Origin of the sequence: Labilibacter marinus (assembly GCF_001659685.2) — a bacterium.
GTDB classification, from domain to species: Bacteria; Bacteroidota; Bacteroidia; order Bacteroidales; family Marinilabiliaceae; genus Saccharicrinis; species Saccharicrinis marinus.
In genome coordinates, this window is the sequence record NZ_LXYE02000017.1 from 1 (window position 1) to 50,964 (window position 50,964).

Genomic DNA, 50,964 nt, shown 5'->3' on the forward strand with positions numbered 1-50,964 from the left:
TCCTCCTCTTTTAAGCGATAAAGCTAAAGAGTGGATGGTTGGTGCAACGTTTTTTACGGGAGGAAAACGGCATCATGAATTGGTGAAAAATTTCCTTCCTAAGGATTATGTATGGGAGGATGTTAAAGTGCCTATTAGCGCATATATTGATTCTTTGCAGAATACGAATAAGGAATGGGTGGTTTTGGCCAGTGGAGATCCATATTTCTATGGAATTGCCATTACGCTTAAGCGTTATTTTCCTGATGCCGAGATAGTGAGTTTACCTACTTTTAATTCACTGCAGATGTTGGCGCATCAAAAGCAAGTGGCTTATGGAGAGTATCGTGTGGTAACGCTCACTGGTCGACCATGGAATAAGTTTGATAAAGCGTTGATTGAGGGAGAAGAGAGGATTGCTTTACTGACGGATAAGAAAAAAACGCCTGCGGTTATTGCGCAACGCATGTTAGATTTTGGCTATGATAACTATCAAATGGTAGTGGGCGAAAATATGGGAGGCGAGAAGGAACGTATTTTTGAATTATCGGTAAAGGAGACTTCAGAAAGAGAGTTTGCTGCACCCAATTGTGTGTATTTGACTAAAAACAATAAGCATATCCCCATAAAGGGAATACCGGAAGGTGATTTAGAAACACTGGAAGGCAGACCAAAAATGATTACCAAAATGCCTGTTAAAGTTACTTCCTTGGCGCTGATGCAATTGCAGAGTAAAAAGGTGTTTTGGGATGTGGGAGCTTGTTCGGGCAGTATGTCTATTGAAGCCAAATTGATGGCTCCGCAATTGGATGTATTTGCTTTTGAGATTCGTGAAGAAAGCCGAGGGATTATTGAGCGTAATACCAAGCAATTCCAAACGCCAGGCATCGAAGCTTTTATTGGTGATTTTAACGAGGTTTCTAAAGTGGATATGCCAAAACCAGATGCAGTGTTTTTGGGAGGCTATGGCGGACAAATGCATCAAGTACTTGATCATATTCATCAGTATTTACAAGAGAATGGAGTATTGGCTTTTAATGCAGTCAGTGATAAAAGTCAACAGGAATTTGAGCAATGGTGTGATAAAAACAACTACCTCATTCAACACTCTATTGATTTAAAAGTCAACGATTTTAACGAAATAAGAATATACTGTGCAACACAGAGTTAGTTTAACTCTGTGTGCATGTAACTAGAAATAGAATGACAACAATATTAACATACTCCGATAAAGGAGAACAAACTGCAAAACAAATAGTATCGTTGGGTTTTGATGCCAAAATTCTTCGCTCGCCAAAACTAGATCAAACGCTTTGGAACGAAAGTTCATTGTTTGTTTTTATTGGAGCTATGGGCATATGTGTTCGCGAAATTGCTCCGTTTTTAAAGGATAAAAAGACGGACCCTGCGGTGATAAATATGGATGTGAACGGAAAGTTTGTTCAGCCTGTTTTATCGGGGCACCAAGGTGGTGCCAACGAAAAAGCAGAACATATTGCTCGTTTGTTAGGGGCCATTCCTGTGTTAACTACAGTGAGTGATACGTCTAACCTTTGGGGCTTAGATATGCTGCCAAAACAATTTGATTGGAAGCTAGAGGCCGGTTCAAATCTAACTAAATTGATGGCTTCGTTTGTCAACGGAAAAAAGACAGCTTTACTTTTGGAGTGCAGGGATAGAGGAACCTTGTTTTTAGAAACTTCTAAACCAGATCATGTTGAGGTGTTTTATAATACTGACGACTTAAAGGTTGACGATTTTGAAGTTATACTTGCGGTTACTCCATATCTACATAATTTAGGAAATAAGGCTATTTATTATCGTCCTGCCATGATAAATATGGGCATGGGGGCTCAAAAAGATATTGATGCGCTTGAATTTGAAAGTGTAGTTAAGACAAGTTTAAAAGAAAATGGATTGTCGTTTTTATCTCTAGCTGAAATAGGAACGGTGGATATTAAAAAGGATGAGGAGGCTTTTGTGGCATTCTCGGAAAATACAGACCTAACTTTACAGGTTTTTGGCAACGAGGAATTATCAGCGTATCAAGTGCCTAACCCTTCGGAAAAGGTAGAGGAAGTAACGGGTTCTGCTAGTGTTTCAGAGGCTGTAGCCATGCACCTATCTAAAAATGAATTATTTGTTCCCAAGCAGAAGTTGCAGATAAAAGATAAGTTTGCGACCATAGCTTGTGCCATTGATAAACGTAAGGAACGCAAAGGTTTTATAGAGTTTGTGGGAGCTGGTCCTGGCGATCCGGAGTTGGTTTCGGTGCGAGGTAAGCGCTTATTACAAACAGCTGATTTTATTTTGTACGCAGGAAGTTTAGTTCCTAAAGAGTTAACACATTACGCCAAGCCTGGTTGTGTGGTAAAAAGCTCAGCAGGAATGGATTTAGATACGCAAATTGCTGAAATGAGACCATTTTACGATAGAGGTTTGTTTGTAGTGCGTTTGCATACGGGCGACCCATGTATTTATGGAGCTATTCAGGAGCAAATGGCCGTGTTGGATAAGGATAATATGGATTATCATATCACACCAGGAATCTCTTCTTTTCAGGCAGCAGCAGCAGCTTTAGAGTCGCAGTTTACTATTCCAGAAGAAGTACAATCTATCATACTTACTCGTGGCGAAGGAAGAACACCAATGCCTCCAAGAGAAAAGCTGAGCGAGTTTGCTAAGTTTCAGAGTACCATGTGTATTTATTTAAGTGCTTCCATTGCGGATAAGGTGCAAGCTGAGTTATTGGAAGGTTATCCTGAAGAAACTCCTGTGGCTGTATGTTATAAATTAACATGGAAGGAAGAGAAGGTAGTTCGTTGTCAATTGAAGGATTTAGCTAAAACGGTAAAAGATAATAACCTTACCATGACCACGATGATTGTAGTTGGAAAAGCTATTGATAACCGTTCAAATTTATCTAAATTGTACCACAAAGAATTTAAACATGCCTTTAGGGGGTAAGAAAAAGTTCGTAAAGTTGAATGTATAAAGTTGAAAGTCAATAATGAATCTTTTGTCTTTATACTTAATACTCTTTTCTAGAAATGATAGAATGTAAAAACATATCGCTTTCGTTTGAAGATCATTTGGTGTTCAAGGATTTCAATTTAAAAATTGAGAAAGGGGAGTCGGTATGTATTTCAGGAGATTCAGGAAAGGGTAAGTCTACATTGCTAAAGTTGATGCAAGGTTTTGAATTGATTGATGAGGGCAGTATTGTAATTGATGACATTCAGCAGAGTGAATCTACAATTCAAACTATCAGAAATAAAATTACCTGGATTCCTCAGAACATTAATTTGCCTGTAAAAAATGGAATTGAGTTAATGGAGCTGTTGCATGTTGAAGACGAGAAAGAGCAGGTTTATGGTTTCTTGAAACAACTGGGTGTTGATGAGAATAACTTTATAAAAGACTTTACAGAAATAAGCGGAGGACAAAAGCAGAGAATCATTATTGCCATTTGTTTAAGTCTGGATAACGAAATTATACTGATGGATGAACCCACGTCTTCATTGGATGAAAACTCTATCCAATTACTGATTCAATTAATTCAAAATTTAAAACGAAAAACGATAGTATCTGCTTCGCATAATGCAAGCTGGTTAAAAAGCGTGGATAGAGTGATTAGTTTGGGATAGAGGATTGTATCTTTTGTCTTTATACTTAATACTTATTTTAATGAAAGAAATCATAGACATACAATTATTCGATTTAGGATTAGCCTTTTTAATCATGCTTATTCCCATTTCGTTTTTTCTCTATTTTAGAGTAAAGATCGTAAAGAGTGTGTTGATTGCTTTGTCGAGAATGATTTTGCAGTTAGGTTTAATTGCTGTTTATCTCGATAAGATATTTGAATTAAACAGTGCTTATTTAAATACAGCTTGGGTATTTTTAATGATATCAGTGGGAGTAACAACGGCCATAAAAAGAGTTGGTCTTAATTGGAGATATTTTGTATTGCCCTTGTTTTTATCCTCACTAACAGCAGTTCTTATCATCGATAGTTTCTTTTTAGGTTTGGTAATAAAACCCGATTATTTTTTTGATGCGCGCTATTTTGTTCCCATCACTGGTATGATTTTGGGAAATTCCTTAAATCATAATATTGTTGGATTAACTACTTATTTTAAAGGACTCAAGGAAAAACGAGAACTCTATTTTTTTATCCTAACCAATACAGGCAATTCAAAGTTAGCTATTCGTCCTTTTATTAATGAGGCAGTTAAAAGAGGGCTTAACCCGATGATTGCAACCATGACCGTGATTGGTTTGATTTCTTTACCAGGCGTTATGACTGGGCAGATTTTAGGAGGTAGTTCGCCGGTGATAGCCATTAAATATCAAGTAATGATTATGCTGGCCATTTTTACAGGAAGTACGATGAATTTATTCTTGAGTATTCTGTTTTCCAATCGATTTATATTCGATAAGTATAACCGATTAAAGAAAGAGGTTTTAAAGTAGATGATTTTAGTTTTTGGAGGTACTACAGAAGGTAAAAAAGTAGCCTCGTTACTCGATTGGTTAAAAGAGGATTATATTTATTCCACGCGTACTCCTGTTAAATACAAGGTTGGAGGAGAGCAAATTAATGGTGAGCTGACTTTTGAAAAAACAGCCTCTTTTTGTGTTGAGCAAGAGGTTAAGGTAATTGTTGATGCAGCGCACCCTTTTGCGGTAAATGTTCATGATAATATCAAGCAGGTTTCTTTAAAGTTAGATATTCCTATACTCCGCTACAGTAGAGTTTTTCCATCTTATGAGGACGAAAAGTTAGTTCGGTTATTTGATAGCTATGAACAAATGGTATCTGCCATTGAAGCGCATAAATCATTTAAGATCATTCTGGCTTTAACGGGAGTTCAGACTATTAACCATTTCAAGTCTCTGTGGGATAAACGAGATATTTATTTTAGAATATTAGATACAGAATTAAGCAGAAGCAAAGCTATTGAAACAGGTGTTGATATGGCTAGGGTATTGCCCGAAGACCCTAAGGCAGACGCTTCTGTTTTGATGGATACTTGCAAAAAAGTAGGAACTCAATTATTGCTTTCTAAAGAGAGCGGAGAGTCTGGATTGATGGATGCGAAGCTGCAAGCAGCAAAGCAATTCAATATTCCTTTGTGGGTGGTTAAAAGACCACAATTACCCGAATTCGATTTCGAAGTGTTTTCAGACAAAGAATTATTGCAACATATTTATCGTTTGCGCAAAACTATCCTTAAAAAAGGAGAAGATTTGCAATCGGGTTTTACCACAGGTGTTTGCGTAGCAGCTTGTGTAAAGTCTTGTTTAAAAGCCTTGCAAACGAGGCGTTTTTCAAAGGAAGAATCAGTTTTGTTAGAAAGTGGAGACAAAGCAGATTTTATCATTTATGATGGTAAACTAGGAAAAAATGAAGCCAGCTGTTTAGTCATTAAAAACTCAGGCGACGATCCGGATGTGACTCATGCAGAAGAAATAGGGTGCTCCATTCGTTTGAATAATTCTGGAAAGACAACCTTCAAAGCGGGAGAAGGTGTTGGAATCGTAACTATGCCAGGTCTTCAGGTTAAGGTGGGAGAACCAGCCATAAATCCAGGTCCGCGTAAATTAATTGAGGCACAAATCGATTCGATAAAAAAGGAGGTGAATATAAATTGTGGAGTTGAAATTTCCCCCTTTGTACCTAAAGGCAGGGAGTTGGCAAAGCAGACTTTTAATCCGAGAATTGGAATTGAGGGAGGTATATCTATTTTAGGAACTACTGGAGTTTTACGCCCATTTAGTTCAGAGGCTTATGTTAATTCTATTCGTCAGTATATAAGCGTTGCCATCAATAATCAATGTAGACGTATTTTTTTAACGCCAGGAAAACGCAGCGAAGGCTTTATGAAAGCTGTTTTTTCGGATGATTTGCAGTATGCTTTTATTCATATTGGTAATTTTATTGGCGAGTCACTCGAAATCGTCGCTCAAGAAAAAGTAGATGAAGTAGTACTGGGGATAATGTTGGGGAAAGCCATTAAACTGGCAGAAGGAAATTTAGATACGCACAGTAGCAAAGTGGTTTTTAATGCTGAGTTTGCGTGCAATATTGCTACACGGCTTAATTATCCTTCAGAGAAGGTTAATAAGATAAAACAAGCCAAGTTAGCCAATGAAATTTGGGAACATATTCCATATGCTAAAGAAGAGAGGTTTTATATGGAGGTTGTGCGCTTAGCTAAAACTCAATGTGTGAAAGTTAGTGAAGTTGGTCAGTCAATTAAGTTTGTATTGTTTACTCCTAAAGGGGAATCGATCATGTTGTAAGAAAAGGATAGCAGATTTATAGCCTCTTTAGCTATAGCGATAAAACTCTTTAGTTCTAATCATGTAAATGTCCTTAAAAAGATTATTTTTGCTTGTTATAAAGTCAGCAATTAGTTCATGTTTTTTTAATAATCAGAAAGTGAGTGTTTTATGTTTATAGAAACGTACTCATGATGATTAACTAGAAACGAACTAACAACTGTAAGTCAAACGTTAATCTAAATATCTCTATTCTACATGATTAAATTTAAGTGCAATGTAGCTTGGTTATCTCTTATACTCATATTGTTTGTTGCTTCCTGTATTCCACAAAAGGAATTGTTATATCTTCAAGAGAAAGAGCCTGATATGGAGTTCAATCCATTAGATCAAATCACAGGAAAGTATTTTTTACAGCCCAATGATTATTTATATATCCGTATTTCAACATTTGATCCTAAGATATCTGAGTTTTTTAATGCTGGGCAGGGAAGTAGCGGAAACAGTATACAAACGGTTGGTAATACTATGTTTATGTATCTTATTGATGATGATATGAACATAGATTTTCCGTATGCAGGTAAAATTAATTTGGCTGGATGTAATCTTCCAATGGCGAAAGAAAAAATAAAAGAAGACCTCAAACCATTTATAAAAGATGCTAATGTAATTGTTCAACTTGGAACTAAGTCGTATGTTATTTTAGGCGAAGTTCGTTCACCAGGGCAAAAAAGTATGGATAAGGATCAGATAACCATATTTGAAGCTATTGGAGCAGCAGGAGATTTAACGGTATTTGGTAAAAAAAGAGAAGTGAAAATTGTTCGTCCTAAAAATGATGGAACAGCAGATACCTATGTGGTAGATATTACCGATCATAAAATTGTAGGCTCAGAGTATTACTATATTTATCCAAACGATTTAATTTACGTTCGTCCGATGAAAGCTAAACAGTTTGGCATAGGAGAGTCTTTTAGTTTGGGTATTATTACTTCACTGCTAGCTTTAGGCTTAACGATTTATACTATTACTAAATAATTGATTCGGATATATAACAGATGCAAGCCAACTCTCCTCAAAAACAAAATACCGATTCAGGACTAGCGTTTAATCTTGACTATAAAAAACTTATTCGAGATTTCTTTAAGTTTTGGTGGTTGTTTCTAATTACCATTCCTTTAGCAGTAACAAGTGTATATGTGTTGCATCGCTATACTACCAATATTTACAGTGCTTCCATGCGTATTTTAATGGAGGAACGTGGTACAAATCTACCACAATCTAACATGATGGAAGGCTTTGGTTTAACACCAGGAATGCGAAATGTAGATAACCAATTGGCGGTTTTATCCTCCTGGGATATGATTCGTAAGGCTGTGGATAAATTAGATTTTAATGTAAGCTATTACGAACAAGGTAATTTTAAGACGACTGAAATTTACCCTGCTTCATCATTATGTATTGAGTTCGATACACTTCATGCACAGTTAACTAATACACCGTTTTATGTCAGCCAAATTGATCAGAATAGATTCGAATTAAAATATATAGCTGAAGGAGCTGGGGCGTATAATTATAAAACAGGCCAATATCAAGGAGGACCAGGAAACCAGGAGGTAGTTAATACTTATAGGTTTGGGGATTGGGTAGAGACCAATTGGTTTAGATTTAGAGTGTTGTGCAGTGGTTGTAAGTTGTCTGATGATAATTTATATTATTTTGTTTTTAATCATCCCAACTCGGTTACCGGAAAATATACAGGTTTATTAAGGTCTTTTAAAAGCAGTGAGTCAACTATTGTAAGACTTTCCGTAACAGGTGATAATCGGGCTAAGAATGTTAGATTTTTAAATACACTAGCTGATGTTTTTATCGAATCTAACTTAGAGAAGAAAAATCAGATTGCGACTAATACTATTCATTTTATTGAGTCTCAATTGATTAATATTCGAGATTCATTGAGTCTTACAGGAGCTGAGTTAAGTAACTTTAGAACCTCAAATCGAATTCAAAGTATATCGTCGAAAGCTGAATATTTATTTAGTCAGTTGCAGAATGCTGAGCAAAAGTTAGCAGGTATTCAAATAACCACAAATTATTACGAATACCTGAAGCAATATTTCAATGGAGATAGTATAGATAATGAAATTATTGCTCCAGCTATTTATAAAGTGGATAATCAATTGGTTTCTGGTCAGATTCAGAAAATAATGGAGATTAATACAGAGCGTTTGGCTATTAAAACGCCATTAGGAGAAACGATTAATCCTTATTCGGGTCAAAAAGATCTAGAGTTTTCTTTGGCTAAAAACACACTGTTAAAAACCATTGAAAATCAAAAAGAAGCGATACAGGAGGAGCGAGCTAGGATACTTGCAGAGCGTAGTAAATTTGAGCAAGATTTATACGGCCTACCAGAAACAGAACGTAAGTTGTTGGGTATTGAGCGTAAGTTTGATTTAAACAACGAAGTATTTACCTTTTTATTAAGAAAACGATCGGAAGCTCAGATACAAAAGGCCTCTAATACACCAGATCATCAGGTGCTTGAATCGGCTAGGAGTGGAGGTATGGTATCTCCAAATATTAAGGGGAACTACCAAAAAGCTATTTTTGCAGGAATCTTGTTGCCTTTACTCTTTTTAGTGTTGAAGCAGGTGTTGAGTAATAAAATTACTTCAGTAGATGATGTTCAAAAATTATCTTCCATTCCTATAATTGGTCAAATAATTCATAGTTCTAAAAAGGAAGTGAATGTTGTTAATTCTCATCCTAAATCGGTAGTCACCGAAACCTTTAGAAGGGTAAGGACTAGGCTGGAGTTTCTGGTTGGAGATAAGAAAGCACCTATTATTACGGTAACTTCATCTATGCCTGGAGAAGGTAAAACGTTTTGTTCCTTGAACTTAGCATCTGTTTTTGCTTTGGCTGGAAAGAAGACCGTTATTATTGGTTTCGACATGCGTAAACCAGGACTAAATAAAGTGTTGAATTTAAATGGATATGACGGTATTTCTAACTATTTAATTGGACAAGTTGAATTAAAAGATATTATTATTCCTGCACCATCTGGATTAGAAAATCTATATGTTATTCCTTCGGGAGTTATTCCACCAAATCCATCTGAATTAATAAGTTCGGATAAAACTCAAAAGTTATTTGAAGAATTGAAAAAGGAGTTTGATTTAATATTGCTAGATTCACCTCCAATGGGTGTGGTAGCCGATCCGTATTTGTTAGCGAGGAATTCTGATGCTATTGTTTATTTGGTTCGTCATAACCATACGGTGCGTCAAGTGTTTTCTCATACCGTTTCAAACCTTAAGGCCGAAGGTATTTCTGCCAATGTAGGTATTTTATTGAATGATTTAAATGTGAAGCAAGGTGGTTATGGATCTCATTACGGATATGGTTATGGCTATGGTTACGGTTATGGCTATGGCCATGGATATTATGAAGAGGAATAGGTGCTTACCTATTCCAGCTTTCAATTACTTTACTTCCTGAATCTTCGTCTTGTTCTATATTTAAATAGGTAGATATTTCTTGTTGCATTTCTTCTACATGTGAAATAACACCGACTATTCGATTCTCATTTCTCAGTGTTTTTAGGGTACTAAATACAACTTCAAGCGATTCCTTATCTAAGGAGCCAAAACCTTCATCCAAAAAGAAAAAGTTTCTGTCAGATTCAGTCAGGCTTTGGATATTATCAGCTAAAGCTAAAGCCAAAGCAAGTGCTGCCTGAAATGTTTGTCCACCAGAAAGTGTTTTTATATTTCTAAGTTTTCCGCCATTCATATAATCACGAATCTCAAAGTTATTGTCCTTGCTTAATTCCAGACTTAAACTCTGACGAGTCATTTTATAAAACCTCTCGTTTGCAGTGGTACAAAGGTTCTGCAGATAAACGGATGAAACGTAATTTACAAAACCACTTTTGAAAAACATCTTTCTAAGCGTGCTGATGTCATCTGCTCTTAACTGAAGTTTTTTTAATTCTTCATTGAGCTCCTTTTTCTGTAATAGAACTTTCTCTAGTGTTTTTAGCTCAAGGCTAACTTTTCCTAACTCTTGATTTGTTTGCGTTATTTTATCCTTAAGTGATTGCGTTTGTTCAATTAATTTATGATGTTTACTTTCATCGTAAACCTGTTCTCCAATGTTGAGGGATAATTTATCAATTTCATTGTTTATTAACTGAAGCTTATTGTAATATGCTTTAATGATTTCTTTTGCTTCTGAAATATTGATATTAAGTTTCAGAATCAAATTGATTTCTGCTAAATCTTTAAAAGGGGATATTTCTATTTGAGATTCTAACTCTAATTTTGTTTTAGCTATGGTATCATTTTCTGCCTTGTAATGCGATTGGTTGGTTTCAACTTTTGCAGTTAGCGTTCTAATTGAATTGTTGATTGACTCTATGTTTTTACTCAGCTTCTCGAATTCAAGTACGGTTTGTTTTACCTGTGTTTCTAGCTCTTTCGATTTGTTAACAATATCCTGTTTAGGTTGATTACTTACATTTTTTATAAAGTCAGATGATATTTGAGATCTTAATAAGTCAATAGAGTTCTGTTTTTTGTCAATATTGCGCTGAATGTTATTTAATGCTTCTTGATATTTCTCTTTATTTTTATTTTCTACTGATAATTTTTGCCTAAGCAAAAGAATCTTTTCTTCGCTTTGAGCAATCTCCCCACTGTTTGCTTTATATACATTGCTTGCCTTAGCTAGCTTTATTTCGTCTTTATATGGCTCAACTATTTTCGTTTTATGAACCTCCTGCTGTTTTGTAGCTTCTGTAAGTTTGTTTTGTACATTAAAGAGTTGCAAGTCTAAAGGTTTAATAGCGGCTAAATAATTGCTAAGTGCAAGTTGGGAGCTACTAATTTCCTTTAGTTCTTTCTCTTTATTGGCAATCTTTTTCTTCACCTGATTTATTTCATCACCAAGGGATTCCGAACTAAAAGGAACAGGATGTTCTGTAGAACCACATAAAGGGCAAACTTCTTCATCTTTTAAATTATTAGCATACTTTTCTAATCCTGAATTTATCAGCAAATGCTCTAAATCAAAATTTAATTCTTTAATCGAACTTTCTAACTTTAATTGCTTTTGCTTTAATTCAGTTTGGATAGAGTCCATATTCTCGACATCATAAGGAGTCGCAGTGTTTTGAATAGATTGTTTTAAATCACTCCGTAGTTTTTCTTTAGATATTTCTGTAGAGGCTATCTCTTTTTTTAAATCGTTGATTAACGATTCTGTGCTTTTATCTTCAATGAACCATTGCTGAGCTTTATTAATCAACTCTATATTGGGTAGTTCTTTTTTAAGATAAATCAAAGACTCATTTATTGTTTTTTCCTCTTTTTCAATCTTTTCCAAGGTCTGTAAAACTTTAGATACAATGCCTTGGCCTTCTTTTAATCGTCCTTGTTCCTTATCTATAGACTCCGTTAAAACAATAACTTCAACTAATTTGTTGAGGTTGTCTATTTGCTTTTTAACTTCTTCAAGTTGTTGGTATTTAATATTTACCTTCTCAAAGGTTGGAGATAGTGTGCTTAGTTCTAATTGGCTTTTTTCTAATGCAGAAGAATCATTATCGATTGCAGACTTTAGTTTGTTCGCATTGGTTTGTTGTGTATTCAGTTTTTCAATGTTGCTTTTGAATTGAATTTGGCAGAATTCGTAATTACTTAAGTCCTTCTCTTTTTTCTCAATAAGCTCTCGCTGTTGTTCAAGTTCTTGCTTCTCCTGACTTAAGCTTTTTATGCGTATGGTATTTTCTTTTAGCTTCTGAAATTCTGATAAACTAAGGTCATTCTTTTCCAGATGTTTATTTAATTCTAGTAGCTGTTCTTTTAAAACATTTTTCTGCTTTTCTAGAGTTTCGAGTTCCACAACAGAGGTCTCGCCAAGTTGCTCTAGTCTTCCTTCGATATTTTGAATTAAAGCATTGTTTTTAGATTCGATATTTTTGACATTGCCGTAAAGCTCGTATTTATGAAGGTTAAAAAGCTCCTTCATCATTCTAGTTCGCTCGGTACTTTTTAATTGAAGAAATTCTTGAAATTTTCCTTGCGGGATAATAATGGTTCTTTTAAAGTTATCGTAACTCAAACCAATAGCTTGTTCAAGCTCTTCTGAAGTAATGGGTAAGTACTCATCATGATGCTTTCTGTAACAAGTGCGTTCTATCTTTTTTACATCTTCATAATTTTTGCTATTGCGTTTGGCAAGGGCATTTACTTTATATTCGCAAGCGTCTTTACCCAACTTAAAATCAAATTCAATAAATAACTGATTCGATTTAAGGTTCATCATATTGTAATTTCGATTATCATCTTTGATTAATAATCGGTCGGTTTTACCATATAAAGCAAAGGTGATAGCCTCCAGAATAGATGATTTGCCACTTCCTACCTTACCAAAAATACCAAACAAATGGTTAGAAGTTAAGGTTTCAAAGTCAATAACTTGTCTTTTTTGATAGGAATAGAGTCCTTCTATAGTTAGTTTAATCGGAATCATTATTTATTCTTTTTCGGCAACAACTTCGTTTAATAGGCTTAAAATATTCTCGTTAGGAGCTAAGCCATTATTGGTGTGTTTAAAATAATCGGCAAACAAACTTTTAAAGTCCTGATTAATATCTATGGTATTGAACTTGCTATCCAGTTTATTTTTATTGGTTATTTGCGGAATAAGCGTAATTATACCTGCATGCAGCTGATGCAATAACTGACGATCTTTGGCTGATATATATTCATCTGTTTCTAAAGTGAGCTCTACGAGGCAATTTTGGTGATCAGCTAAAAGGAATTCTGCTTCTTCCATCCCCTTGGCCTTCAGTCGAACCAATTTTTTCCCTTGCTTTAGTTCTATGGCAGATACTTTGGCTTCTTGATTAGGTTCAATATCCACTATCATTACATATTTTTGTTGATTAGCTTCTGCAAAAGAATAAGAGAGTGGACTGCCTGAGTAGGCCACAGGGTGTTTGATTGAAGCGATAATCTGTTTCCGATGCAAATGCCCGAGCGCTACGTATTGTATTTGTTGTGGGAAGTTCTCTGTGAAAATTGCTTGTGCTCCTCCAACATGAAGAATAGGTTTTTCATCATCAGGTTCTTCTTGCGGTTTTTCTCCTTTATTTATTACAAATAAATGGGTTGCCAATATATTTACTCCTTCTGTATCGCAATATTTATCCGCAATATTCTGCCAATCTTCTTGAAGTAAAGCTCTCAACTCAGTTTCTTTATCCTCAGGTTTAAGTATTTGTTTAATTCTGTACTCATTGGCGTATGGAGTAGTAATAATTCGCAATGGATATTTTGTATCAGGTAATTTTAATTCTATAAAACCAGGAGCAGATGCAATAACCTTTACACCAGTATCTAATTCAAAAGGTTTAACATTACTATCGGGATAACCTATAAAGAAGATTCCACATTCTCTTGCTAAGGGATCGGCAGTCTCTATTCTATCTGGAGAATCATGATTACCTGAAATTGCAATAACAGGAACAGTTCCTTGTTTCGTCAGTTTTTTTAATGTTTGATAGAATAGTTCTACAGCCTCAGAAGATGGGTTAAATGTGTCAAAAAGATCTCCAGCTATAATGATGGCATCCACCTTTTCATTGTTGGCAATAGTACATATCTCTTCCAGAACTAACTTTTGTTCTTCTATTCTGTTATAGCTTTCTAGTTTTTTACCAATGTGCCAATCGGCAGTGTGTAATATTTTCATGCGTATAAATTTTTAAAATTGTCGCATGGAACAGCTGATGATATTGAGGTCTTTATTATTGTTATTTAATAAACATCTCACTTATTGTTTTAGCGTGTTACATATATATTATATAGAGGAATCAAAAATAGTATAATTTCGAATTAAAAGAAGGAGCCTCTCAAAAAGAAAAATATGTATAATATTTAATTATTTATTAGGAATTATTGAATGCGATAAATGATGTAGAAGGTAGGAGTATAGAGGATTACAGCCTAATCTGAAATTTTTAACAAAAAAGTTTGAGTTTTGATAGTAGTGATGTTTATGACGGTTAATGTACAGTAGATGAGTTGTTAAGGAGTTTTTTTAGAGGGCGCTTTATGTGCATATTTAACATGAGCTTTGTATAAAAAGCGCTATAAGCCTTTATTTTATTGGATGTAGATTTGGTAAACAATTGAAATAATCTATATTTGTAGAGCAAATTTGGTGAACTTAGTTGTTAACCCTAAAAATTATCAGTTATTATGAACAAAGCTCAATTAATTGATGCTATCGCCGGAGATTCTGGTTTAACAAAAGCAGACGCAAAAAAAGCGTTAGATTCATTTATCAACGTTACTAGCGAAGCACTTAAAAGTGGTGACCGTATTTCTTTAATCGGTTTTGGTTCTTTCTCTGTTTCTGAAAGAAGTGCAAGAACAGGAAGAAACCCTCAAACAGGTAAAGAAATTCAAATCGCTGCTAAAAAAGTGGTTAAATTTAAAGCTGGTAGCGAACTAGGTGACGCTGTAAACTAGTTCTCTGTTAAGGAAAAAATATAAGAGAGTACTCAAAGTACTCTCTTTTTTTGTACCCTAAATTGAGATTTCTTTTGTTAGCTAGGCTATTGAAAATAGTTATTTACATCATTAATAGTGAAGATGAAGGAGGAGTTAGTTAAGTTCCTAAGTGAGCATGTAACGGAAAATAGAAATGAACTGTTTGATAAAGTGTTAAAAGATAGAACACGATATCTTACCGTTGTGCTTGAGGATATTTATCAATCGCATAATGCGAGTGCTGTATTACGTTCTTGCGATTGTTTTGGGATTCAGGATGTACATATTATAGAGAATCGAAACAAATACAATATTAATAAGGATGTTGCATTAGGTTCTTCAAAGTGGCTTAGTTTAAGTAAGTATAATACTGAAGAAAATAACACGAGGACAGCACTAAGGAAACTTAAAGCTGATGGTTACCGAATAGTTGCAACGACGCCACATACCAATGATATTGAGTTGTACGATTTTGATGTTAGTGCGGGTAAAACAGCTGTAGTATTTGGTACAGAACTTACAGGTATTTCTGATGTAGTAAAAGAGGAAGCTGATGAGTTTTTGAGGATACCAATGTATGGGTTTACCGAAAGTTTTAATATTTCAGTATCTGCTGCTTTAGTACTTCAACATTTAGCCCATGAAATCCGAAACAAAAATGTTTCTTGGGAGTTACCTATTGAAGATGGCTTAGAGATTAAGCGACAGTGGTTAAATACAACCATTAAAAGTGCAGAACTCATTGAAAGAGAATTTTATAATAAAAAAAATAAGTGACTAAGTTTATTAATGCTAGGATAAACGTGTTTTATTTGAGGATTAACTTGGTTTTTTGTATATTTCAGATCGGAATGCATTTTTATATGCCTTTTTCTTTAATCTAAAATTTCTATTTTTGACAAAAACAATGGCTCCATGAATTGTATAATAATTGACGACGACAAGTTATCAACTAAGATTATTGCAGAGTTTGTTGAAAAAACAGACGAACTTAACCTAATTGGGACATACGAGAATGCTGTTGAAGGCATTAATTACCTAAATGGTAAAAGTGGTGAGCAAATAGATATATTGTTTTTAGATATTGAGATGCCAGAAATGACTGGTATTGACGTACTAAAGACTTTAAATGTTTTACCTCAGGTAATAATTTATTCATCACAAGAAAAGTATGCGCTTGAATCATATGAGTATAATGTAACGGATTATCTATTAAAACCAGTTACTTATCCAAGATTCTTAAAGGCAATAAATAAAGTAAAAGAAAAAGACGAGAAGAAGGAAGATATTACGAAAAGTAGTACTGAAATCTTTATCAAAAATAATTCTTCATTGGTTAGGGTTAAATACGAAGATATTCTTTGGATTGAAGCGCTAGAAAACTATGTGGTGGTAAATACTTTTAGAGATAAATATACCATTCACTTTACCATGAAGGCTATTTCGGATAAAATGCCGTCGGATAAATTTGTAAGGGTACACAGATCTTTTATCGTTAACTTGAGTAAAATTAAGGTGATAGAAGATAATTCAGTAGTAATTAAAACTGAAGCTGGTTCTAAGGTTATTCCAATCGGAAAGTCCTATAAAGATCAGTTAATGAATGATATAAATTTAATTACTAAGTAGTAATTATTAAAAATATAAAAGCCGCACTAGTTCATTCAAGTGCGGCTTTCTTATGTTTGTTTAGTTTGTTACTTTAATAAATCAGGCCTTCTTTCTTTAGTTCTTTGGTAGGCTTGTTGTTCCTTCCAGGCTTCAACTTTTTTAGTGTCTCCCGATAATAGAATATCAGGAACTTTCCAGCCTTTATAATCTGCAGGCCTTGTGTAAACAGGTGGAGCTAGTAAATTATCTTGAAATGAATCTGTTAGGGCCGATGTTTCGTCAGAAATAACTCCAGGAATCAATCGGATAACTGAATCTGAAATAACAGCAGCAGCTAATTCGCCTCCCGTTAATACATAGTCACCAATGGAAATCTCCATAGTAATATATTGATCGCGTACACGTTGGTCGACTCCCTTGTAGTGGCCACATAAAATCATTAAATTACCCTTTAATGATAGTTGGTTTGAAATACTCTGGTTTAGAGTTTGTCCATCAGGAGTGGTGTATATAATCTCATCATATTCCCTTTCCGCTTTTAGCTTTTCAATCAAAATAGCGATAGGTTCTATGCTCATTACCATGCCAGCTCCTCCGCTAAAAGCGTAATCATCAACTTTTTTATGCTTGTTGGTAGAGTAATCTCTAATGTTATGACAATGAATCTCAACCGCCCCTTTTTCTTGCGCTCTTTTAATAATAGATTCACTAAATGGACCTTGAAACATTTCTGGAAACAAGGTTAAAATATCAATTCGCATTATCTTTTTTATTTAGAGCACAAATATAAGTAAATACTAGGTAAGCGATTTATATATGTCACTTTTCCTTTACTTATCTTAAAATACTTGATTTTGCTAGGATTAATTAGCCAAAAAAATTTGACATTTTAGCTATATATAATATATTCGTACAATAATTGAATCAATTATTTCTTAGTGAATGCTAGGAGATTGATGTACCACGAACTTAAATGCTGATGGAAGCTAACGATCTGAACAAAAACGGTAACGAAGAAAAAGATTTAAATCTTAATACGTCGACCGATGGTGTTAATAAAGAAGAATTAACCGAACCTTTAACCTCTGAGGAGCAAGAGCCTGTAAAGGAAGAAGAGCAAACTGTGTCTGCGGAAGTAGAGGAAGTAGTGCAAGAGGAGAAGGAGGCTATTGAAACTGAAGCGGTAGCCGAAGAACCTAAGGAGACTGAAACCGAAGAGGTAAAAGCCGAAGAAACAGTTGAAACAGTTGAAGTGGAGGAGGAAAAGCCAGAACTTGATAAAGTTGATTTGTCTGCGCTTTCGAGAGAGGACTTGGTGAGTCGTTTGAGGTATATCAATAAAACTTTTGATGTTGTTACGATTAAACAAGAAGTAGAAGATATTAAATCTGTTTTCTACAAATTATATAATGAGGAAGTTGAAGAGCTTAAGAAGAGTTTTGTTGAATCTGGTGAGTTAGAAGAAAACTTTGCTGCTCCTGTTGATCACTTTGAAGTGGAGATTAAGGAGTTGTTAAAGGATTTTAGGTATAAGAAAGCAGCCTACATTAATAAGCTAGAAACCGAAAAAGAACAAAATTTAGCTACTAAGCTGGAGATTATTGAGTCTATAAAGAATCTTGTAAATAGGCAAGAGTCATTAAATGAGACTTTTAATGAATTTAAGGCTTTGCAGAAACGTTTTCATGAGGTAGGTTCTATTCCTCAAAATAAAGTACGTGATATTTGGGATACCTATAATTTGCACATAGAGAATTTTTATAATTATGTGAAGATTAACAAGGAATTACGTGATCTGGATTTAAAGAAGAATTTAACTTTAAAAACAGAGCTTTGCGAAAAAGCGGAAGCTTTACTAGAAGAAAGCTCGATAGTTAATAGCTTTAAAACTTTACAAAAGTATCATGATAGATGGCGCGAGGTGGGACCAGTGCCTAAGGAGTTAAAAGATGAACTATGGGAAAGGTTTAAAGCTGCAACGACCACAATAAATATCAAACATCAGGAGTATTTCGAGGGCTTAAAAGATCAGTTGAAAGAGAACCTAGTTCAAAAAACTGTGTTGTGCGAAAAAGCTGAAGCTATTGTAGCAGAAGAAGCGCATTCTCCGAAAGAATGGGAAGATAAAAGTAAGAAGCTGATTGAATTACAGCAATCATGGAAAACCATTGGTTTTGCTCCTAAAAAAGATAATAATACGATATACGAGCGTTTTAGATCGGCTTGTGATAAGTTTTTTGAAAATAAAAGGGAGTTTTTTAAGTCGTACAAAAATGAGCAACAGCAGCATTTAGTGTCAAAAACACAGTTATGCGAAAAAGCTGAAGCCATGAAGGAAAGTACAGATTGGAAAAAAACGACTGAAGAGTATATTCGTATTCAGAAAGAATGGAAGCAAATAGGTGCTGTACCTCGCAGGCAATCAGATGCTATTTGGCATAGATTCCGTTCTGCTTGTGATGCGTTTTTTGATAATAAATCTAAGTTCTTTAGCAAAATAGATGAGTCTCAGGACGAAAATTTAAAGAAAAAGCAAGCGCTGATTGAAGAAGTTATTAACTTTAAAAATGCTGCTGATGATGAAGATACGTTTGGAATACTTCAAGAGTATCAACGTAAATTCTCTGAAATAGGCCATGTTCCTTTTAAAATGAAGGATAAGGTAAATCAAGATTTCCGAAATGAGATTAATAAACATTTCGATAGTTTAAATATGGATGAGTACCATAAAAATGTACAGAAATTCAGAAATAAACTGGAGAATATTAAGCACTCGGGACATCAGGATGATATGGTATATCAAGAGCGCAGTAAATTGATGAATAAATTAAAACAGCTTGAAAATGATATTATTGTTTGGGAAAACAATATTGGTTTCTTTGCTAAAAGTAAGGGAGCTGCTTCTGTGGTAAAAGATTTTGAGCATAAAATAGAAAATGGAAAACGTAATGCTCAGCTTTTAAAAGAGAAAATTAAAATGTTGAATAAAATGGATAATTAAGTTCATTTTTAGATAAAATACTTAAGAGCGTTTGTTGTTACATTCGCTCTTTTTTTATTTCTTTAGAGGAGTATTCAAAACAAAGCGAAGGCAATGTGTGTTAATTATTGGAATGTAAATAGTACCTTTGTATCGTTAAAAAAAAGATTGTGGTTTTAGTTGGATTATTTTCTACACACCTTACGTATTTACTACTGGCAGCCTTGTATTTATTTGGCTGTGGTGCTTATGCGCTTAAGTGTAAAAATAATACCGAACTAGCAGATTTAACCATTAAAGAAATCACCTACGAAGCTGCTAAGAGTCAAAGTCAAGTAGCAAATAGTTTTTTTTGGGATGATACGTCGGATGTAAAAAATGAGTATTCAGAAAGTGCAGAAGTAACTGTTAAGTATGATTTTAACCTCATTCAAAACATTAAAGCTAAGGAGCATTTCTATTCTAATTCATATCATTTTAAGCTAGTTACTAGCTTTTCTACTCGTCCTCCTCCATATTGTGCGTAAATTTATTTCTCTTTAGGTGTAAGGATTCACCCATTGATGAAACTAATCTATAGCTCACAAGAAGTATCAATTAAATTATACTAAATGATTGGAGTACTTGGTGTAAACCATAAAACTGCCTCTCTGGATGTCAGAGATAAATTTTCGATTGCTCAAGACATGATTATACCTCTTTCTGAAAATATTTTGCTTAACCAAGATATTTATGGAGTGGTTATACTGGCCACATGTAACCGTACTGAGATATACTACTCATATAGTTCATCTGATGTAACAGGTTTAAAGCTTGCTTTATTAAAAAAATTGCATGAATTTCTTGGGGTACATGATAACTATAACGATAAGTTTTATCATTTATCTCATTTTAAAGCCATCAATCATCTTTTTGAAGTTATTTCAGGGGTGGACTCTATGGTTATTGGCGAAAATCAGATTGTAAGCCAGATGAAAAAGGCTTATTTATATAGTACGGAGGCCAACTTAACAGATGCTGTGTTAATGCGTTTATTTCAAAAGTCTTTTGAGTGTAGTAAAAGAGTGCGAACTGAAACGGCAATACAGCAAGGAGCTAACTCAATAGGTTATGTAGGAATTGATTTATGTTCGAGAGAATTTGATAACCTCAAGGGCAAGAGTGTTTTAGTGGTTGGTGCTGGCGAAACTGGAGTTCTCTCCATTCGAGGATTAAAGAAGAGAGGGGTTAAAGATATTTATCTAACCAACAGAACAGATAAAAAAGCTTTAGATGTTGCGGAGAAAAATGGCATTAAACCCATGTTGTTTGGTAATTATAAAGAGCAACTGCACAAAGTAGATATTGTAATAACAGCAACGGATGCTGGTCAATACTTAATTGATAAGAAGGATGTTAAAGCCTCTTCTGAAGTAAGAAAAGGTAAAAAGCAACTTTATATTGATTTGTCGGTTCCTAGAAACGTGGATATTGAAGTTGATAAAGTGGATGGAGTTAAGTTATATTGTGTGGATGATTTACAAAAGATTGTGGATGACCATAAAGATGTAAGAGAACAAAGTCTGGAAAATGCAGAGTTTATCATCAATGAACTGGTAGAAGAATCTGTAACGTGGTTAAACAGTAGGTCTTTACGCCCTGTTATTAATACTATTACCACTAATATGCAAGAACTCAATAAAAACGAATTAGCAGAATATCGCCGTTGTTTAGGAGAAGATACTTGCGATCAACTAGAGAAATTAACAAGTTTGCTTACCCAGAAATATACCCGTTACTTTATAAAAAACCTGAAAGAATTAACTAACAATGGAAGCTCAACGGCTTCTTTAGATGATATCAACCAATTATTTAAGTTTGATATTAAATAGCTAAGAGAATTACCCAAATGAACTCAGACAAGATAGTAATTGGTACAAGAGGAAGTCAGTTGGCATTGTACCAAGCCAATAAAGTAAAGGCCGACCTAGAAGAAATATATGCGGATTTAGAGGTTGAATTAAAGATAATTAAAACCAAAGGCGATAAAATTTTAGATGTTGCACTTTCTAAGATTGGAGATAAAGGACTTTTTACCAAAGAGCTTGAAGTGGCCTTGTTGGAAGGAGATATTGATTTAGCTGTTCATAGTCTTAAAGATTTACCTACCGAATTACCTGCAGAGTTCCAATTAGGTGCAGTGCTCGAGAGAGCAGATTATAGAGATGCTTTAGTGAGTAAAAATGGCTTAAAGTTGAATGAGCTGAATGAAAATCATAAAATTGCTACTTCTAGTTTAAGAAGAATTGCTGGCTTGAAAAAAATAAACCCTGCATTTGAAATAGTAGATATCCGTGGAAACGTGAATACTCGTTTGAAAAAAATGGAAGATGGCTATTGCGATGCTATGATTATGGCTTCCGCCGGTTTAAAGAGACTAGGTTTAGAGAAATATATAACTGAGGTTCTGGAACCAACTGAGTTTATCCCAGCAGTAGCGCAAGGAGCTATTGCGGTAGAAACGAGAGCGGGAGATAATAGGGTTAATGACTTATTACAGGTCATTAATCATAAACCAACATTAGATGCCGTATCTGCAGAAAGAGCTTTTATGAGAGAGCTAGAAGGTGGGTGCCAAGTACCTGTTGGAGCATATAGTTCAAGTGAAGCGGGAGAAATTACTTTAACTGGTTTTGCTTCTTCCTTAAATGGTGATATTTATCTAAAAGATAGCATTGCAGGAAGTTTGTCTAACGCCAAGGAATTGGGAAAAGAGTTGGCTCAAAAGCTTATTGAAAGAGGAGCCAAGGATATATTAAAGGATATTCGAGATAATGCTTAATGCTGCGTTAAAACATAAAGAAGATTCATTGGCAGGGAAATGCTTTGTTTCAACACGTCCTGTTGGTAAATCGGAAGAATTGAAGGAGTGTTTAGGTAAATATGGTGCTGAACTACTAGAGTTGCCTATGATTGAATTAAGTGAAGTTAATTGCAATGAAGAAGCTTGTGAGGTTTTAGCGAACTACGATAAATATACACATGTGGCATTTACCAGTGCCTTTGGTTTTGAATTCTTTTTGAAAAAAATAAGAAAACACAATCATTTTGAAGATATTATTTCAAAAGTAAAAATTGCTTCTTTGGGTTATAAAACCTCCGAAGTAATCACGAATGCTGGTTTACCCATTGCCTTTGATGCCATGGCAAAAACCGGTGAGGAGTTTGCGCAGAAATTTACCGAGTACCTGAAGGGCAAGGATGTAAATGTGATTTGGGTAACCAACGAATTGGCACCTAATCACCTGGTAAATAAAGTTGGAGAGCTTGCTCAGATTACTAGACTTGATTTATATAAAAATAGTTTACCCAAAAATATAGATAAGGCACTCTTAAAAAGATTAAGTAATGATGATTACGAGATGATTGTTGTCGCTAGTCCTTCCGCATTCAAAAATCTATATTCTATAACTCAGGATAAAGCAATGAGAATAGTTTGTATTGGACAGACTACAGCTCTAGAAGCTCAGAACTATGGAGTTGTTCCTTTAGCTGTGGCTAATGAGCCCAATGCACAAGGATTAACCAATGCAGTTTTGGATTATTATCATACAAAAGATAACCCCTTGACAAAATAAAATATAAAATTATGGCTTTCCCTATAACAAGACTTCGAAGATTAAGAAGCACCGAGGTTTCTCGTAATATGATTAGAGAAACTCAGTTAACTCCAAACGATTTAATTATGCCTTTGTTTGTGCGCCCAGGAAAAGGTGTGCAAAACCCAATTAACTCCATGCCTGGTAATTATCAACTTTCGGTAGATACTTTGGTAGAAAAATGTAAGGAGTTGTATGAGAAAGGTGTTCAGTCGGTATTATTATTCGGAATACCAGAGCATAAGGATGAACACGGTTTAGTAGCGTGCGAGGAGAATGGCATTGTACAACAAGCTACACGTGCTATAAAAAAGGAATTACCCGAACTTTTTGTAATTGCTGATGTTTGTAACTGTGAATATACAACGCATGGTCATTGTGGAACGATTGTAGATGGTGATGTGGATAATGATTCAACATTAATTACTTTGGCTAAACAATCGGTATCTCTGGCTCAAGCGGGTGTTGATATGATTGCGCCAAGTGATATGATGGACGGTAGAGTAGGAGCTATCAGAAAAGCCTTGGATGAGAATGGCTTTACCAATATGCCTATTATGGCTTATTCGGCTAAGTATTCTTCGGCCTTTTACGGTCCTTTCCGTGATGCTGCTGAAAGTGCGCCACAATTCGGAAATAGAGCTACCTACCAAATGGACCCAGCTAATACCAATGAGGCCATGCGCGAGGTGGAACAGGATATAATTGAGGGTGCAGATATTGTAATGGTAAAACCAGCCTTAAGTTATTTAGATATCATAAATAGAGTAAAAACAGAGTTTAATACGCCAGTTTGTGCTTATAATGTAAGTGGAGAATTCTCTATGGTGAAAGCTGCGGCAGAAAAGGGTTGGATAGATGAAGAACGCATTACTTTAGAGATATTAACATCCATAAAGCGAGCAGGGGCGGATATAATTATATCGTACCACACGCAAGATATTGTTGATAAGCTTTAATTAAGACCTAGAAAAATAGACAAAATGAATATATCAAAAAGTAAAGCTGCATTTATCGAAGCAGTAAAACATATACCCGGAGGAGTAAATTCTCCTGTACGAGCATTTAATTCAGTGGGTGGAAATCCATTGTTTATTAAAAAATCTTTAGGTTCAAAAGTGACCGATATTGATGACAACGAGTACATCGATTACGTAGCTTCATGGGGACCCATGATTTTAGGCCATACGCATCCTGATGTGGTGGAAGCCTTGAACAGAACGGCTATGAATGGTACCAGTTATGGAGCTCCAACTTTAATGGAAACTGAAATGGCAGACTTAATCTGCAAGATGATCCCTTCCATAGAGAGTGTTCGTATGGTTAATTCAGGTACAGAAGCTACTATGAGTGCCCTACGTTTGGCTCGTGGTTATACCAAGCGCGACTTGGTCATTAAGTTTGAAGGTTGCTACCATGGTCATGGAGATAGCTTTTTGATAAAAGCGGGTTCTGGAGCTTTAACTCTAGGAACACCAAATTCTCCTGGTGTAACCAAAGGAACTGCCAGTGATACCTTAACGGCTGTTTATAACGATTTAGATTCTGTTTTAGGGTTATTCAATGAATATAAAGATCAGATTGCAGCAGTTATTTTAGAGCCAGTTACTGGTAACATGGGTGTTATTAAACCATCGGATGAATTTATTCAGGGCGTAAGAAAAGCCTGTACGGATAATGGTACTGTATTAATTTTTGATGAAGTAATGACTGGTTTTAGAGTGGCCAAAGGTGGAGCTCAGGAAATTTTAGGCATTACGCCTGACTTAACAACCTTAGGTAAAATTATTGGAGGAGGATTACCAGTAGGAGCTTATGGAGGTAAGAAAGAAATCATGGATTTATTGGCACCCAATGGCCCCGTTTATCAGGCAGGAACGTTATCTGGAAACCCAATGGCGATGGCTGCAGGATTAACGACCCTTCGTTTATTAGACGAAACGCCAAACTTTTACGAAAAGTTGGAAGAGAAAGCGGCATTTTTGGTTGCAGGTTTACAAAAGAACCTAGATGATTTAGGTTTTCCTGGTGTAATTAATAGAGTAGGTTCTATGTTTACTTTATTCTTTACTAAAGAAAAAGAAGTGAATAACTTTTCTGACGTAATGAAATGTGATACGGACTTATTTGCTAAATATTTTATGATGGGATTAGAAAGTGGTATTTACACTGCACCTTCGCAGTTTGAAGCTGGTTTTGTTTCCATTGCACATAGCGAAGTAGATTTGCAGGAAACCATTGATAAAAGCCGTGAGGCCCTTAAACAGTTGCTATAAATTAAATAAAGACATATACCTATTGTAAATCATTTTAGGTCTTATGTCTTTTATCTTGATACTTGATACTTTTTTATAATGAACGATTCTATATTACTAAAGACACTAGCAGGAGAAAAAACGGAAAGACCGCCATTTTGGTTTATGCGTCAGGCTGGAAGGGTGTTGCCATCATATATGAAACTGAAGGATAAATATACCTTTTGGGAGATGATGCAAGATCCTAAGTTAGGAGCGGAGGTAACTTTATTGCCCATTGATGATTTAGGTGTGGACGCAGCTATTTTGTTCTCAGATATTTTAGTAATACCATATGCTATGGGAATGGGGCTTGACTTTACGGATAGAGGTCCTGAGTTTGATGTGCCTTTGGTAGATAGAAAAGATCCAGTGGCAGCATTAAATCCCGATCCTGAAAAGTTGAATTATATTTATGATGTAATTCAACAAATAATGGATACAAAACCAGCTAATATTCCATTAATTGGTTTTTGTGGAGCGCCCTTAACCGTGCTTTGTTATATGCTTCAAGGTATTGGGCGAAGCAAGGAGTTTCCTATTGCTACTACCTTTATTTATCAGCATAAAGAAACGATAAAAAAACTGGTGGATGCCATTACGGACCTATCCATTATTTATGCCAAAGGTCAGATAAAACAGGGCATTAAAGTGTTTCAGTTGTTCGAAACGCATGCGGGACTTATTCCTTTTGATTTGTATGAGGAATTATTTTTTCCTTCGGTAAAGAAAATAGCAGCAGCTGTGCGCGAAGAAGGGGTGCCTTTTATTTATTTTCCAAAAGATTTAGGTACAGGAATAGCCAAGATTACACCTGATATGTGTGATTTCTTAAGTATTGACTGGCAAACGCCAATAGAAACAGCTCGTAAGTTAGTAGATCCTAATATTGGTCTCCAGGGAAATATAGACCCGCGTTTATTGTATGCAGATCAAGCAACGATTGAGGCTTCATTAAATAAATACATCGATTTTGGAAGTAAAAATCAAGACTGGATTATCAACTTGGGACATGGGTTTTTACCAGATATACCATACGAAAATGCAAAGTTTTTAGCCGACTGGATTAAACGAACAGATTGGAGAAGGTAAACATTATAAATTATGCTAGAAAAACTAAAGCAGCGTTGGGGTATTGAAAGTAACCTTCAGGTTATTTTAATTCTAATTGTATTTTCGGTAACAGGAAGTGCAGCTGTATATGTAAAAAAAATAATATTTGATCTGATTGGTATTGATTCGGATACTTCGTTGTGGTTTAAAATACCCATGTATGTTTTAACCATTATTCCTGCCTATCAGATATTATTATTAGTGTTTGGTTTTATTTTTGGTCAGTTTACTTTCTTCTACAACTTTCAAAAGAAAAGTTTTGGACGGTTTATTAAAAAGAAGGAAAAAACAGAGAAAGAAGTATAATCATCAGATTAAGGAAAGAAAAGATGCAGCATACCAATAAAATAGCTTCAATTTATAAAGAATTACAGCAGCAAATGTGTCGTCAGCTCGAAGAAGGTGATGGCAAAGCAGTGTTTCAACAAGTACCTTGGACCAAAGATATTGGTTCGGGTTTAACTTGCGTGATGAAAGAAGGAAACGTAATTGAAAAAGCGGGACTGAATTTTTCTCATGTAGAAGGTGATTTTTCTCCAAAGATGGAAGCTATTTTAGGTATGAAAGCTAATAAATATTCTGCAACAGGTATATCTTCTATTATTCATCCATATAATCCTTTTATGCCTATTATCCATATGAATGTTAGGTATTTTGAGTTGGATAACGGAACCAGTTGGTTTGGCGGAGGTATTGATTTAACGCCGCATTATATCAATAAAGCGCAGGCAACTTGGTTTCATCAAATCTTAAAAGATATTTGTGATAAGTACGATAAAAACTATTACCCCGATTATAAAACTTGGGCGGATAACTATTTCTTCAATAAACACAGAAACGAAACGCGTGGTGTAGGAGGAATATTCTTCGACCGCATTCAGCCCAAAGGAGAAGAAGCCTTTGAAAACTTTTTGGCGTACACCATTGACTTAGCCAAGGCCTATCCAAATATTTACTGCGATTTAATGGAGATGAATAAAAGCGTCGAGTTTAACGAAGTAAATAAACAATGGCAAGCACTTCGCAGAGGTCGATATGTAGAGTACAACTTGGTGTATGATAGAGGAACTAAGTTTGGTTTAGAGTCAGGTGGTAATACAGAATCTATATTAGTGAGTATGCCACCTATGGCCCAATGGGAATACAACTTTGCGCCAGAAGCAGATTCTGCAGAACAACAAACATTAGATTTGTTGAAAAAAGAATTAGACTGGGTGAATATGAAGTAACAAGTTATAGTTTCTTAATTTCCTCAGCTAAATATTTAGCTTATAACTCTTCATTTCTCCGTTTCATCTCACGCCCCTCTCGCACAACAATTCGTGCATCACAATTGGGGCAGATGTATATTTCACATCCAGTGCAAGCAAAACAATTACTACAGTGTCGACGCAAATCTCCTAATGTGTATTTATTGCTGCATGTTGAGCATTCTATTTTGTTTTCTTCATTCATTACCTACCCAATTATTTCACAAAAATAAGGCATTATTATGAGCTTGTGTAGGACTCTTTAAATCTTTTTACTACTTCTGTTTTTGTCGGTTGAGAAAGTTTTTTATGAAATAGGTAAAACAATACCTTATTTATTTGTTATATTACCATAAGATTAAATCCCAAGTGTTTGTTATACTATTAAATACAGCAAATACTAATCTAAAATTATGGAGTATGGCTTTAAAAAAGCGTAGTATTTTACAAAGGTTATTCAATAGAATGATGGCTTTTGGAATTGCGATGGGGCTTGTGTTTCCTGTATATGCTAATTTTTTTGTAGACTGGAAAGAAGGCTTTTTTATATATTTTGTGGCAGGTTGTATACTTGCAGGCATAACAGTTGGTGTTGTAAGTTATTGGTTTGTCAAGGTAGTTTTGCTCAAAGAACTTCTTAAGGTTTCGGATGTGGCAAAAAGCATTACACATAAAAACATCGACGTTAAGCTAGATATAAATAGTAATGATGCAGTTGGTGATATTGCCAATGGTTTTAATGAAGTCATTAAAACGTTAAAAGAATTTGTAAGCAATACGCAAGATATAACACTTCAGGTTGAAGAAATGGGGAATGAAGAAACGATCAATGAGTCCTCAAAAGGAACAATTTCTGAATTGAATAGAACCATAGATTCGGTTAACGATAACACGGAATCCATTTCAACAATATCAGATAGTATTAGAAATGAAGTGCTCCAGATTCAGGATGCTGTACTTAAATCCAATAAAAAGTTGCAAGTTTTGGATGAGGAAGTGGTTAATTTTTCTGGGATGATGGATAGTCTTCAAAAACAAACGGAAAAGATAGAAGAGATTGTGAAATTTGTGAGTGAAGTGGCTACGCAAACAAATTTGCTGGCTTTAAATGCGTCTATTGAAGCTTCAAAAGCAGGTGAGTTTGGTAAGAGTTTTTCGGTGGTGGCCACTGAGGTTAGGATGTTATCTGCGAATATTAGTGAGTCGGTAGTTGAAATTACAGATATTGTAGATGTATTAAATAAAGACCTGAATTCAGCTAATGAGCTTAATAAGTCAATAACATCTCAATTTAAGAGCAGCCTGAAAGAAAATATTCGTTTTACACATATCTTGGATAAGGTGGATGATTATACCGACTCTAATATTAAAGAAAATCATAACCTGAAATTTACGGTAAGAGAATTAAATAATACTGTAAAATCGATTAATTCAACCTTTGAATCTTTTTACTCTTCTGTATCTTTATTAAATAAATCAGTATTGCAATATAGTGGTCACGAAAATTAGTATCCTATTTAGGATAAAAATATAATTGCCATATTTTAAGTGTGAAAATTATTATTAAGGTGTAAAAATCACTATCTTAATAAGGTAACCTTATCTACTCTCCAAGTTACTAATATTCACATACAATAATCAGGATAATCAGAATGCGAAAGTGTATTCTATTCATATTATTTTTTTCTTATATACCTTCTTTGTTAGGTGAGGAATTAAAGGATATTCCTTTTAAATCCCTTAAAACAAAGGAGGGTATTAGTATGGTATGGGATATCTATCGGGATAGTTACGACTATTTATGGATTTCGTCAGGAGTGGTAGGGGTATATCGCTACGACACGCATAATCTTAAACTATATCAAAGCAAAAAAGAAGATCCATATTCTATAAGTAATAATACGATTTTAGATATCTTTGAAGATTCCCAAAGAAACTTATGGTTCGCTACTTCCGTTGGCTTAAATAAATTTAACCGTTCATCTGATTCGTTTAAACGTTACATGCCTATTGGACCCGATTCTGTAAAATCAGATGAAGGAAAGGTTGAAAAGGTTTTAGAAGATTCAAAAGGCCGCCTATGGGTTGGTACAGCGCACGGTTTGTTTCAATATTCGTATGAGCAGGACTCGTTGATCTATATTCCAATTGTTGATTATCCTTACGAAAGGAAACATATTACGGGGATAGACATTGATGATAACAATAATCTTTGGATATCTTTTATAACTCCTATTTTATGCAAGCTTAATTTAGATGATTTCTCGACGGAGGTTTACCAGCTTCCTAAACTAAAGCCCAAAACTATTTATGATAAACAAGTTTTAGTAGATAGTGATAATCACTTATGGGTTAGTATAAGTCAATATGGGGTTATTTATTTTAATCCTCAGGACACAACTTTTAAAACATACAAGGTTAATAAAACTGGACTTGGCTTAAACAATAATATTGTAGGAGCGATGTTGGAATATGAGAAAGGTAAAATATTGATTGCCACTGACCAAGGTGGAATTAATGTTTTTAATAAAGAAACACAACGGTTTAACTATATAAATACAAAACTCCAAAATGCAGGGGCTTTAACTGCAGATGGAATATATAGTCTAGAACTAGATGAAGAAGGTATATTGTGGGTAGGTACTTCTAGAGCGGGTGTTAGTTATTATAATCCAAAAATGATGCGGTTTGGAAAGTATAAAACAACACCGTTTGATTTTTATCACGAACGCAATAAAGGTTTATCTCATGGTGTAGTAGGGTGTATTTATGAGGATTCTAAAGGTTTAATTTGGATTGGGACGGATGGTGGAGGAATAAATGTACTAAACCCTAAAACTGATATCATTAAGGTGTATACAACAGAAAACTCTAATATATCAACAAATACAATACGCTCTATTTCGGAAGATGATAATGGAGATTTATACATCTGCTATTTTAAAAATAAGTTAGGTAAGTTTATTCGAAAGAAAAATGAATTTGTACCCATAAAGATAGATGTTGATTTAGGTTTTAATAGAAATGTTTATTTATCACACCATAGGATTGATAGTAAACGCAGACATTGGTTAACTTTTGGGAGTAAAAAAGCACTGGTTCTCGACTCAGCATTTAATGTATTAATAGATAAGATACCGCAAGGAAAGTTTACGCCCAGCCGCAATATCAGTTATGAATTTAATGGGGTGAATTATCTGATTACGCAGAGAGGTGTGCTGAAACTAAATGAAACTAAAGATAAAATTGAGGTATTTGCAGATAATAAAGGTTTTGTTTGTTTAGATGTGGATAGTGATGGAAATATATGGGCAGGAACAAGTAAAGAAGGTGTTTTTGTTTATGATTCATTAGGGGTTGAAAAAGAAAGTTTTACAATGGAAAATGGGCTGTCTAGTAATAAAATAAGTTCCATTTTATGCTCAAAAAAAGGAGAGGTTTGGATAGCTACAGTAAATGGGTTAAATCAGTTTAACAGTTCAGATAGTAGTTTTTTTAAGTATTATACCGAAGATGGTCTTCAAGGAAATCATTATTTCCCTCATGCTTGCTTGTATTCCCAAAGTGGAAATTTTTATTTTGGAGGTACTCAAGGGATGGATTTTTTTAACCCCGATAATATGAATCGTAATACATATATTCCACAGGTGTATATAAAGGATGTGATCGTTGCTAATGCTGATGGTAATGAGGTGTATACGGTGAATGGATCTTATACTAAACCTTTGTTATTAAGCTATAATCAAAATAGAATATCCTTTAGGTATTATGCCATCAATTACACCTTCCCCGCCAAAACAAAATATCGATACAAACTAGATGGCTTGGATGATCAAATGGGTTATACAAGTTCTAAATCGACTCAAGCTACGTACACTAATTTGCCTCCAGGCAAATATACGTTTCAAGTACAAGCTTCTAACAATGATAATGTTTGGAATAAAGAAGGAGTTAGTATTGTAGTTATTGTAAAACCTCCTTTTTGGAGGAGAATTTGGTTTTATATTGTATTTACGATTTTGCTTGTAAGCATTGCGTATTTATTAGTTTTATGGAGAGAGAGAAGTCTGTTAAGATCAAAAGTTATTTTACAAGAAAAAGTGAAGGAAAGAACTAGAACCATAGGTAGGCAAAATAATATGTTGGTAGAACAGAAGAGCGAGTTGCAAAGGCATAAAAATCAGTTGGAAGAGATGGTTGCTGATCGAACATCGGAACTCTTATTAGCTAAGGAAAAGGCGGAGAATTCAGATCGCTTAAAATCTTATTTTTTAGCCAATATGAGTCATGAAATTAGAACCCCAATGAATGCTATTATTGGGTTTTCATCCTTATTGGAGGATCCTGATTTAGACGCTTTTCAACGACAGAACTTTATTGAACTTATCGTTAACAACTCTAATTCATTATTGGTATTAATTGAAGATATTTTAGATTTTTCGTTAATAGAAGCCGATCAGCTTAAAATTACTAAAGATGCTTTTTCTGTCAATCGTTTATTAAATGATGTATTCTCATCGTTTTCTTTAAGGAATGAAAATAAAGATGTGCAAATAATTAAAAGTGTAGAGTTGAATAATGATTTCTATCTGAACTCTGATGAATATAGAATTAGGCAGGTGTTGCTAAACCTGATGGGTAACGCATTAAAGTTTACAAAAGTAGGAAGCATAACTATTGGCGTTTACAAAAATGGAAATGAAGTAATTTTTTATGTGAGAGATACAGGTCAAGGAATGAATGAGGAGCAGCGTAAAATTATCTTTAATCAATTTGTGAAATTAAATAGAGATCAGGTTGGTGCCAAAAGAGGAATTGGTCTAGGTTTGGCTATCTGTAAACGTTTAGCAGAATTATTAAAGGCAGAATTAACGGTAGAATCTAAACCAGGAAAAGGGTCTGTATTTAAGCTAAAGATTCCTTATGTAGAAGCTGATAAGGAGTAAAGATAATTAACCGTATAATGTTTTCTTTTTATTATATTTCCAAAAAAAATACAATGAGAAATATATGTTTGTTGGTAATATTGGTATTACCATTCGTATTAAACGCACAAATTGAAGCCACCACATCCGAAGGTAAAGCGGTTTTGCTTTTTGAAGATGGAACGTGGGAATATGTAACAGAAGACAATACGCAAACCATAGATGTGGCTACCGTTGAAATTGCTGAAGGCGTGTCAAAAGAGTCTCCGCTAGGTGAATTATATTATGCCGAGAGTAAACGATTAGTAAAGTACTTTGGTCCTGTAAAAGGAAAGATAAAAGGTAGAGCTAAATGTATGATTGAGGATGGTACGCCTAAAGTATTTTTTCAGTGGGAATTGGGCTTGCTAGATAGTTACCGCTATTATGGGCAAATGAAACCAGGAAAAAAGGTAACATTAAAAACAAAGAGCAATGCAACTATCGATTTGGTATTAACTGAAGATGTTGATATCGAGTTTATGGAGAAGTATAAGTTCTCTATTTTAAAAGGTACGGCTGTTTTAAGTGATGAGCAGTTTAATTTAATGATGAGTTCTCCTGTTACAGAAATGGAGGTAGAGTGGAAAAAGGAGTCAGAAACTTATAAGGTTGACGATAGCTACTTTTTTTCGAGAACATTTACCGATTTGTTGAAATAACATTTTTAGAAATAATATAAAAGCAGGGTCGAATAGTATAACTATTTGAGCCTGCTTTTATGTTTATAGTCTACCTGATGGCATCCATAATTTTTTCTTCTTTTGTAATTTCTCCTTCCGATATGGTAATAGCTGTCTCAATTAGCGCTAAATGAGAATATGCTTGCGGGAAGTTACCTAGCTGTTGTTTGGTTTCAAAATCTAAATCCTCACTAAACAAACCTAAATGGTTGTTATAAGTCAATAGCTCCTCAAACTTCTTAATAGCTTGTTCCTTTTCTCCAATTCGGTATAAGGCATTGGTTAGCCAAAAAGCACATATAGTAAATGCCGATTTCGGTAATCCAAAGTCATCCTGATTAATGTACCTGTACATCAGGCCTTCGTGCTCAAGCTCCGATTGAATAGCATAAACCGTTGATTTATATCTTGGGTCTTTGGCTTCAACAAAACCATAACTTTCCATTAATAATACCGATGCATCTAAATCATCAGCTCCATAGGCTTGCGTGTACGATTGCTTGCTTTCCGACCAAGCATTTAGCTCAATATCGGCACGTATCTTATCTTCAAGCTTTTTCCATTTTTCAGTATAGTCATCTTGTTTAAGTAAGGCGGCAATTTTTTGCGCTCTATCAATAGCTACCCAACACAGTACTTTACTAAAGGTAAAATGCTTGCTTTCGTTTCTAATTTCCCAAATACCTTTGTCTGGTTTTTGCCAGTTTTTCTCCACCATCTTAACCACATTTCGTACAACGGTCCAAAGGTCTTCACTATAACCTAACGAAGCAGAAAAAAGACTAAAGTGCTGGTAAACGGCATCCATTAAAATACCGTAAATATCGTTTTGCTTTTGTTTGTAAGCAGCATTCCCAACTCTTACAGGCTTTGAATTTCCGTACCCTGAAAGATGCGGTAATTCGTATTCCGATAATTTTTTCTCACCACTGATACCATACATTATCTGCATTTTTTCATCCTTTTCAGGAAGAATATCTACAATAAAACGCAGGTAGTTCTGAGCTACAGATCGATGACCAATTTGGGTAAGAATTTTTACTACCATGGAGCCATCACGTATCCAACAAAACCTATAATCCCAGTTTCTAACTTCTCCAATAGTCTCAGGTAACGAAGTAGTTAAGGCAGCTAACACAGCGCCTGTTTTTTCGTAACTTAATAGTTTTAGAGTTAAAGCACTACGATTTATCTCGGTGTTATATTTACTAAAGGTAGTGGATTGCTCCGACCAGTTTAGCCAATATACCTTTGTTCGTTCCATCTTAAGCTTAACGCGATGGATGTCCTGTTTTAAAAGTTTTTGATTATAACTAACCAGCATAAATTTGCTTTCGGTTAAAGTTATAAGCTCCTTGTTTAAAATATCAGAAAAATTAAAGTCGGTATACATATAAAGCGAATCATAAGGCCCTTTTTTTGTAATCGCTTTAATGTACTTTTTATTTTCCGATAAAAATGTTTCATGTAGTGCATACTCTAGTTTAGGATCGTAATTAAGCCTAAAAGCGGGAGCTCCACTTATACGTTTAAATACGCGCACTACATCCGACGGAGAATAATAACTGCCATTATCATTTTTGTATCGAGGCATAAAATCCACTACCTCAAAAACTCCATCTTCGCATACAAACCTGGTGCAAAGTAAATTTGTTCTTTCAATATACTCTTGTTTAATTGAAAGCAACTTTTCTGGTTCTATGGATAAAGAACCGCCCTTGTCTTTGTCCAAAAGTTTGGCAAAAACTGATGGTGCATCAAATTTTGGCAAACATAACCAATCGATACTCCCCTTTTCGGAAACTAATGCGGCAGATTTGCAATTTCCGATAATCCCGTAATTCAGATTCTCCATATATTAAAATTTATTGGTTAGTTTTGTAACACTCCCAAAAAAAGGAGTATTATTTCTAATATTCAAATAAAAAACACTATATCTATGCAAAAAATTCACATTGTTTCAAACAGACTCCCCTTCAGTATTAAGGAGGAAGGGGAAAAAGTATCACTTGAGGCGAGTGTAGGGGGCTTGGCAACGGGGATGAAATCTATCTATAAAGATTATGGCGGAACGTGGATTGGCTGGAATGGATTAGATAGTGATGCTGTAGCTCCTGAAAAAGGGAAAGAGGTAGACACGCTTTTCAAAAACGAAAAATGTGCTTCCGTTCAACTTAATGCCGAGGAGATTAATTTATTCTACGAAGGTTTTAGTAATAGGACTATATGGCCGTTGTTTCATTATTTTACACAGTTTGCTGATTTTAATAATGCCAATTGGGAAGCATATAAAGCCGTTAATCAGAAATTCGCAGATGCTGCCATTGAAACTTTAGAGGATGGTGATTCTGTTTGGGTTCATGATTATCAGTTACTGTTGGTGCCTGAGATGATTAAATCAAAGAAGCCTAATGTTACCGTAGGGTTCTTTTTGCACATTCCATTTCCATCGTATGAGGTATTTCGAATTTTGCCTTGGCGTAAGGAAATCATTCAAGGAATGTTAGGTGCTGATTTAATTGGATTTCATACGTATGATTATGAACGTCATTTCTTTAGCTGTGTGCGTCGTTTGTTTGGTTATGAAATTTCATTTAATCAGATATACGTTGAAGAGCGCATTATCTTGGCAGATTCTTTCCCGATGGGAATTGATTATGACAAGTTTATTAAGTGTTCGCAGAATGTGGGAATGAAGTCAATTACTGAGAAGTCGGAGCTTCATAAGGAATTGGATAAATACTTCTTAGCTTCTCCTGACAGGAAATTGATTTTATCGATTGATCGTTTAGATTATACCAAAGGAATTCCAAATCGCCTGAAAGCTTTTGGACGTTTCTTAGAGAAGTATCCTGAATTTAGGCAAAAAGTTACGCTTATTATGTTAGCGGTACCATCTCGCGATCAGGTGGATCATTATCAATTGCTGAAGAAGGAAGTAGATGAGTTGGTAGGTCAGATTAATGGTGCTTATGGTAGCATAAATTATACACCTATATGGTATTTTTATCGTGCTTTACCATTTAAAAACTTAATTGAGTTATATACTTCGTGTGATGTGGCATTGATTACACCAGTGCGCGATGGAATGAATTTAGTAGCCAAGGAATATGTTGCATCTCGATTAAATAATACGGGTGTACTTATCTTAAGCGAAATGGCTGGTGTAGCTAAAGAGATGGGAGAAGCCTTGATCATCAATCCTGTGGATGAAGAGGAAATGGCCGACAGCATTAATCAAGCCTTAACAATGCCTATTGAAGAACAGAAATCACGTATCTCATTTATGCGCGAACGAATTCAACGCTATGATGTATTTAAATGGGCAGATGAGTTTGTTAAATCATTAAAGAAGGCAGAAGATATTCAAAGCGTTTTCCTAGCTAAGAGAATTACCAAGAGCTTAGCCGAAAAATTAGTTACTAAATATAAAGGGAGCAAAAAGAGAGCAATCTTTTTAGATTACGATGGTACTTTGGCTCACTTTAAAAAGAATCCGCAAGATGCAATGCCTGATGACGAATTGCATAGTATCATTAAAAATCTTACGGATAATGAGGCTAATACCGTTACTATTATTAGTGGACGCGATAGATATACACTTGAAAAGTGGTTCGCTGGTCACAAAGTAAATTTAATTTGCGAGCACGGCGTTTGGATGAGAAAAGTAAGTGGCGATTGGGAAATGTTGACTGCTGTTAATAATAATTGGATGCCTAATGTTCGTCCTATTATGGAGAACTTTGTAGATAGAACGCCAGGTAGCTTTATTGAAGAGAAAAACTATTCTTTGGTTTGGCATTTCCGTAAATCGGAACCAGAGCAAGGTGAGTTAAGAGCTAATGAATTAAAAGATGAGTTGAATACCCACTTAAGTAATCACAACCTGGAAATAATGGAAGGTAATAAAGTGATAGAAGTGAAGAGTGGTGGAATTAATAAGGGTGTGGCTGCTCTTAAGTTTTTAAATAATGAACCCTACGACTATATCATTGCTTTAGGTGATGATTGGACCGATGAGTTTATGTTTAGAGAGTTACCAGAGGAGGCTGTAACCATTAAAGTTGGCATGACGCATACTAAGGCGGCCTATAAACTTGAGTCGGTTGATGCAGTTAGAGGATTATTAAAGAAGATGTAGGTATAGATGGCTAGTGTTTTTTTGTAGAGTGCTTTCTGAACACTTTGTAAATTGGACTAATAATTAAAACCAACGAAATATTTAAAGAAGGTTGCTGGTGTAAGTTACATGAGCAACCTTTTTTTTACGCAAAAAAATAAGCCGCCACATTTAAGTAGCGACTTATTGCCCATAAAAAATCAGAAAAATGCTTCAATAAGCTAATAAATCAGATAGTATTTTGTGTTTTACTTTTCTATTTAGTTTTTAACGATAGGTGTCTAATAAAAACTGAAGTTCGTAATATGCCTTTTTTAGTTCCTTGTTAGGAGATATTTTAAGGTGTGCATATATCATACTGTATAAACCCTCAAGAGAGTCCATTAATTCAGGTGCTATTTGTGATGAGCTTTTTACAGCTGCTCCTGGGTTTTGAGCAAAATATCTTCGGGATGCTATTTTAAAATTGCTGTTGGATCTTTCTATTAATGGAATCCAGCGCTCCAAGCCTGAGTCGCTTATATAGGTGAAATCAATCTTTTTTAAATCTAATATGAGGTTGTCAATGGCTGTAGATTCCTCGCCATAGTTTAATCTGGTAATTTTATTAGCGTAGGCATCAACTGCAATAAGTAATGTTTCCATCGTGTTTCTAGCTTCAATAGTAACATACGGATAATGTTTTTCTGAGTGAACAGCTTTAATAAAACTAGCCGTTAAGGTATCTCTAGAGGTGTCTAGTTCCTTTTTATTTTCGACAGAAGCTTGTTGTTTAGTCATTCCACCTTTAAATAAATCAAGCTTCTCACTAATTTTAGCAAGTGGGTCTTCTAATAGAGTTAGGTCATTGCAGATAGAAATGGTGTCTTCGGTTACAGATTGCAATTGGTAATTTTTTAGTTTGGGTAATGATAATGTGTCCATCTTATTAGAATTTTATATGGTTAATAAATCATTATAATCTTAGGTTGTATTACTAATATAGTAAAAAATATTGTAATATAAAATAGCGGAATGTAAAATAAACTTTTAGAGCGATGTGTTTGGTGATGTTTTGTAAGGTGTTTTAAGATAAGGTTGTAGGTGTTGATATTATTCTGGCGTAATGTGGGTGTGTTGCTTTGTAATAATCATAATAAAACGATGAGGTTTTGAGCGTAATCGAACGGGCTTTATTATTTTATACTTTATAATTATCCATTAAGGGGGTTTAACGATATATATAGTTTAATTAAATCTATGAAGTCTTGTTTTGTTAGGGTTAGGCAGAGCTTGATCATAAGGGATATTCCTTAAAATGAGGTCGTAAAAGCACATGAAAAGGTTATATTATTAAAGCATGGTTATATGAATTAAAAAGCGTTAATTTGCACACTGGTTTACAAATAACACTTATACTTGGTTTATAGCAGTTTAAATAGGATTAAATACCGTTTTAACGGGGTTCTACTGGCTTTGTTTTGCCTTTTGCTAACGAATAAGTTGCAGGCACAAAGTAATAAGGTAGATAGTTTGAAGCAAACATTAGGGTATAGCCAACAAGATACCACAAAAGGAAGGCTGTATTTTGAACTAGCCAAGGAACTGGCTCAAGAATCCATCTCTGAATCCATAGACTATTATCTGCAAGCAAAATATATAGGCACTAAATACGACGATACGTTACGAGTCGTGAATTGTTTAATTGGTATCAGTGAGCTATATATTCAGTTGGGGGAGAATGATCAAGCGGTGGTTTTTGCCCAGAAAGCTTTAGAGAATGCCAAAGGAAATTGTGAGCTCACTGCTCGTAGCAATACGCAATTGTCTATCTCGTATTTTCAGCTTCAGGAATATGAACGTTCTTTAGAGTGCGACCATCAAGCCTTAAAGTGTTATACCGACCTAAAGGATACCTTATATATTGCTTATTGCATACATAATATTGGATCTTATTATTTTGGTATCAATGAGCTTGATTCTGCCATTAATCTTTATAATCGCTCATTAAAAGAGATGAGTGATAAAGATGATATTTTATATGCCTATAATAATAACCGTTTAGGTTTTACTTTCACCAATCAGCAGAAATATGAAAAATCAATTGTTTGCCATAATAATGCAATAGCGTTTTATCGTGACAAAAACATGGTATACGAGTTAGCTCTGGAAGAAAACTATTTGGCTTCAGTATACTTTATGATGAAGGATTTTAAAAATGCCTTTAAATATGCTGAGCGAGCGATTGAAAATGCGGAGGAATGTAATGATTTTGAGTTGCATAAAATGAACTATAATTTATTGTTCGATTTATATCGTATAAACAATGATTATAAAAATGCACTGAAGTATTCTTTATTAGAAAAAGCATACTCCGATTCTATGGATATAGAAAATAAAGAAAGTATCATCAAATCTATAAAAATAAGGCACGAGTTTAATGAGCAAAGAACAGTACTTGAGACTTCTAAACAAAGCAATATTGATTTAACCAACCAACGAACCAAGCTGATTGTATTCAGTTTGGTATCCATCATTCTGTTATTGGGGTGTATTATGGTTATTCTCCAAAAGAAAAAGAAACATAAGAGAAATCAAGAATTAGTTTTAGAATTGGATCATGTCAATAAATCTATTAAAGATTTACTATCCATCATTGGGCATGATTTAAAAGATTCGGTGGGTAATCTTAAACACTTTACTCAGATGATGCACCTTGAGTTACTCGACAATAAATCAATTGAGGATTTGGTATCGAGTTTTGTTCCTATGGTGGATTCTACTCATGGTTTATTGGATACGCTACTTACATGGTCTAGAAATAATGATGATAATTTTGTGTCAAAAAAAGAGCAATTGAGTGTTGCGCATATCGTTAAGTTATCCTATAGTCATTTATCTCATCTAGCTAAGTCAAAGAAAATAAAGATTGTAGAAGATATTGAGGAGGCTACTATGTTTGTGGATAAAAACATGGTACAAACTGTATTGCGTAATTTAATTAGTAATGCAATTAAATTTTCTTTTACAGGCTCTTCTATTACTATCAAGAGTCGAGTGCGAGAATCTCATGTTGATTTCTCGATTATAGATGAAGGAATAGGAATGAGTGAAAAACAACTAGGTGCTATACTAAATAAAGAAAAAATAGAGCATGTAGATGGAACAAATGGCGAAAGTGGTTCTGGCTTAGGTTTATCTCTTTGTATTTCTTTTCTTGAGAAGCATGGAGCTAACTTGTCAGCAGAAAGTAAAAAAGGAGAAGGGTCTCAATTTACTTTTTCAGTTCCAATGTATACGTAAACGGGTGAAGCTTTGTTAAAATAGAATTAGATATAATAAATAAATAAAACCGATACAACATTTTAAAGTTGATAGCGTATAGCTATTATAATAAAGAACAATAAGTTGGGGAGAGGGATTTTAAAATATAGAGGCGTTAAACGTGTTACATGTTTGGTGATAACTTTATTGATGGTAATACACTGTAATGCCATGGATAGGGATGCTATTGTTGATAGTCTTAAAAAGGCTATTCAAACCGAAACGGATGTAAGCAAGTTAATGCTGAATTATCAGATACTAGGGCAGGAGACATTATACAAGTCGCATCAGGAGGCACTTGCTTACTACTTAAAGTTACAAGAACTCGCAGAGAGAGAGAATGATACCAGTAATTTAGTTTATAGTTACATTGGTCTTGGAGATGTGTATTCAATAGCTGGAGAATACAGGCAAGCCATAGATTTGGTTACGAATGCCTTGGCATTAGTTGAGCCTGATGACAATTACTCCCTAGGGTTTTGTTATAGTAGATTAGCGACAGTTTATGCAGAAATGGGTGAAGACAGTCTGTCGATGAACTATGATAGAGAGGCTGTTAAGTATAACCTGCTAGAGGGGGATAGTTTGACGATTGCTTATGATTATAGCAACATGGCTGGTAATTTTGTTGATTTTGAACAATATGATTCGGCTCACTATTATTACGAGCTCTCATGCTCATATATAAATGATACAACGGATATAATAAGGGCTTATAATCTGGATGGATTGAGCTATTTATATTATTCTCAAAAAGAATATGAAAAGTCAATTCAGGAAGGGTTAAGGGCATTGGAGCAATATAAAGCTCGGGAATTGCTTTATGATATAGTGAATGAGCAGTACGCTATTGGACGATCGTATTATTATAATGGTGATGTGGATAGTTCGCTAGCTTTTATAAATAGGTCTATGACCAATAATGAGCAACTGCAAAACCATGATATCTTTATTCAGGGATATGAGTTATTGCGTACCATTTATTCAGATAAGAAGAATTACAAAAAAGCCTTAAGCTATGCGCGGTTAGAGCAGGCATATTCCGACTCTATCAATATAAAGAATAAGGAAGATGTAATTAAAACACTCAGAGCTAAGTATGCTTTTGATGAGCAAAATCGAAAGCTTGAGGATACTGAATTGAGCAATAAAAATCTGGCTAAACAGAGAACTATTTTTCAGATATGGAGTGTGGTGGCATTTGCTTTGTTAGTTGTGAGCGTAGTTGTGTTGATTTTGAAACAACGGGAGCACAGAAAGAATCTTGAATTGATGCGACGCTTGGATAAAGTCAATCGTTCTATTAAAAAACTACTATCTATTATAGGTCATGATTTAAGAGATTCTGTTGGTAATTTGAAGAATTTTACCCATTTAATGCATTATCAGTTACTGGATAATAAATCTATTGAGCAAATGGTCACTAAGTTTGTGCCTATGGTGGATTCTACGCATAGTTTGTTGGAAACTTTATTGGCCTGGACCCGAAGCAATGATGATATGTTTCATCCTAAGATAGATCAATTAGAAGCTAATGAAATAATAAATGCTTGTATTGAGCAGTTGGATCATTTAGCAAAAACAAAGGATATTAAACTTAAAGTAGAGGCAGCGCCAGTATCTTTTAAGGGAGATAAAAATATGTTGATGACAGTTCTGCGTAATCTAGTTTCTAATTCTATTAAGTTTTCTGAACCAGGTAGTACCATTAAAATAGTGAGTACTATTCAAGAAGATAAAGTAGATTTCTCAGTGATAGATGAAGGTGTTGGCATGAGCCAGGAAGAAGTTGATAAAGTCTTAAACGAAAACATAAACTTTCATTTAGATGGAACCAATGGTGAACGAGGTTCTGGTTTAGGTCTATCTTTATGTAACTCTTTTATAGCAAAGCATGGAGGTAAATTAAATATTAAGAGCGCAAAAGGTCAAGGAAGTACTTTCTCATTCTTGGTTCCAACCCAAATAGATGCTTAATTATTAGGAGTAAAACCGCTACAATATAATGCCTTGAGTCTTTGCACCCTTTCTCTGTGTGCTCTTAATTCTTAACCAACGGGCTGGCAACCACTGCTGCTTTATTTTTTCTTCCAGGTCTAATAGCCGAAATATCCATGTCTTTTACGATAATAGCATCTGGCGAAATTACTGAGCTAAGCATAGTACCTCGCGTAATATTATAAGCCTCTTCATTATCTGAGAAAATCACTTTCTTTTTCAGATCCTTCATTTTAACATTACTCACTCTTCCTGTACTTATTAGTTTTTCCTCTCCTGTATTTACATTAACTTGGTATACAAATTGGTCGTTAAGTTCTTCACTCTCTCTTACAATAAAACAGTAATCATTTTCATTCTCTTTTGCTAAAGCAATCAGTTCATCTTTCATCTTATTTTTGGCGATAGCTTCATTTGATTCTATTTTTAATACGCCAGGAAATACCTGATTACCCCATAAGCTATTAATTCGGTTATGCCCATTCGACTCTTTTACTCCGAATGAAGGAACACGGTCATTTAATAGCGTTTTCAAAATACCATCTTCAATTAATGTCAGTTCTTCCGGAGGTACAACACCTTCTCCATCTATTTCAAAGGCTCCCCATAGTTTCTTATTGTTATAATTCTTCAGGTTAGATAGTGATTTTACAGTAATACTTTCAGCAACTACTTTTTTGCCAATTTTTGCTTCCATTGAATTACTCTCAGGTTCAGTTGGAAGTCGGAAATCATATCCTTGATAATTTAAAGCTTCACGTTGAGCAATAAGTCCGTTGTACGAGAAGAAAGTGTTTAAAAGTAACTCAGAGGCAGCTAAACCTTCAAATAATATGGGACCGTTATAGGCTTCTTTTAAAGCTTCTCTTTCCTTTTCATCCTTTAAAAGTTGAACTAATTGATGGCTCGCTTGCATCAGCGAATCCACCGAAGGTATATCATCAATGGATAAACCAGTATACGAAATAGATTTTTGAACAGTATTATTGATGGTGTCGTTTAAAGCCGCTTGAATATCAATGTTAACTAAGGTATTCGGATATGTATAAGATGTACCTTCGCTATTTATAAAGTAAGATGTTGATTGCATAAAAGAAAACTCCGTATTGGAAGTCGTAATTTCAGGATAATCTACAAAAACAGCTGATATCCTTCTAGCGGCATCTTCCCAATATGGCAGGTCTACCTCCAATTGCTTTTGAGGTAATTCCATATTCACTACAGGTGCAGCTGAATAATCAGGTAATACATAATCCTCTTTTGTTAGGTTGTTATCTTCTAAAAATGCTTTTTTAGCTTTATAGCTTTTGCTTGCATTTTCGTACATGCGCTCTGTCGATGACCAAAGGGCTCTTCTAATTCCCCAATAATCTACCTTGCGCGGCATTCTTATTTCCTGATTGTATTTATAATCTCGACTTTCATTGTAATTGAAGTTTTCATCATTCATATGATAATCGCCTACAATTAATCTTGAGCTATAAGTTAAAGCAGGAGAGGTGTTGCTACCAATTAAAGCGCCAAGGGATGCTGCAATGTAACTTATTTCGCCATCTATAATAGTAAACGACATAAAACATGGCTTTTCTATTTCATTGGCTGCAATGCTGTCCATTCCTCTGCTAAGTTCATCTTGCAAAGCTTTTTTTATAATGTATGCATTGCTTTTTTGAGCCCACACGGTATTAGTAATAACTGATAGTATGATGATGGATAGTATGATGATTTTATGCATATATGCTGAATTTTAAATTTGATGTTCGATGAATTGAAGCTCTTAATTACTTGCTCTCGCTAGATGATTTCATTCTAGGACGATCCAAGATAGTTTCTGAAGATTCAATATACATCTGTTTTTGTGTTTCAATCTGTTTTATAAAAAGAGAAGGTGATAATGTAGCAACAGGAACGCTTCCAGACTCGGCTCCACAATGACCATTAAATACACCTTGGTCTGCACCTGCTGATTGAATTTGGGCAAACATGGCCAATGGTGTTCCAATCATCGAAACGCCTCTAACTAATTCATCAGGTCTACCATCAACATATATTCTGTATACCTCTAGTGGAGTTACATTAAAAGCATTAGGCATAATTCTGTCGGTCTGTGTAAAGCCGCCAGAAACCTCTTGGAATAGGTATCCATATTCCTTGTTTTGCTTTTTACATTCTTTAATCATTTGCTTTCTCAACTTGTCAATAGAATAAGTTTTATCCACACTTACCAACATATTGGATTGGCGTGTAACAGGTGCTGAACCTGCCTGAGCTCTTCCATGCCCGTTAGAAACGGAATTTCTATCAGTAGGACATCTTGACATTAAAAAACTTTGGAATATACCATTCTTAACAATCTCTACTTTTTCACTTTTAACACCTTCATCATCATATAAATAATGACCGCTTAACAGATAGCCCTCAGAAGTATTGATGGTTGGGTCGAAAGTGACATTAAATCCTTTGGGTAAAACATATTCACCCATCTTGTCTTTAAATGTTTGACCATCTGTTTTCTGACGAATACGATGTCCTTCGGCACGATGACCAAATATCTCGTGAAAGAAAACTCCAGCTGCTTTAGAGGATAAAATAGCAGGCCCTTCATAGGGTTCTGCCAATGGTGCCTCTTTTAAGCGATTTAGTTTTTCAATTAAACCAGCTACATCGCTCATTAACTTTTCCTCGTTGGGCAAATCGTTGGGCGTAAATCCAAAATAGGAGAGGTTTAATGGACAAATCATTCCATCGGTAGCTTTTACTACTCCATTGATATGTAAATAACAATATGTATTTAACTGCTTTACCTTAGAGCCTTCGGTGGATACAAAGTATTTTCTTTCCTTGTTATAACGAATCATGGCACTGGCGTCCACTATGTCGTTATTGGCATTGAATATTTCGGTAATCTTATTTAATCGTTCTTCCCACTCCTGGGTATTAAGTTCTTTTATATTGCTTTCTTCCTGTATAAAAGTAACAGGCTTTTCTCTTGTAAAATCAGGAATAGTATCTTTTTCCTCTTTCTCTTCAAATTTACTGTTGCTATATTCACGCACTGCTCCACGATAAGCCTGATCAGTCATACGCCATAAATACTGAGAAATGGCTTGTGGGTTATTTTCTACAGGTAAAAAGTTTTGTCCCATTCCTCTACCTCCAAAGCCCATTCCTTCATTGGCACTATGCGTGTTGTCATTTTCGTATGAACCTACTCTAACAGTTGGAAGGCAAATTCTTATTTTAGCGGTATCTAATTGTAGGGTTGACCCAAAGGAGGATACGATGGAAGCCGTTTCTATTTCGTTTAGGCGGTAAGCCATGTAGTAGGGGGGATATTTTTCTCCTTTAAGCCCAATCATCTCTCGCTGCAATTCTTTGTCTAGGATGTCGATTAATTTATCCTGAGCTTTTATAATGGTGGATGATAGAAGTGTCACCATCAAAAGAACCAATACTTTATTTATTCCCATGTTATACGTTTTACTTAATTTAGACCTAGGTCGCAATAAAAGTACCAAAATATTCTAATTGGTAAAACGTATAACTTTATATACTGTTTAAGTTGGAAATGAAAAATATTTTAAAAACACAAAACTCCATGGTTACCTTAAAATTAGCAACGATGGAGTTGAAAGGTTAAAATAAAGTTAATCTTATACCTCTTGCATTTGGCGGGTAGTTTTAACCACCATTCGTTGCGGTAAAAATGGAACTAACTTCATCAGTAGTTTTTGCGAAAAAGTAAGGCCTGAAATAACGTTAAGCTTGCCTTTGAGCATACCATTATAACCGGCTTCGGCTACAGCTCTGGCACTGGCTGTTTTATCAAATATTTTAGTTTTGTCCATTCCCGATATCTTGCCAAATTCAGTTTCAGTGGCGCCAGGTAATAGGGCAGTTACACTGATGTTTGTATCGTGCAGCTCTTCGTCTACAGCATTGCTAAAGGAAGTGACAAATGCTTTGGTGGCATAGTATACAGCCTGTAAAGGACCTGGAATTAGGCTGGCTGTAGAAGATACATTTAATACTCTTCCCGAGTTTCTTTTTATAAAGTCAGGAAGAAATAAACGAGTTAAAGCGGTTAGCGCTATAATATTTAGGTTTATCATAGCTAAATCATCTTCCCACGCCCTTTCGTGAAATTTACCCATACCACCAAAACCTGCATTGTTTATTAAGTACTGCACCTCAATACCCGCATTTTTTACCTCATTGTATATTTCTTTAGGAGCCTCTTGTAATCCAAGGTCTTTGGTAATCACCATCACTTTGATTTTGTATTTTAGCTCCAGTTCGTTTTTTAAGGCATCTAGCTTATCTTTTCTACGCGCTACAATAATTAAATCTCCACCCTTTGCTGCATGTATATGTGCAAACTCTTTTCCAATACCTGTTGACGCTCCTGTTATTAATGCTACTTTTTCCATGTGTTTATAAATTTAATGAAAACTAGATAAACGATGCAAACCTTAACGATACGCATGTGTATCCGATAATTTGCTTTGGTCACGCCAGTTTTACTTTTTTGTTTGATACAAAGATAATTGAGCTTGTTCTGAGCAGTGTATACCTATTACTGAAAGAAGTATACATTTTACAGAAAGTGATCAGTGTGGTAGAAAGTTACTATTTGTTTTTAGTTATACCTTACAAGTTTATGTATTGTGTTCATATTTCGGAACGGGATACAAAAAAAACGAGTACTCCGAAGAATACCCGTTTATTATATCAATTTCAAGTAAGACGATTATAATCCAATGTTGACTTTAATACCTACTTTAATCCATCTACCTGGTTGGTACAACTGACCAATGTCGGTATATTTTTTATCCAATAAGTTGGTGGCTTCTGCGTAAATAGTGTATTTAGGTTTACTCCAATTTAGTTTTACATCTAATACTGTAAACGGATCATATTCCTTTAGAGTTTCCGTTCCAGTTTCTATGTCGTATTCATTATAGCTACCTACTCTATCTTGGTATAATGCCGACCAAGTAGCGCTTAAGTTTGAAATAATTCCGTGCTGTAGGCTGCCTGAAAATTTATGTTTTAAATAATCAAAAAGGTAACTTGAATTATAACCTTCAGGTATTTCTTTATCTTGATTTAACCATGAGTACGATAAATGTACACGCTTTAATACTTTTTGGCCTTGAATTAACTCCTGAAGGTCAAAATTTACAACAGATTCAAAACCAACCGTGTTAATATTATTGATGTTAGATGTTGTCCATTTCTCATCGACAGGTGCATCGGAAGGTTTTCCCCAATCAATCATATTTTTCCCTTCTCTATAAAATGCAGAAAGGTTTACACTCAATCCTCTGTTTCTTAGTTTTAATCCACCTTCGAAGGTACTGGCCTCTTCGGGTTTTAAATCAGGGTTGCCAATGTTACCAGGTCCGTTATAAAATAAATCAGTATATGTTGGCATACGCAGTGACTGATTATAGCTAGCGTATATTTTCATGTTATCATCAATCCAATAGCTAGCATCTAATCCAGGAAAAATATCGAAACCCCAACCTAAATCAGAGTTAAGATTAGCCATCAACCCTGCAGAAAAAGAAAAGCGATTATATGAATAACTGTGCTCTACAAAAAACGAGCTATTGGTACGGCTATACTTTTTAGTAAAGAAACCATTTTCTTCGCCAGGAGCAGATAAGGTATCGTTCATGGGCAAGCCTAATACATTACTCCAAATGCTTTCTGAACGAATATCACCACCTATAGCTGTTTTTCCAGCACTCCAATTAATAACCTGATTGATGTTTGCACCAACAACATCGGTAAGGTGGTAGTTGTGGTTTTTATACCATGAAGCAGCACCTTCGTTATTTCTGTATAGTTCAAAGCGATCTTGGTGTCTACGCCAGTAAACGGATGACTTTAAGGGGTTTTTAGTTGTAGACGTATAACCTAAGCTAGCAAAAGTAGTTCTGGTTTGCTCGTATTGGTTAGGATATTTAGGTGTGTAAAAAGAGTTGGCTCCAAATCCTTTGTCAGTATATCCAACCTGAAGCTCTACTTGGTTTTTTTCCAGATTTAACTGACCTTGGTAAAATAAGTTGTATACTTCAAAGTCGGTATTGTCAATATAGCCGTCGGTTGCACTTTTATTTACTGCAACAAAACTTTTTATTTTATCATTAGCAAAGGTTCCGCTAGCTCCTATGTTATACAAGCCATGGCTACCACCCATCACATTGGCCGATATATTTGATTCATCGCCAGTACCAGTAATAAAATTAATGGCACCACTAAAAGCGTTTGAGCCATGTACCCGCGCTCCAGGACCTTCTAATATTTCAACGCGCTGAATGCTTTGAAAGTCTACTGGTAGGTTTAAACTATGATGTCCTGTTTGTGGATCAGTAATATTGATGCCATTTAAAAGTATCATCACTTGATCAAAAGAGCCACCTCTAACGCTCACATCAGCCTGAATACCCAAGGGACCTCTTTGTCTTACATCCACATGAGCGACATGTTCAAGCAGCTGGTCAACACTCTGAACAGCTAGTGCTTCAATCTCTTTCTTTGTAATAATAGTAACCACTCTTCCTATCTCAGAATGAATGGCAGGTGTTCTTCGTGCAGAAACCTGAACCTCTTCAATGTCAATTTTTCTATTGATGGATGCAGTATCTGTTTGTGCAAAAGTCTGCGTATATCCAAATAGGGTAAAATACATTGCAGATAGCATACCTATTTTAATATACTTGTTTAAAGAGTTGAATATAGCGTAGCTTGTTCCTTGCCACTTCTTGAATAGTAAATTGTTATGATTGCCGAAATAGTTGTTTTCTAACATCTTATTATTTTTAATGATTTTAAATAAGGCGCGAAAATAATAAAATATAAGCATTTTGGTAATTCTCCTTCATATAAAAAGATAATAAAGTCCTATTTATATGCTCTTTTAAAGTATGGAGGTATAAGGGGGGGGAGGGGAATTATTTTATAGCTGCCATTTTTCTTAGCTAATTACATTATATTTATATAAACCATAAAATGTTATTCAAATGAATTATTTTATTCTAGCAGCAGCAATCGTTTCTTTAATGGCAGTATTAGGTCACTTTACTATTGGGGCAAAAGATTTTTTAAGACCTATCATGAATTCAGAAACAGATGAAATACCGAGATATGTTATGAAAAGTGTATTTCATTATATATCCATATTTCAAGTATTAACTACCTTGTTCTTATTCTTAACAGCTGTGGAGTTTAATTGTATATTATTTGAATTAGGTTCGGTCGCTAAATTTATAGGAGTAATATATGCCGGTTTCGGAATAGTTCAGTTAATCATTGCATTTAATGCACCTATTAAAGGAGCAGCTATTAAAATGTTTCAATGGATATTTTGGTTTGCAATAGCTGCCCTAGTATTTATAGGACTTTAATCACTCGCCAGTGTACTTTAGTGTACAGTGGCTTCGTCAAGCGTTAACGAAATGTCATGAAAGTCGAAGGGCTTGCTAAAGTATTTAATAATAAGCCCTCTTTCTAGCGCTTCTTTTATTTCAGGAGTAATTTCAAAGCCCGTTAATATATAATACTTAATATTAGGGTGCTTTTTCTTTGCCCGACTAATAAAATCAATTCCGCTTAGGTTAGGCATCTTCATATCACTAATTACAACATTAGTATCTGGGTTCTTCTCAATCTGCCTTAAACCTTCTGCGCCATCTTCGGCAAGTATAACATCAAACTTTTTGCTAAAGTTAATCTGAAACAATTGTAAGTTTATATGTTCGTCGTCTACGTATAGTATTTTTGTCTTATCGCTCATAATCTAGTTTTATAATACCAATATAACATTTATCCTTCAAAACATTCTATAGGTACATTAATAAATCTCATTTCAATATAACAAAAGTTGAACCATACTTTACTATTTCCATGGGCGTTCCCTCAATGCGCCCTCTTCTCTTAAATGGTATAAGTACTCTCGGGTCGGGCTTTTCGCTCTAACTCCTCGCTGTTTTCTTATGTGTTATATACATTATATACAGAAATAACCATATTAATAAATGTAAGCCTGTTTATCAGCTGCGGGGTACCCGCTTCAATCCCTAACGCGAGCTATGGCGATGCGTTTGGCAGGTTAAATTGAAGGTCTAAATCTATAATGAAACTTTTTTTATATTTTATTTCAGTA

General features: G+C 34.9%; 37 protein-coding genes. 27 read left to right on the top strand and 10 right to left on the bottom strand.

The window, feature by feature from the left end; translation table 11 throughout:
* The 7 genes from A8L32_RS07315 to A8L32_RS07345 form a co-directional block, all read left to right on the top strand.
* A partial coding sequence (locus A8L32_RS07315; protein WP_075590239.1) for a bifunctional cobalt-precorrin-7 (C(5))-methyltransferase/cobalt-precorrin-6B (C(15))-methyltransferase occupies nt 1-1,150 on the top strand: 1,150 nt, incomplete at its 5' end.
* 32 nt (nt 1,151-1,182) lie between these two features.
* The gene (cobM, locus tag A8L32_RS07320; protein WP_075590240.1) at nt 1,183-2,946 is read left to right on the top strand and encodes a precorrin-4 C(11)-methyltransferase; all 1,764 of its coding nucleotides are present in this window, start codon (nt 1,183-1,185) and stop codon (nt 2,944-2,946) included.
* Nucleotides 2,947-3,029: 83 nt separating this feature from the next.
* Nucleotides 3,030-3,626, top strand: coding sequence for an ABC transporter ATP-binding protein (locus A8L32_RS07325; protein ID WP_075590241.1), 597 nt, complete (start codon nt 3,030-3,032; stop codon nt 3,624-3,626).
* A gap of 40 nt (nt 3,627-3,666) precedes the next feature.
* Nucleotides 3,667-4,455 (top strand): ABC transporter permease, encoded by a 789-nt coding sequence (locus tag A8L32_RS07330; protein WP_075590242.1) that lies wholly within the window; start codon nt 3,667-3,669, stop codon nt 4,453-4,455.
* A complete protein-coding gene (cbiD, locus tag A8L32_RS07335) occupies nt 4,456-6,288 on the top strand; it encodes a cobalt-precorrin-5B (C(1))-methyltransferase CbiD (protein ID WP_075590243.1) in 1,833 nt (610 codons plus the stop codon).
* Between the two features lie 237 nt (nt 6,289-6,525).
* A complete protein-coding gene (locus A8L32_RS07340) occupies nt 6,526-7,305 on the top strand; it encodes a polysaccharide biosynthesis/export family protein (protein ID WP_075590244.1) in 780 nt (259 codons plus the stop codon).
* 20 nt (nt 7,306-7,325) lie between these two features.
* Entirely contained in the window at nt 7,326-9,734 is a 2,409-nt protein-coding gene (locus tag A8L32_RS07345) for a polysaccharide biosynthesis tyrosine autokinase (RefSeq protein WP_075590245.1), read from the top strand.
* A 4-nt stretch (nt 9,735-9,738) separates the two neighbouring features.
* Here the strand turns inward: A8L32_RS07345 and A8L32_RS07350 are convergent, their stop codons facing one another.
* Together A8L32_RS07350 and A8L32_RS07355 are read right to left on the bottom strand one after the other, a co-directional pair.
* Nucleotides 9,739-12,810, bottom strand: coding sequence for an SbcC/MukB-like Walker B domain-containing protein (locus tag A8L32_RS07350; protein ID WP_075590246.1), 3,072 nt, complete (start codon nt 12,808-12,810; stop codon nt 9,739-9,741).
* A 3-nt stretch (nt 12,811-12,813) separates the two neighbouring features.
* Entirely contained in the window at nt 12,814-14,034 is a 1,221-nt protein-coding gene (locus A8L32_RS07355; RefSeq protein ID WP_075590247.1) for a metallophosphoesterase family protein, read from the bottom strand.
* 509 nt (nt 14,035-14,543) lie between these two features.
* Between A8L32_RS07355 and A8L32_RS07360 the strand changes: the two genes are divergently transcribed.
* The 3 genes from A8L32_RS07360 to A8L32_RS07370 all read left to right on the top strand — a co-directional run bounded on the left by A8L32_RS07360 (nt 14,544) and on the right by A8L32_RS07370 (nt 16,466).
* On the top strand, nt 14,544-14,816 hold the full coding sequence (locus A8L32_RS07360) for an HU family DNA-binding protein (RefSeq protein WP_075590248.1): 273 nt from the start codon (nt 14,544-14,546) through the stop codon (nt 14,814-14,816).
* Nucleotides 14,817-14,939: 123 nt separating this feature from the next.
* On the top strand, nt 14,940-15,614 hold the full coding sequence (locus A8L32_RS07365; RefSeq protein ID WP_075590249.1) for a TrmH family RNA methyltransferase: 675 nt from the start codon (nt 14,940-14,942) through the stop codon (nt 15,612-15,614).
* A gap of 138 nt (nt 15,615-15,752) precedes the next feature.
* Nucleotides 15,753-16,466, top strand: a complete 714-nt coding sequence (locus tag A8L32_RS07370) for a LytR/AlgR family response regulator transcription factor (RefSeq protein ID WP_075590250.1) — start codon at nt 15,753-15,755, stop codon at nt 16,464-16,466.
* Nucleotides 16,467-16,534: 68 nt separating this feature from the next.
* On the opposite strand, the gene trmD is transcribed toward A8L32_RS07370, so the two are convergent.
* Complete coding sequence (gene trmD, locus A8L32_RS07375; RefSeq protein ID WP_075590251.1) at nt 16,535-17,209, bottom strand: tRNA (guanosine(37)-N1)-methyltransferase TrmD; 675 nt, start codon at nt 17,207-17,209, stop codon at nt 16,535-16,537.
* Between the two features lie 218 nt (nt 17,210-17,427).
* Here trmD and A8L32_RS07380 point away from each other — a divergent pair, with 218 nt between their 5' ends.
* The 13 genes from A8L32_RS07380 (at nt 17,428) to A8L32_RS07440 (ending at nt 33,349) form a co-directional block, all read left to right on the top strand.
* Entirely contained in the window at nt 17,428-19,449 is a 2,022-nt protein-coding gene (locus A8L32_RS07380) for a DUF349 domain-containing protein (RefSeq protein ID WP_075590252.1), read from the top strand.
* Nucleotides 19,450-19,598: 149 nt separating this feature from the next.
* Complete coding sequence (locus A8L32_RS07385; RefSeq protein WP_075590253.1) at nt 19,599-19,955, top strand: hypothetical protein; 357 nt, start codon at nt 19,599-19,601, stop codon at nt 19,953-19,955.
* An 84-nt stretch (nt 19,956-20,039) separates the two neighbouring features.
* Nucleotides 20,040-21,299 carry a glutamyl-tRNA reductase gene (gene hemA, locus A8L32_RS07390; protein ID WP_075590254.1) on the top strand — a complete coding sequence of 420 codons (1,260 nt, stop codon included), beginning with the start codon at nt 20,040-20,042 and terminating at the stop codon, nt 21,297-21,299.
* 17 nt (nt 21,300-21,316) lie between these two features.
* Nucleotides 21,317-22,249 (top strand): hydroxymethylbilane synthase, encoded by a 933-nt coding sequence (gene hemC / locus A8L32_RS07395; protein WP_075590255.1) that lies wholly within the window; start codon nt 21,317-21,319, stop codon nt 22,247-22,249.
* Nucleotides 22,242-23,045: a uroporphyrinogen-III synthase gene (locus tag A8L32_RS07400; protein WP_075590256.1), complete on the top strand. Its 804-nt coding sequence runs from the start codon at nt 22,242-22,244 to the stop codon at nt 23,043-23,045. The genes hemC and A8L32_RS07400 overlap by 8 nt, the downstream gene beginning before the upstream one ends.
* 11 nt (nt 23,046-23,056) lie before the next feature.
* A complete protein-coding gene (gene hemB / locus A8L32_RS07405) occupies nt 23,057-24,025 on the top strand; it encodes a porphobilinogen synthase (RefSeq protein WP_075590257.1) in 969 nt (322 codons plus the stop codon).
* A 24-nt stretch (nt 24,026-24,049) separates the two neighbouring features.
* Nucleotides 24,050-25,342, top strand: coding sequence for a glutamate-1-semialdehyde 2,1-aminomutase (gene hemL / locus A8L32_RS07410; RefSeq protein ID WP_075590258.1), 1,293 nt, complete (start codon nt 24,050-24,052; stop codon nt 25,340-25,342).
* A gap of 78 nt (nt 25,343-25,420) precedes the next feature.
* The gene (gene hemE / locus A8L32_RS07415; protein WP_075590259.1) at nt 25,421-26,452 is read left to right on the top strand and encodes a uroporphyrinogen decarboxylase; all 1,032 of its coding nucleotides are present in this window, start codon (nt 25,421-25,423) and stop codon (nt 26,450-26,452) included.
* Between the two features lie 12 nt (nt 26,453-26,464).
* Complete coding sequence (locus tag A8L32_RS07420) at nt 26,465-26,779, top strand: DUF6787 family protein (RefSeq protein ID WP_075590260.1); 315 nt, start codon at nt 26,465-26,467, stop codon at nt 26,777-26,779.
* A gap of 23 nt (nt 26,780-26,802) precedes the next feature.
* Nucleotides 26,803-27,702: an oxygen-dependent coproporphyrinogen oxidase gene (gene hemF / locus A8L32_RS07425; protein ID WP_075590261.1), complete on the top strand. Its 900-nt coding sequence runs from the start codon at nt 26,803-26,805 to the stop codon at nt 27,700-27,702.
* Nucleotides 27,703-28,143: 441 nt separating this feature from the next.
* Nucleotides 28,144-29,232 carry a methyl-accepting chemotaxis protein gene (locus A8L32_RS07430; protein ID WP_075590262.1) on the top strand — a complete coding sequence of 363 codons (1,089 nt, stop codon included), beginning with the start codon at nt 28,144-28,146 and terminating at the stop codon, nt 29,230-29,232.
* A gap of 143 nt (nt 29,233-29,375) precedes the next feature.
* Nucleotides 29,376-32,669 carry a hybrid sensor histidine kinase/response regulator gene (locus A8L32_RS07435; protein WP_075590263.1) on the top strand — a complete coding sequence of 1,098 codons (3,294 nt, stop codon included), beginning with the start codon at nt 29,376-29,378 and terminating at the stop codon, nt 32,667-32,669.
* 53 nt (nt 32,670-32,722) lie between these two features.
* Entirely contained in the window at nt 32,723-33,349 is a 627-nt protein-coding gene (locus tag A8L32_RS07440) for a hypothetical protein (RefSeq protein WP_143525035.1), read from the top strand.
* Between the two features lie 70 nt (nt 33,350-33,419).
* Here the strand turns inward: A8L32_RS07440 and A8L32_RS07445 are convergent, their stop codons facing one another.
* Nucleotides 33,420-35,225: a glycoside hydrolase family 15 protein gene (locus A8L32_RS07445; RefSeq protein ID WP_075590265.1), complete on the bottom strand. Its 1,806-nt coding sequence runs from the start codon at nt 35,223-35,225 to the stop codon at nt 33,420-33,422.
* A gap of 84 nt (nt 35,226-35,309) precedes the next feature.
* On the opposite strand from A8L32_RS07445, the gene A8L32_RS07450 reads away from it, so the two are divergent.
* The gene (locus A8L32_RS07450; RefSeq protein WP_075590266.1) at nt 35,310-37,511 is read left to right on the top strand and encodes a bifunctional alpha,alpha-trehalose-phosphate synthase (UDP-forming)/trehalose-phosphatase; all 2,202 of its coding nucleotides are present in this window, start codon (nt 35,310-35,312) and stop codon (nt 37,509-37,511) included.
* Between the two features lie 246 nt (nt 37,512-37,757).
* On the opposite strand, the gene A8L32_RS07455 is transcribed toward A8L32_RS07450, so the two are convergent.
* Complete coding sequence (locus tag A8L32_RS07455) at nt 37,758-38,414, bottom strand: DUF6261 family protein (RefSeq protein ID WP_075590267.1); 657 nt, start codon at nt 38,412-38,414, stop codon at nt 37,758-37,760.
* Between the two features lie 588 nt (nt 38,415-39,002).
* On the opposite strand from A8L32_RS07455, the gene A8L32_RS07460 reads away from it, so the two are divergent.
* Nucleotides 39,003-40,772 carry a tetratricopeptide repeat-containing sensor histidine kinase gene (locus A8L32_RS07460; RefSeq protein WP_158027211.1) on the top strand — a complete coding sequence of 590 codons (1,770 nt, stop codon included), beginning with the start codon at nt 39,003-39,005 and terminating at the stop codon, nt 40,770-40,772.
* Nucleotides 40,773-40,943: 171 nt separating this feature from the next.
* Nucleotides 40,944-42,770: a tetratricopeptide repeat-containing sensor histidine kinase gene (locus tag A8L32_RS07465; protein WP_075590269.1), complete on the top strand. Its 1,827-nt coding sequence runs from the start codon at nt 40,944-40,946 to the stop codon at nt 42,768-42,770.
* 64 nt (nt 42,771-42,834) lie between these two features.
* On the opposite strand, the gene A8L32_RS07470 is transcribed toward A8L32_RS07465, so the two are convergent.
* The 4 genes from A8L32_RS07470 to A8L32_RS07485 form a co-directional block, all read right to left on the bottom strand.
* Complete coding sequence (locus A8L32_RS07470; protein ID WP_075590270.1) at nt 42,835-44,526, bottom strand: metallopeptidase TldD-related protein; 1,692 nt, start codon at nt 44,524-44,526, stop codon at nt 42,835-42,837.
* A 46-nt stretch (nt 44,527-44,572) separates the two neighbouring features.
* Nucleotides 44,573-46,261, bottom strand: coding sequence for a TldD/PmbA family protein (locus A8L32_RS07475; RefSeq protein WP_075590271.1), 1,689 nt, complete (start codon nt 46,259-46,261; stop codon nt 44,573-44,575).
* A 183-nt stretch (nt 46,262-46,444) separates the two neighbouring features.
* Nucleotides 46,445-47,221 (bottom strand): SDR family NAD(P)-dependent oxidoreductase, encoded by a 777-nt coding sequence (locus tag A8L32_RS07480; protein ID WP_075590272.1) that lies wholly within the window; start codon nt 47,219-47,221, stop codon nt 46,445-46,447.
* 320 nt (nt 47,222-47,541) lie between these two features.
* The gene (locus tag A8L32_RS07485; protein ID WP_075590273.1) at nt 47,542-49,611 is read right to left on the bottom strand and encodes a TonB-dependent receptor; all 2,070 of its coding nucleotides are present in this window, start codon (nt 49,609-49,611) and stop codon (nt 47,542-47,544) included.
* Nucleotides 49,612-49,822: 211 nt separating this feature from the next.
* On the opposite strand from A8L32_RS07485, the gene A8L32_RS07490 reads away from it, so the two are divergent.
* A complete protein-coding gene (locus A8L32_RS07490) occupies nt 49,823-50,206 on the top strand; it encodes a hypothetical protein (protein ID WP_075590274.1) in 384 nt (127 codons plus the stop codon).
* A gap of 17 nt (nt 50,207-50,223) precedes the next feature.
* On the opposite strand, the gene A8L32_RS07495 is transcribed toward A8L32_RS07490, so the two are convergent.
* The gene (locus tag A8L32_RS07495; protein WP_075590275.1) at nt 50,224-50,595 is read right to left on the bottom strand and encodes a response regulator; all 372 of its coding nucleotides are present in this window, start codon (nt 50,593-50,595) and stop codon (nt 50,224-50,226) included.
* Nucleotides 50,596-50,964: the final 369 nt, after the last annotated feature.

Excerpts from the sequence above, each read along its gene's own strand:
- hemL (WP_075590258.1), top strand. The coding sequence starts at position 24,050 with ATGAATATATCAAAAAGTAAAGCTGCATTTATCGAAGCAGTAAAACAT.
- hemF (WP_075590261.1), top strand. The coding sequence starts at position 26,803 with ATGCAGCATACCAATAAAATAGCTTCAATTTATAAAGAATTACAGCAG.
- hemC (WP_075590255.1), top strand. The coding sequence starts at position 21,317 with ATGAACTCAGACAAGATAGTAATTGGTACAAGAGGAAGTCAGTTGGCA.
- A8L32_RS07350 (WP_075590246.1), bottom strand. The coding sequence starts at position 12,810 with ATGATTCCGATTAAACTAACTATAGAAGGACTCTATTCCTATCAAAAA.
- A8L32_RS07465 (WP_075590269.1), top strand. The coding sequence starts at position 40,944 with ATGGTAATACACTGTAATGCCATGGATAGGGATGCTATTGTTGATAGT.
- hemB (WP_075590257.1), top strand. The coding sequence starts at position 23,057 with ATGGCTTTCCCTATAACAAGACTTCGAAGATTAAGAAGCACCGAGGTT.
- A8L32_RS07495 (WP_075590275.1), bottom strand. The coding sequence starts at position 50,595 with ATGAGCGATAAGACAAAAATACTATACGTAGACGACGAACATATAAAC.
- A8L32_RS07420 (WP_075590260.1), top strand. The coding sequence starts at position 26,465 with ATGCTAGAAAAACTAAAGCAGCGTTGGGGTATTGAAAGTAACCTTCAG.
- A8L32_RS07340 (WP_075590244.1), top strand. The coding sequence starts at position 6,526 with ATGATTAAATTTAAGTGCAATGTAGCTTGGTTATCTCTTATACTCATA.
- A8L32_RS07430 (WP_075590262.1), top strand. The coding sequence starts at position 28,144 with ATGGCTTTAAAAAAGCGTAGTATTTTACAAAGGTTATTCAATAGAATG.
- A8L32_RS07435 (WP_075590263.1), top strand. The coding sequence starts at position 29,376 with ATGCGAAAGTGTATTCTATTCATATTATTTTTTTCTTATATACCTTCT.
- A8L32_RS07475 (WP_075590271.1), bottom strand. The coding sequence starts at position 46,261 with ATGGGAATAAATAAAGTATTGGTTCTTTTGATGGTGACACTTCTATCA.
- cobM (WP_075590240.1), top strand. The coding sequence starts at position 1,183 with ATGACAACAATATTAACATACTCCGATAAAGGAGAACAAACTGCAAAA.
- A8L32_RS07450 (WP_075590266.1), top strand. The coding sequence starts at position 35,310 with ATGCAAAAAATTCACATTGTTTCAAACAGACTCCCCTTCAGTATTAAG.
- A8L32_RS07480 (WP_075590272.1), bottom strand. The coding sequence starts at position 47,221 with ATGGAAAAAGTAGCATTAATAACAGGAGCGTCAACAGGTATTGGAAAA.
- trmD (WP_075590251.1), bottom strand. The coding sequence starts at position 17,209 with ATGCGAATTGATATTTTAACCTTGTTTCCAGAAATGTTTCAAGGTCCA.
- A8L32_RS07445 (WP_075590265.1), bottom strand. The coding sequence starts at position 35,225 with ATGGAGAATCTGAATTACGGGATTATCGGAAATTGCAAATCTGCCGCA.
- A8L32_RS07470 (WP_075590270.1), bottom strand. The coding sequence starts at position 44,526 with ATGCATAAAATCATCATACTATCCATCATCATACTATCAGTTATTACT.
- A8L32_RS07440 (WP_143525035.1), top strand. The coding sequence starts at position 32,723 with ATGAGAAATATATGTTTGTTGGTAATATTGGTATTACCATTCGTATTA.
- A8L32_RS07485 (WP_075590273.1), bottom strand. The coding sequence starts at position 49,611 with ATGTTAGAAAACAACTATTTCGGCAATCATAACAATTTACTATTCAAG.
- A8L32_RS07355 (WP_075590247.1), bottom strand. The coding sequence starts at position 14,034 with ATGAAAATATTACACACTGCCGATTGGCACATTGGTAAAAAACTAGAA.
- A8L32_RS07400 (WP_075590256.1), top strand. The coding sequence starts at position 22,242 with ATGCTTAATGCTGCGTTAAAACATAAAGAAGATTCATTGGCAGGGAAA.
- cbiD (WP_075590243.1), top strand. The coding sequence starts at position 4,456 with ATGATTTTAGTTTTTGGAGGTACTACAGAAGGTAAAAAAGTAGCCTCG.
- hemE (WP_075590259.1), top strand. The coding sequence starts at position 25,421 with ATGAACGATTCTATATTACTAAAGACACTAGCAGGAGAAAAAACGGAA.
- hemA (WP_075590254.1), top strand. The coding sequence starts at position 20,040 with ATGATTGGAGTACTTGGTGTAAACCATAAAACTGCCTCTCTGGATGTC.
- A8L32_RS07490 (WP_075590274.1), top strand. The coding sequence starts at position 49,823 with ATGAATTATTTTATTCTAGCAGCAGCAATCGTTTCTTTAATGGCAGTA.
- A8L32_RS07380 (WP_075590252.1), top strand. The coding sequence starts at position 17,428 with ATGGAAGCTAACGATCTGAACAAAAACGGTAACGAAGAAAAAGATTTA.
- A8L32_RS07365 (WP_075590249.1), top strand. The coding sequence starts at position 14,940 with ATGAAGGAGGAGTTAGTTAAGTTCCTAAGTGAGCATGTAACGGAAAAT.
- A8L32_RS07325 (WP_075590241.1), top strand. The coding sequence starts at position 3,030 with ATGATAGAATGTAAAAACATATCGCTTTCGTTTGAAGATCATTTGGTG.
- A8L32_RS07330 (WP_075590242.1), top strand. The coding sequence starts at position 3,667 with ATGAAAGAAATCATAGACATACAATTATTCGATTTAGGATTAGCCTTT.
- A8L32_RS07455 (WP_075590267.1), bottom strand. The coding sequence starts at position 38,414 with ATGGACACATTATCATTACCCAAACTAAAAAATTACCAATTGCAATCT.
- A8L32_RS07370 (WP_075590250.1), top strand. The coding sequence starts at position 15,753 with ATGAATTGTATAATAATTGACGACGACAAGTTATCAACTAAGATTATT.
- A8L32_RS07360 (WP_075590248.1), top strand. The coding sequence starts at position 14,544 with ATGAACAAAGCTCAATTAATTGATGCTATCGCCGGAGATTCTGGTTTA.
- A8L32_RS07345 (WP_075590245.1), top strand. The coding sequence starts at position 7,326 with ATGCAAGCCAACTCTCCTCAAAAACAAAATACCGATTCAGGACTAGCG.